The following is a 57,671-nucleotide window of genomic DNA, read 5'->3' as shown; positions in this document are numbered from 1 at the left end:
TGCAAAAATGGATAGTTCAAATTGCGATTGACTCCAAGCAAGCACTGCAAATGCACCAAAGGCAATTGCTGATGTCCCTGATAGCAACCCATCTAATCCATCTGTTAGATTGACTGCATTTGAAAAGCCAACTAACCAAAATATAATAAAGAACACATAGCCCCAGCCTAAATCAAATGAGAAATCAACAAGTGGAATATGAATAACTGTTGAAAAATCATGCTGCTGGAAAACAAAATAGAAAATAACTGAGATGATGATTTGTCCTAGTAGCTTCTGCTTTGATGTTAAACCTAAATTCCTTTTTAAAACTACTTTTATAAAATCATCTAAAAATCCAAGTAAACCAAAACCTAATGTGACAAGTAATAGGAGATAGGTCGTCACAGTCGGCTCAGAAAACTTATTGGTCATCACCAGCGTTGTAATTGTAATTGAGAGAAGAATCATTATCCCACCCATTGTAGGCGTACCCGTCTTCTTCAAATGAGACTGTGGCCCTTCTTCACGTATACTTTGACCAAACTTTAATCTTCTAAGGAATGGAATAAACAGCGGTGAGAGAAGGACAGTAATAAGAAAGCCCATTAAAATTGTAAAAAAGATCACTTGTTCCATCATTATTACTCTCCTCCTCTACTCATCGTATTTTTATTACTTTCAATCATTTTTGTCATACATTTTATAATTTCATTCATCGTCTTCATATAACCTTTCTTCCTGCCAGTCTGACAATTTCTTTTTTTATACAATATCTACTCGTCAACAGTTAAAGACTTTTTTCTAAAATTGCATCTTTAGCTACAAGGCGATCATCAAAATCAAAATCTTGCTTGCCAATCGTTTGATACGTTTCATGCCCTTTACCAGCAATCAAGATCACGTCTCCTGCGTTTGCTTGTTCTATCGCATATTGGATCGCTTTTTTACGATCAATAATGGATGTAAACGATTCACCAGTAACACCGTTTTCCATATCCTTTAGAATAGCTTTAGGATCCTCGCTACGCGGGTTGTCTGAAGTAAAGATAGCATCCGTGCTATACTTACAAGCAATTTGAGCCATTAATGGACGTTTTGTTCTGTCACGGTCTCCTCCACACCCAACAATCGAAAAAATCCGACCACTTGCGAATTCTTGTACCGTTTTCAAAGCATTTTCTAGGCTATCAGGAGTATGTGAATAATCAACAATAACAGAGTAATCTTGGCCAGCATCTACCGCCTCAAAGCGACCAGCAACTCCATCGATTTTCTCTATTGTGCGCACAATTGTTTCTAAAGGTACTTGGCAAGCAATCCCTGCTGCAATAGCTGCAAGTACATTGTATACGCTAAATTTCCCTACGAGCTTCATTTCTACTTCACGCTTACCGAGTGGGCTAATCAATGTAAATGTGGTTCCTTTAGCAGTGATTCGAATGTCTTTTGCTAAAAAATCTGCTCCATTGTCAATTCCATAAGTTAATACATGAGCTGTTGTTGATTTTGCATACTGAATGGATGCATCATCATCAACATTTAGAATTGCATATTTAGGGTTTTCATGGTGAAAATCACTGCCAAGCTGTGCAAATAGCAAACCTTTTGCTCGCTTATATTCATCCATCGTATGATGATAATCAAGATGATCTTGTGTAAGATTTGTAAATACGGCTATATCAAAATCACAACCGTGGACACGGCCTTCATCCAATGCATGGGATGAGACTTCCATCATTGCTGTATGTACGTTTGATTGCACCATTTTATGAAAGATTTTCTGTAAAGCTAAGCTTTCTGGTGTTGTATTCTTTGTTTCTTGAACTTCGTCCCCAATTTTCGTATACATCGTTCCAATTAGGCCAGTTTTTTCACCAGCTGCCTTCAGAATATCATCAATTAAATGGGTAGTCGTTGTCTTTCCGTTCGTTCCAGTTACACCGATTAAGCGTAGCTTTTTTGTTGGCTGGTTGTAATATGCATCTGCAAGGACAGCCATAGCTCTTTTAGTATCTTTTACAATGACTACAGGAACATCTATCTCCAATTCTTTTTCAGCAAGAATAGCTACTGCTCCGCTTTCAACCGCTGACTTCGCAAAGTCATGGCCATCAACTGTATACCCTTTTATACAAATAAACAAGCTTCCCACTTGGACTTTTCGATTGTCATTTTCAATTGAAGTAATTTCAATTGATGATGCTTCATGCTGCTTAAAAGGTTCTATTATGTTCATCACTTTATGTAATTTCATTGAGTGTTCATTCCTCTCAATTGATAACTCTTTCCACATTATATCGATATGGATGGCGATTATTATTTTACATGAAAATGCGTCTTTACGCTATTTGTTTTCTTATTCTGAACATTGAAGACCAGATTTCTCTCTGAAATTTTCCAACATCCAGTTCATAAGACTCCCTATCGATTATCTTTAAATGGACTGAAAGTAGGCGCGTTTAATCGTCGCCTACTTCATCCTGTGCTTTGTCACCAAAATACAATCGGATCGTTGAGCCTTCTTTCAGCTTCACACCAGGTTCAGGCGTTTGTTGAACGACCGTGTCTCCTTGTCCGCTTGATTCAATCGTCAAATTCAGAAAGATTTCTCCAATCTCCCTCTTTGTAATCCCAACTAAATTCGGCATTTCAATTAATGGAACATCTGGCCACGCAAGCTCTTTTTCTATTTGACCTTTTCGTGGTGCTACGCCCATCGCCCTTAAACTGTCTCCAATAATATTCCCAACAATCGGGGCTGCTACAACACCACCAAACTGAACTGTTCCTTTCGGATTATCAACTGCTGTATAGACAACTATTTGCGGATCATCCGCTGGTGCAAAACCAATAAAGGAAACAATGTGATTATTCTCGAGGTAACGGCCACCAGCTGCTTTTTGGGCAGTACCTGTTTTTCCACCAACACGATACCCTTCTACGAATGCTTTTTTCCCTGAACCTTGGGCCACGACACTTTCAAGTGCATGTCTGATCTGATCAGATGTTTCTTTCGAAATGACACTTCTTTTTGCTGTTGGTGATTTCTTCATGATCACTTCACCTGTTGCAGGATTAATTAGCTCTTTAGCAATGTATGGTGTGTACAGAGTCCCTCCATTTATCGCTGCTGAAATGGCAGCAACTTGCTGAATCGGAGTAACAGATACACCTTGTCCAAAGGCGGTTGTTGCTTGCTCTACAGGTCCAACTCGATCCAAGTTGAATAAAATCCCTCTTCCTTCACCTTGTAAATCGATTCCTGTCTTCGCACCAAAACCAAAGTCACGGACATATTGAAATAATTTATCCTTACCTAAACGTTCCCCGAGTTCAACAAAGCCTGGGTTACAGGAATTTTGAACAACTTCTAAGTAAGATTGACTGCCATGGCCACCTTTTTTCCAACAACGCAGCTTTGCCCCTCCAACTTCAGCAAAGCCAGGATCATGAAAATGGTCGTTCTCTAAATCTACCTTTCCTTCCTCTAGCGCTGCTGCTAAGGTGATAATTTTAAACGTCGAGCCTGGCTCATACGTGCTCCAAATTGGCAAATTACGATTGTAAACATCAGGTGCAACCGATTGAAAGTCAGCCGGATCAAATGTAGGTCGACTTGACATCGCTAATATCTCTCCAGTATTTGGGTTCATCGCAATTGCGATAATGCCATCTGGATTATATAATGCTTCAGCAATATCAAGCTCCCGCTCCATAATTGTTTGCACTTTCGAATCGATTGTCAAGGCAAGGTTGTTCCCATTAATAGGTGCCTCATAGTCATCGGCTAATTCATTCATCCGATGCCCTTTTGCATCCGCATAAAATTTCACTGCACCTTTTTGTCCTTGAAGCTCTTTGTCATAGTAAAGCTCCAATCCCATTAGCCCTTGATTATCAATTCCTGCAAAACCTAATACATGGGATAGATAGCTTCCAAACGGATAATGGCGCTTCGAATCTTCTCCAATATAGACTCCAGGAATCGCCAAAGCACGAACTTCCTTTGCCTTTTCATGTGAGATTTTCCTCCCCACTTTTAGTCGAACACTACGTTCTTTAACGGTTATTTCTTTGTAAATCTTCTCTACAGAATCCCCTAATGCATTCGCTAATTTCTCAGCAGCATCTTGAGGGTTTTCCACTTGCCTCGGAATAACGTAAACTGTTGGTGCACTAATGTTCGTCGCTAAAGCTACACCATTACGATCTACTATTTCTCCTCTTTCTGGTTCAAACGTAATATTTCTACTCCAAAGATCCTTAGCGCCGTCTGTCAGCTTATTCCCAAGAAAAAACTGTACATAGCCTAATCGCACATCGATAATTAAAAAAATTAGAATACCAATGAATAAGGCGAGAGTCAACCGTTTGCGAACAGTAACATTTGATACACGCATACGTAAAAACGAACCTCCATTCCAATCATTCTCGTTTCAATATATGCTTGTACCAAAATGAATAGAACGCATCACCCCTTAGGCAATGCGTTCTATGTATCAATTAATCATACACTTCAATTTCTTCGCCTTCCTCACCTGATTCTTCATACGAACCAGAGAAATATGCTTCCGGTGAGACAAATTCCACAATCAAGTAATCACCTTCAACAATTTGCGCTCCAGCTGAAAGACTTTGCTTTACAGCATACCCTTGTCCAACCGAGTTTAATTTTACATTCGTCACTTTAGCGAACTTCATGACATCCCTCAATGACCAACCATGCATATCAGGCACAGTAATGGCTCCATCTGTTAGAATCATTACTTTTTCTCCATTTAATAGATTGCTCGTATCATTAGGAGCTTGCTGTATTACCTTGTCACCATCACCGATAATCACAGGGTTTAGGTTTAAGTTTTTCAATTGTTCTTCTGCTTCAGAAGTTAATAAACCACTCACATTCGGCATTTTATTTGTAACAGGTTTCTCCGATGTAGTCGGCTCAATATTAAGGTAGTGCAAGCTGTTTTTCATGACTGGATTAAAGATCTCTGAAACAGGCACTGCCCCATTTGTTCCTATATCAATATCTGGCTGTTGAACTGCAACATAAACGATTAACTCAGGATCATCTGCAGGTGCCATTCCTAGAAAGGAGAAAATGTAATTGTTATGCCCTTGTAAATATCCTCCACCATTCGGGTTTGGAATTTGTGCGGTTCCCGTTTTCCCTGATACTTCATATCCATCTATATGAAAACGCTGACCTGTACCATTTTCTGATGAAACGACTGTTTCTAAAATATCACGAACTTCTTTTGCGGTTTTCTCTGAAATCGGAGTACCAGTTATTTCTGTTTCATTGTTAGCAATTTCTTCACCAGTGCTTGGATCTACAACCTTTGAGATGACATGTGGCTTCTTCATCGTCCCATCACTTGCAATTGCAGTTGCAGCTTGTATTTGCTGAATCGGTGTAAATGCAGAACCTTGACCAAAACCTGTTGTCACCCTCTCCAACGGCCATTCATAAACGATCTTCCCACCAGTTTCGTTTGGGACATCTATGTTTGTTGGTCGATCTAATCCAAATTTCGTCAAGTAATCTCTAAATGAATCATAGCCTAATTGTTCTTTCACGATTTTCGCAAAAGCAACGTTCGAAGATCTTTGTACTCCTTCTAAATACGTAATCGTACCCCAACCACGACCACCATTATGGTCACGAACAGGACTAGAACGTTCGGTCACCTTATAAGAACCAGACTCAAACCAACCATTAGATTGAAATACCCCTTCTTCAATTGCCGCAGCGAGAGTAAAGATTTTCATTGTAGAGCCTGGCTCAAACGAATCCTCAACGACTAAGTTATGCCATGTTTCATTGATGCCTTCTCTTGTTTTAGGATGAAAAGTGGGGCGTTGGGACATAGCTAGAATATCGCCTGTTTTCGGATCAGCTACAACAGCAACCATCTTCTCAGGGCTATATTTCTCATCAACTTGATTCATCGCATCTTCTAATAATGTTTGGATTTTCTTTTCGATTGTTAAATACACATCAAAACCGTCTTTAGCCGGTTCAATGATTTGATCGCGATTCGGAATAAGCAAATTCCATAAATCAGCCTCATATTCAAATCGACCGTTTTTCCCAGTTAATTGTTCATTTAACGTCTTCTCTATCCCTAGCATCCCAACATCAACAGATTGCTTCGATTCTGTTTCCTGTTTATCCACATAACCGATTAAGTGTGAGGAGAAAACACCATTCGGATAAAACCTTTTTTTATCTTGTATAAAACCAAGACCTGGGAGATTCATTTCTTCAATTTGCTCTTTTTGTTCAAACGTTAAATCTCGCCCAGCACTTCCAAATTCAACTTGAAACGGATCGCCACCTGGTGTCAATATGCTATATATTTCTGACTCATCCAGATCGATCACTTGAGCGAGCTCCTTTGCTGTATAAGCTGGGTCGACAACATGTCTCGGATTCTCTTTATTTGATGTGTATTTCTCATCTAATATTGCAATGAGCTTATATGAGTTTACATCCTCCGCAATCACTTCTCCGTTACGGTCATAAATAGTTCCTCTATTCGCTTCCAAAACCTTTTCCCGATGATACAAGTTCTGTGCCTTCGCAACAACAGAATGTCCTGCAACTTCTCCAGTAATTTGTATCGAAAGGAAGCGGAACAATATGACAAAAAAGAGCAGGCTAAATGCTATAAATAATAGCGCTGCTCCAGCATTAATATTTCGTTGCTTCTTTTCCATTAATCGTGCACAACCTTCGTATTTTGATCATTTTGAATGAGTCCTTGTCTCACTGCTTCCTCACGAAGGCGTTCAGGTGTTCTCTTTTCAGAAACTTGGTTGGATAAATCCATATTTCTTACTTGTTGTGTCTCAAGATCTGTTTGCATTGACTGCATATCTTTATTAAGCATATAGATGGATGATGCATTCGATAAGACTTGAACTGCACCAAAACATAAAATCCCTGCGAATACTAATCCCAATACTTTTTCACCAGGTGAAAACCAAGCTTTTTTTTGTTTTACCTTTTTTGGCTGTGGTGCAACTGTTTGTTGCTGATGTTGCTGTTGCTGTATCTGCCTCGCTAAACTGCCCATGTTTCCCCTCCTATGTATCGTGAACGATTATTTTATTTTCTCTGCTATTCGTAATTTTGCCGACCTTGACCGGTTGTTTTGCTCTAATTCCTCTTCACTCGGACCAATCGGTTTTCGGTTAATCAGTTTAAGTGTTGGTTTGAATTCCTCTGGAATGACAGGTAGCCCTGGTGGTAAATTTGGAACTTCGCTTGCTTTCTTGAAAATGGTTTTACAAATACGGTCTTCCAATGAGTGGAAAGTGATCACACTGATTCGTCCACCTGGGTGTAATATATCTATTGCCTGTTGCAATGAGTTTTCGAAAACACCTAACTCATCATTCACTGCTATCCGGATTGCTTGAAATACCCTTTTAGCAGGATGTCCACCTTTTCTTCTTGCTGGTGCAGGAATGGCATCTTTAATCAACTCAACTAATTCTCCCGTTGATTGAATTGGTGCCTTTTCTCTTGCAGCCTCAATTTTCCTGGCAATCTGCTTTGAAAACTTCTCCTCTCCATACTTGAAGAAAATTTTCACAAGCTCACTATACTCCCATTCGTTCACAACATGATAAGCGCTTATGCTTGCTTCATTATCCATTCTCATATCCAACGGTGCATCATGGTGATAGCTAAACCCTCTCTCAGGAGTATCAAGCTGAGGAGAGGATACACCTAAATCATAAAGTACACCATCAACATTTGTAACGCCTAAATGAGCTAACTCTTCTTTTAAATGTGTGAAGTTACTTTTTATAATTGTTAATCGGTCCCCATATGCTGCAAGCTTTTCTTTCGCATTAGCGATTGCTACATCATCTTGATCGAACGCATATAATTTTCCTTCTGGTGATAACTGCGAGAGAATTAATTCACTATGACCAGCCCCACCTAAAGTACAGTCCACATAGACCCCATCAGGTCTAATATTTAGTCCGTCTACCGTTTCATTTAATAGTACTGTTGTATGTTTAAACAACGCTGCTTCATCCTTTCCAACCGCTCTTATGAGAATGATCAAATATCAAACCCAATCATATTTTCTGCAATTTCGGCAAAAGATTCCTCTGAATCTGCAAAAAATTCTTCCCATAATGGTTTACTCCAAATTTCAATTCGATTGGATACACCTAGGACGACACATTCTTTTTCCAATTTTGCATATTGCTGAAGTGGTGATACGATATTGATTCTGCCTTGTTTGTCAATTTCACACTCGGTAGCACCCGAAAAGAAAAACCGGGTAAAAGCTCGAGCATCTTTTTTTGTGAGTGGGAGTGCCTTCAATTTATCTTCAAGGATTTTCCATTCTGTCATTGGGTATCCAAATAAACATTGATCTAAGCCGCGCGTTAATACAAACGCTTCACCAAGATGATCACGAAACTTAGCAGGCACGATCAATCGGCCTTTACTATCAACGTTATGATGGTATTCACCCATAAACATACCCACTACACCCACTTTCTAACACAAATGTACCACAATCCCCCACTTTCCTCCACTTTTTTTTATTAATTCTATTTGTCAGTTTTATTTCCTGCTGAAATAATTATCTTTTTACATCATTCGTTCGTGTGATTTTAACAAGATTAGCTCCTATTTTTATCTCGTCTTGTCAAACTCCTCTTGTTTTTGTCTCATCTTGAATCATGTTCGTTATTTCCCACCCAAACATAGACAGAAACTGACTAATTTATAAATTAGTCATAAAAAAAGACCGCAGACAAACAAATAAAATAGTTTGTCTACAGTCTATAACCGAGAAAAAGGAATCTCGTCACTTATTATAATTTTATTAGCTTATGTGTTCCATCAAATGTATATGGTAAGTGGCTCAATTCTTGGAACAAATGAATGCCATATCGATTTAATAAAGGCAAAGCATTTAATGTTCTTTCTTGTGGGCCATTCATTGGGCGTAAATGGATACCAACGCGCTCGTATTTAGTAATTTTCACATGATGTTTTAATTGAATTGATTCTGTTACTTTTTTTTCAAGGAATTGAACTTGCTTTTTTATACTTGCTTCATTTTTTTCTAAAAGCGACAATACACCTTTTGCCTCTTTTAAAGTATACTGCCTAATTTCTTCATAATGTTCGTCAATCATGTTCAGCAAACTTTTAAAAAGTTCATCCTGCTCCTTGCTTTGAAGTGAATCTAGATAAGCTTGCTTTTGCTGCTCGATGCCATTGCTTAATACATCTGCAAATTCAAGATTCAACTCTTGTAAATCTGCCTCGACATTTCGTTCAACTAATGTAAGATTGAGCCTCGGAACAATTGGTGGCATCTTTACTTGTAGATAGTCAAACATTAGCTTAAGCTCTGCCCAATAAGAAATTTCTCCTGGTCCAGCTATAAAGGCAAGTGTCGGAAATAGCCTTTCTTGCATATAAGGGCGGGTAACAACATTATTACTTAATAAAGATGGTGTAGTTTTTGCTATTTGCACTAACTCAGCTTTTGTAAATGTCACCGTTCTCTCTTTATCAATAAACAAGTCGTTTTCCTTATCGTAATCGAGTAGAATGCGCTCTCCAGTTTTTGGATCACAATAAAAAAGATTAGCAGCTTTCATTGATAATTCAATTATCGGAGTCATCCCTCTTGTCTGCAATTCAGCTTGTTGTCTCTTTACCGCATCTGTAATCGGCTCAGCTTCTTCAATTAATTGAATAAACACTTCTTTTTGGAGCTCTCGAAAATGCTGATCTCCAGAATCAACAATTAATAATCCTGATTCCTTAAACATTGCCATAATAATTGAGCTAAAGAAGTCAACATAAGTCATTGATGATTCAATCGCATCTTCAATTAATTGAAGCAACTGTTTCGTATGCTCAGTTTCCTCTAATCCTTCCAACAACTCCTGCACCCATTCTCTACATACATCTTTATTCAAATGGATGTTTGAAACCATTCTTTTATCAAGTACCTTCTCAGGATACACCTTTTTTTCTAACCGGTGTTCTATTTGCAAGAAGAGGTGATTCACTTCTGCGTAATCATGGTCTTCTCCTGCAATCCAAAAAACAGGTACAACTGGTATTTGTAATTGTTCTTCTTTTTGCTTAGCTAAGACAATAATCGATAGTACTTTATGTATTGTATAGAGTGGACCTGTTAAGATACCCGCTTGCTGTCCTCCAATAATCACTGCACTATTAGACTCTTTTAGTTTATTTAAAGATTTTTCCACAGCCTTTGAAGAAGGATATTTCTGCATGTATCTTTCCACATGGTTTGCAAGTTCAACTCTATTAAATTGACGATTCGCTAATTCCCCTAATCGAATTCGATCATGATCAGTGTCATTATAGCGATAATGGAATAAATCCATCATTTTTGAAGACTGAGCAATATAATCAGTCGCAAATTGGTTTGCCGCAGGCAATGAGAGATCGATCATCTCCATTCAAGAACTTCCTTTCCTCAATACAGTTTCTACATAGTCATATTGAGTATAGCATTCTCATAAAAGAAATGAAAAAAACTTTGCTTAAACAATTTACGGCATAGAAATGAAATAGACCACGCTCCGAAATAATCCGAAAATAAATAAAAGAAAATAGACCACTGAGAACAATAAAAAGTTGATTCGTAAAAAGCCTTTCAGAACTTTTGTTAAATGGATCTCGTTTTTCTTCTTCCAATAAACCGTCGTAAAAATGACGCCAATTAGAAACACAATAACTAGGATCAACCATAACAGCGACATGCCCCAAACCTCTATAATCATAAAATGAACGGAAAAGATTAAAAGCAATGCTGTCCCTTCGATTGCCGTTTGTACTGCAAAACGATGGTTCTTTGTCCATTGCTTAACAATAACAAAGACAACGAGGTATGCGAATAAAGGAATGATAATAAACGTCGCAACAACCCCAGATAAAAGACCACTCATCCTCACTCCTCCTATTGATTCTCCTCCCCTTTAATACATAGGTATAAAGCGAGTGTAAGAGGAGATTCGATTTTTTTCTCTTTTGCTCTTTCTAATAAGTAGCCCAGAATTGCATCTATTTCTGTTTGACGTCCTTCTTCTAAATCCTTTAACATGGAAGATCGATTCGTCTTTGTTTTTTCACATACTGACACAACATGGTTGAAGGTCTCTTCTCGATTTGAGATCGATAGAATAGAACTTACTTCAGCGAAATACTCTTTCATTAATTGATGATAAAATCTATTTTCGATTAGACAACCATTCGGTGCTTTAGCAATCGCTGTTAATGGATTAATGATTGCATTCACGACTAATTTCTCTTCAAGCATCCCTAAGTATTCACTTCTAAGAAGAAATGGAAATTCTGTTTCTGTAAACTCTGTAACAAATGCCTGAAGCAACTCGTTTTCTTCGCCAGAATGCAGTGCCAATTTCGTCACGGCTACTCCGGTATGCTCAACATGGTTATCTCGTGTTTTTAGTGCACCATGTTCAACTGTTGCAACATATACTGAACGAGCCTCAAAAAATGCTAATTGTTTTAAATGACCCATTCCATTTTGTAAAAACAAGTAATTTCCTTTTTTATTTGATTGATTATTGAATTGCTGTAAACATCGTTCGATGTGATATTGTTTAACAGCAACAATAGTTAGATCCTCCGAACCTGACCATTCATCAGTATTTTTCACACGGCAATAATGATTTTTTATTACTTCGCTCTTTTTGAAAAAAAGACCTTCTTTTTTTATTGCTTCATATTGAGTATCTGAACGTACATAGAGCGTAACATCAAATTTCTTATGTAAATAGTGTGCAAAGAGCAATCCAATCGCTCCTCCACCGAAAATGGCTATTTTCTTCATGATCCATCACCTTACTTATACAGTATTATTTTATCAGAACAATTAAGAGATTGTACCTATATTCCGCAAGAAAATGTCAATCTATTTTCCTATAAAATTTCTTTATTGTTATTTTTCTTTCATTTTAATGAATCAACCACAGACAGCTTCACCAATCCATTGCATTGTTTTTTCTTAGGCAAAATCTTCTGTCGATGTCTTAACCTTCTGATTGGATTAAAACCCATAGATGTTCTTTTTTAATTATAAATAAAGGTTATCTTTCGGCTTAAAAAGCTTCAAGATAACCTTATTATTGAATATTATACCGGATAAACTGGATGTTTTCGGACGCTAAATGTCAATTCTTTCGTATCATACTGTTCAAAACGACGGATTAAAGAACTACGAAGATCCTCAGGTGCAACAATATCATCAACAATCATCTCAGATGCTAAACGGTAAATATCAATTGTTTCTTTGTATTCATTTTGCTTTTGCTGAACATAGGCAATTTTTTCTTTTGGATCTTCAATCTCATTGATTTTATTTGAATAAACAGCATTTACCGCAGCTTCTGGTCCCATTACCGCAATTTGTGCTGTCGGCAATGCAATACAACAATCAGGTTCAAAGGCTGGACCAGCCATTGCATAGAGTCCTGCACCGTATGCTTTGCGGACGATAACTGATATCTTAGGAACCGTAGCAGAGCTCATTGCAGCAATAAGTTTTGCACCATGACGAATAATTCCCGCTCTTTCTACTTTTGTACCAATCATAAACCCAGGTACGTCTGCTAAGAATAGCAACGGGATATGGAAAGCATCGCAAAGTTGAATAAATTTTGCACCTTTGTCTGCAGAATCAACAAATAAAACGCCACCTTTTACTTTCGGCTGGTTTGCAATGATTCCGACAACCTTCCCACCCATTCTCGCAAATCCTGTAACAAGCTCCGGAGCAAATAGCTTTTTAACCTCATAGAATGAACCTTTATCAATAAGCTGATCAATTGCTTCGTACATATCGAATGGTGCATTCTGATGGACAGGAATGATTTCTTCTAAAGAACGCCCAACCTTTGGTTCAATCGCTTCGAACGCCGCTGGCTTAACAGTAAAGTTGGCAGGAAAATACGATAAATAGCTTTTAGCAGATTCAATTGCATCTTCTTCATTGTAGACTAAAACATCCCCACAGCCACTAACACTGCAATGCATATGTGCGCCGCCCATTTCTTCCAACGTTACTTTTTCTCCAATCACCTTCTCTGCCATTCTTGGAGAGCCTAAATACATTGATGCATTTTGATCGACCATAATTACAATGTCACAAAATGCAGGAATGTACGCTCCACCAGCTGCCGACGGTCCAAATAATAAGCAGATTTGTGGTATCACACCAGAAAGTTTCACTTGGTTATAAAAAATCCTTCCTGCTCCCCTACGGTTAGGAAACATGTCAATTTGATCGGTGATTCTGGCTCCAGCTGAGTCGACTAAGTATAAAAGTGGCACTTTTAATTTTTCAGCAGTTTCTTGTATACGAATGATTTTCTCTACAGTTCGAGCCCCCCATGAGCCCGCTTTAATCGTAGAATCATTTGCCATTACACAAACCGTTTGTCCACCAACTTTCCCAATTGCTGTTACAACTCCATCAGCAGGAAGGTCATCCGCCATACAATTCGCAAACTTACCGTCCTCCTCGTATTTGCCTTCATCAAAAAGGAGCTCTAACCTTTTCCTAACAAATAATTTATTTTGCTCATTAAGCTTTGCATGGTATTTGGGTTGTCCACCCGATTCAATTTTTTCGATTCGCTGTTTTAACAATTCTGATGCTTGTTGAACAGTTGTCATATTCGTTCCCCCTTTGTTCTGCTTTATTCTAATTCCAATAGTACGTCTCCTTCATTGACAAAATCGCCAACAGCAAATTTTACGTTTACCACTTTACCAGCTGCAGTGGATTCTACCGGAATTTCCATTTTCATTGATTCAAGGACAAAAACCGTTTGTCCAACCTGTACCTCTTCTCCTTCATTCACTAATACATTAAAGACTGTTCCTGCCATAGCTGAATTTACTTGTTTCATCGTTCTTTCCCCCTAGATTATTGTTTAATAGGTAATTGATTCAAATAAGTAGTTGTATATAAGCCTTTTTTAAAGGATGGCTCGCTCAAGATATTTGCAAATAATGGTGCATTGGTTTTAATTCCTGTAACTTTAAACTGATCAAAGAAATCTGTTGCTTTCTCAATCGCATCCAAACGAGTCGTTCCGGATACAATGATTTTCGCAACCATCGGATCGTAAAAAGGAGAAACAACCCCTCCTTGTTCATAGCCATAATCAACCCGAACATCTTCAAACTGTGGCCATTCTAAAAGTTCAATTTTCCCGGGTGATGGAAGAAAATTAATAGGATCTTCTGCATATAATCGAAATTCAATCGCATGCCCATTATAGGTTAACTGCTCCTGTGTTAAAGGTAGTTCTTCACCTCTAGCCACTTTTATTTGCCATTCAACTAAATCGAGCCCTGTAATCTCTTCAGTAATTGGATGCTCCACTTGCAGGCGAGTGTTCATTTCTAAAAAGTAAAATTGCTCATTTTTATCGACAATAAATTCAATGGTTCCTGCATTTTCATACTGCACCGCTTTTGCTGCAGCAATCGCCATTTCAAACATTTTTTCCCTTGTTTCATTTGAAAGAATTGGAGAAGGAGCTTCCTCAACAACTTTCTGATTTCTCCTTTGAATTGAGCAATTTCTTTCAAAAAGATGAACAATTTGGCCATGAGAATCTCCGAATATTTGAACCTCAATATGCCTTGCCTCATCTATGAACTTTTCAATAAACAATTCATCTGACCCGAAATATGCTTTTGCTCTTGTTTTGATGGAATCAAAAGACTTAGTGAGCGCTTGCTCATCTTCACAGCGCACCATTCCAATTCCTCCACCACCACCACTCGCCTTAAGCATAACCGGAAAACCAATCTCATTGGCATACAGAATGGCTTCGTCAATCGTCTTAATCCCATCTGTTCCAGGGACGACTGGTACATTCGCTTCAACCATTGTTTTTCTTGAAACAATCTTATCTCCCATCATTTCAATTGTTCTTGGTTTTGGACCAATAAACTTGATCCCCTCTTCTGCAATTTTTTTAGCAAAAGCTGTATTCTCTGATAAAAAGCCATACCCGGGATGGATCGCATCTACTTTTTCAGCTTTCGCTACAGCTAAAATTTCATCGGTATTTAAATAAGACTTATTTACTTGCGGCTCTCCTACACGATGCGAGTAAGTAGCTTGCTTTACAAAAGGCATTTGTTCATCTGCATCCGAATAAATTGCTACTGTTTCAATTCCTAGCCTTTCACATGTTTTCATAATTCGAAGGGCTATTTCTCCTCGATTTGCAATAAGAATCTTCTTCACATAGAAACCCCTTTCGTTTAATTGACCAATGATGTAGTTTTGGCGCAATATTATTTATTTCTGCAATCTTCTGTATATTCCTTCTTTTTTATTGTAAACGCTTTCTCTTCTATTGAAAAGGCTTTTTCTTTTGCGGCTAATTGGAAGATTTAGAATTGAAAAGAGTAAAATTGCAGAATTTTTTATTAAATTGCTATATAATGAGAACAGATACTATTCATTCATATAAGATCATTCACAACTGAAGGGGGAGTTTACGCAATGGCTTACAAGGTAGAAAAATTAAAAGTAAATTATAAAACATTAGAGGAATTTAAAAAATTTAAAGAGTACGGACTCCAAGAATTATCGATGCTTGAAGATTTAGAAGCGAATATTATTGAAAATGACAGTGAATCACCTTTCTATGGGCTCTATTTCGGGGATAAACTTGTCGCTAGGATGAGCCTCTACCAAAGAGATGCCAAGTTTGATCTCTACTTTGATCCTCAACAAAACTACTTAGAAGTTTGGAAGCTTGAAGTACTAGGTGATTATCAAGGAAAAGGGTATGGAAAAGCTTTAGTAGACTATGCAAAAGAATATGGGCTTCCTATTAAAACAAACCCTCGAGTAAAATCTAAAGGTTTTTGGGAAAAGATGGGCTTCACTTCCGTTCAATACGATATGGAAAGAGACTTAGGTGAAAATCCTTTAATTTGGTCTCCTAAAGGGGTCAAAGAGGCAAAAAACTAAACACAAACACAAAAGGATCATTTTCTCTTTTATTCAAGAAAATGATCCTTTATTAATTCTTGAACATGTACAAGATGCGGAAAAGCTCTAGATTCTTACCTTTTTTCTATCTTCTTCTTTAACAGTGACCATTTTTCTAGCTCTCTCCATTAAATCTACAAGTGCTGAGTAATCCTGTTCTACTTGCTGTAATTCTTTTTGCATATTCTTCATCTCATTTGTTAACGTACGATTACTTTGTTCAAGTTCTTGAATGCGGTTTTGATACGCGTTTACTTGATCTTCGTTTTCTACTTGATTCGCAACTTTTTCATATAAGCTTTTAACTGTTTTAATGATTGTTTCATAGCTTACTAATTCTTCTACTTGCTTAGAAGGTTCATTCGCTGTGGTTGAAGGAAAACAGACATGATTTTCATCCTTTAACTCGACAAATGATTTTTTCTTCAACTCTTTTCTCTGTTTCTTTGCTAATTCAATTCCGGACTTATATTGCTTCCTTACATAAGAATTCCAACGAAATCCACATGCTGCTGCTGTTCGAGTCAATTGTTTTCCAACTTCATCAAATGCTAACAACTGTGTCCCCCCTTCACGAATATGACGAAGGACAACTTCAGCTAGAAGCAAATCTTCATCCTGCGACCATGCATCCTGTCTCGTTGACATCATTCAAATCCCTCCTACTGTTTTTCTTTAATCATATGCTGATAGAGGAAAAGATAGACTGATATTATTTGAGTTTATTCGGACGGAAATAAAGGGTTATTTTTTCAGGAAATTGTTAACTTTTTGGTGATGAGCATCATCTGCCCAAAGCATTGCACATTCTTTTACTTCTTGCTCGATCCGGCTCTCAATTTCTACACGGTTCCATTTAGCCAACTGGACTTTTTTATACGCACACAATACAGATGTCTCCACATTAAGTAAATCGTTTAGAAAGTCGGTGCATGATTGAATCGGATCATTGTTAAAGGTTGAATGGATAAATCCAAATGCTTTTAATTCTGATATAGAATACACTTTTGCATTCATCAGCATCTGAAGCGCATTGGCCGTATCAAGCTTCTCAAGTAGCATTGTACCGCCACCCCAGCCTGTTGTTATTGCAAGTGAACCTTGAATAAAGCCAGCTTTTATACCTTGTCTAGCAATTCTAAAGTCACAAGCTGTTGCTATTTCACACCCGCCACCAACAGCGTGTCCATTTAGTATTGCTACAGTAGGTTTGGGCAAGAATAATAATTTACATAGTACATCTGACATTCTTTTTAACATGGGATAAGCTTCTTCCTCTGTCCTTAGTGCATGGAATACTGAAAGGTCACCACCTGAACAAAAAGCCTTGTCGCCTTCACCTATAATCGCTACCACTTTCACATCACGCTGTTCAGCTAACTTTATTAACTGCTCAAGCCCTTCCATCACCTCATAATTAATCGCATTTCGTTTCTCTGCTCTAGTAATCGAAAATAATAAGAGTCCATTTTGTAATAACTCAATCTGATACGCTTTCGTCATTGAATTTCCTCTCTTCACTTCAAGTTACTACATATTATATCTAAAATAAAAATTGATAGGTAGCTTTCGGAGATTGCAAACTTTGTCTACATGTATTTCAGGAGGGTTAAAACGGGAATATTCTTAGAATACCTTTAACGGTAGTCAAATTAGGAAAGTTAATTGTAGACCTAACGTAAAACACATCGTTCATGATAAGACAGACTAGACATACTATTAAGTCTGTATGAACTTACCATCAAATTCATTTTACACAGACTACTATTCGAAGGAATATACATTTTTAGACAACGAAAAAAGCACAAGATCAAAAGATCTTGTGCTTTCACTTAAGAAAGATTAGTTGCTAACAACTTCTTTTCCTTTGTAAGTTCCGCAAGCTTTGCACACGCGGTGAGCAAGTTTCATGTCACCACAGTTTGGGCATTCTACCATACCAGGAACCTGTAATTTAAAATGGGTACGACGTTTTCTTTTTGCAGTTTTAGATGTTCTTCTAAAAGGTACAGCCATTCTTCCCACCTCCTTAAAGAGAATTAAGAAAGTTATGAAGGCCAGTTTTCGCTGGATTCTTCAAATGCTTCTTGTTTTTTCCTATCTTCCATTTCAGGAAGAAGAATCTTTTTGATCAAAAAAATTCGCTAGTCCTGCCAGACGAGGATCGATGCTCTCCTTCTTGTCCTGCTCTTGAATAACTTCCCAATCTTTACCTGATTGAGGAGCTCCTTCTTCTGTATGTTCTTCACTGAACACTTGGATAGGTACTTCAAGAATTAGAATTTCTTGAAGGACTGGCATTAAATCAATCACTTCGCCCTTTATTTGATGAATTTCCTCCTCGGTATCGATACCGTGGGCATTTAACAAGAAGGTTTCAATGGTCTCAACGTCGATTGGATAATTCACATCAACTAATGTTCGAGCACACGGAAGTACAAGATGACCCTTTATATGTAAATGAAAGGTCACACTAGCTGATTCAATATCAGCTCTCCCTGTTATATGCATTGGTGAAGCGCCTCTAATGTCAGATTCATTCTTTACGAGTTCGTCTACATTCACTACTTCATCAATTAGAAATTCTTTGTTTCGACTTTTTTGTAACTGACTTAAAGTCCATTTCATACGAATCACCTCAAGGCAACAAAGGTAATTATAGCTTTCATATCATTATTTGTCAATATTTTTTCTTTACACTTATCTGGGAGCAATCAAACATATAAAACACTTCCATTTAAGGTTGAATGAAGGCTTTCATTTTGTCTTTGTCTTTTTTCAATATATCCTTTTTATCATAAGATGACCATCATTTGCAAATGGTGATTGTTAGATTAAATACAGATTCATAAAAATACTTTTAAAGAAACACTAAAAATGTTATTTTTTATGAAAGAAACCGAAAGCAAATATGCCTTTCAAGCAAAGGAGTTTTTGTAGATGAAAGCAGTTGGAGTTGTTGTTGAATACAATCCATTTCACAACGGACATGCCTACCATATAAAAAAAGCAAAAGAAAGCACTCAAGCTGACCTAGTGATTGCTGTCATGAGTGGGAATTTCCTTCAAAGGGGAGAACCTGCTCTCGTATCCAAATGGACAAGGGCAGAAATGGCCATTCACGGGGGGGCTGACCTAGTTTTTGAATTACCTTATGCTTTTGCTACACAGCACGCTGAAATCTTTGCAGATGGAGCCATTTCGATCTTAGAGGCAGTAGGATGTGATTCTTTTTGCTTCGGGAGTGAATCTGGAAACGCCGATGATTTCAGAAGGACACTTCTCCTGATGCAGCAACAAAATGATCACTACCAACAATTAGTCAAAGAATTTTTAAGCAATGGGCATAGTTATCCAAAAGCCAATTCATTGGCTTTTAAAGAACTAGATCCGAATGATGACTTTGTAAATTTATCCATGCCAAATAATATTCTTGGACTTCAATACATGAAAGCCGTCGAAAATCAAAATGCAATGATTCAGCCTGTGACAATTAAACGAATTCATGCTGAGTACCATGATGAACATTTCAATGATACAGCTATTGCAAGCGCAACAGGCATTCGTAAAGCATTATTCTCTGTAGATGGTCTGTTAAAAGATATTCAAAAATATGTGCCATTGTCCACGTTTGAATTGCTCGTTCAATACAAAGAAAAATTTGGTTTGTTCCATCAATGGGAAAACTATTGGCCGTACCTTAAATATCGAATCCTTCAGTCTAGCCTCAAAGAACTTCAGGGGATTTACGAGGTTGAAGAAGGGATTGAACATCGTATATTTGATGCCGCCCTATCTGCAAGCTCATTTGAGGATTTAATGAAAAAAGTAAAAACGAAACGCTATACTTGGACACGGTTACAGCGCATTTTAGTACATATTCTTACAAATACCACTAAAGAAGAAATGCAAAAAAGCACTCTCCAAACTCGTTATTTACGATTGCTCAGCATGACCAATGAGGGTAGAATCTATTTAAATCAGCATAAAAAAGATTTCGCGCTCCCTGTTATCTCACGGGTCTCAAACACATTACACGAACTGTTATATACCGATTTAAAAGCTGGTCGAGTCTATGCACTACCTGCTGTTGCTACAAGCCAACGCATACTTTTGAGAGAAGACTTTGATCAATTCCCAAAAATCATCCCAAAAACTAAAATCGAATAAAGTAAGCAAAGCGTAACGCCCCAACCTACATGCAAGCTAACAATAACGCGTGTGGCGCTGTTTGTATGATCAATGTCCAATGGCCTCATCTATAATTCAAAGCCCGCAAGAAAACACTTTATCTTGCGGGCTTTACCTGGACCAAAAGAACCGATGGTGCTTGAAGCTAGTCACTGAATAATTAAGTAAAACTTCAAGAAAGTGAAACTTCATCTTTTCATTTCGAAATTTTACTTTCTTATCTTATAAAAAAAGACTGCAGGTAAGCTGCAGTCCTCAGACTGTTAACAATAAACGCAGGCATACGTCGTTGTTTAGCACCAAAGTCCTCTCATGAACCTTGTGTTCTTTTCTGCTCTTCATTTGACTGCTCGCTTAGTTTGACAAGCGTTTTCAAGGCATTCTTTAGGCCTTCGCTTATTATTAATAATTCCTCTTTAAAAACATGTAGCCAAAGCCGGTAATCGACTTTGAATACAATCTCATTACTTCAGGTAGCCTCATCTTTTCACTTATGATTTCGGTTCTAAATTCATTAAAAATTGGATGGCATCTTCAAATGTTTCAATCGGCACTATGATCATATCTGTTCCAATATCCTCAGCAACCTTCACTGCTGCTTGATAATTGGAATCTTCTCGATTGCCTTCATTTGGTGCAAAGAAATAATCAGCATTAGAATTATGTGCAGCTACGATCTTTTGCTCCACACCACCTATGCGACCGACAACACCCTCAGAGGAAATCGTCCCTGTTCCAGCGATGTCATAGCCTCTTGTAATGTCTTCTTCTGTTAATTGATTATATATTTCTAAGGAGAACATAAACCCAGCAGAAGGTCCACCAATTCGTTCTGTTTCAACTGTTACCTTTGGTTCTACAATGACCTCTTTATCATTGACTAATGAAATTCCTACACCTGGCTTGTTCGTTGCTGGAATCGTTATAAGTGTAAGCGTCTCTTCCATTATGCGTTCTTTCCTAACAATGGTTAAAGAAATCTCTTCATTTTCTTGCTTAGATGACACAAGCTCAATAAATTGTTCAGAAGACTCAAAGGGCTTCCCGTTTACATTTGTTATCCGATCTCCAGGTAGAAGAACGCCATCAGCAGGCATACCCTCCATCACGTTCAGCACGTATACACCTTTATAATCATAATCTACTGGAAAACCTGCATGTTTATAAGCAACTTCAATTGCTGCTGTTTTTGATGAATCCATTAAATATAACTGCCGTACTTGATATTCCTCTTCGGATTCATCTTCTCTACGCACCTCATTCAGCTCATGTAGTTCATGGTAGTTCCGCAGTTTTGTAGACAAATATGTATAGATATTCGCTCTTCCCATTCGAACCGTTGTGAGCATGAAACTTCCTTCTTCATCATATCCATTATCAACTGAAACAATTGGAGCAAGCTCCTGTGCCATACCAGGCTTAGAAACATAATATGGCAGCTTATATATTGAACCAACCATCATCAATATGGCGATAATGACGATTGACCTTGATAATAGCTTTCTTTTTTTCATTTCTTCTTCTCCCCCCACTTAATGATACAGGATTTAATTTCTTTTATATGATCCTTTGTTATTTTTTCCCCAACTTGAATGATTTCATCAATATTAGTGAATGCCTTTGAGCTATACATCTCCACATTCGGTTTTATCATGACATCTGAGGCAATTTCACGATTCGAAACAAGTTCCATTTGTAAAATGTCCAAACTTTGCATGATGACATCATAAATCGAATTGATTTCTGCATTTTGTTTTACTTGCGACACATCCACAGCAATGACAATATCAGCACCCATATCTTTTACGACTGACACCGGCACGCGATCAATTACTCCTCCATCGACAAGCAAACGACCTTCAATCTTTTCCGGCACAAAGATTCCTGGGATCGAGATACTCGCTCTGACAGCCTCTGCAATCGGGCCTTTATCAAAGATTACCTTTTCTCCGGCTTTTAAGTCAGTAGCTACAACTCGAACCGGGATATCTAAATCTTCAATATTTTTCCCATGAGTAAATACTCGTATTAATTCCTTTACTTTCTTACCAGAAATAAACCCCATCTTTGGTACAGTAAAGTCAAGATAGTACTTTCTCCTGAAAAATGTCGTTAACTTATATAATCGATCGATATCTTGACCAGCCCCATAGAAGGTTGCTACCATCGCGCCCATGCTGCTGCCAGCAATATAATCAATTGGAATGCCTTCATCACGTAAAACTTTAATGACACCAAGGTGTGCAAAACCTCTTGCTCCTCCCGAGCCAAGGGCAAGACCTATTTTCGGACGATTCAAGAGATTTCACCTCCTTTGATTAAAATAAATGGCTTATAAGAACATGGTCTATTTCCTAAATGGATGAGTATATTGATTAATATGAGGACATGCCATGTAATGCAATGAATCATAGCTTGGAAATAATAACATTATTTTAACACTTCTTAAATTCTACTGTATAGTAAGTTACATAGTAAGGGAGGCAACATATTTGTTCCGCTCAAAGCTAAAAACAATTGTTTTAGCATCTTCCGTCACTCTTATGGCACTCTCACTAATATCGTTTCCACAAGAAAGTGTGAATGCTTCAATAAGAGGATTAAATATGTGGTGGGAAATTGTTTTTCCATCTTTACTTCCATTCTTTATCATTTCAGAGATGTTGATTGGCTTTGGTGTCGTTCGCTTCATTGGTGTTTTATTAGAACCATTAATGAGACCTTTGTTTAAAGTTCCTGGAGTTGGTGGGTTTGTTATGGCAATGGGAATGGCATCTGGGTTTCCTTCTGGAGCAAAGTTAACAACGCGGCTACGTCAAGAAGGACAATTAACAAGAGTAGAAGCGGAAAGACTTGTTTCTTTTACAAATAGCTCCAACCCTCTTTTCATTTTTGGAGCAGTAGCTGTAGGCTTTTTTGATAATGCGAAATTAGGCATTATTTTAGCTCTTGCTCATTATTTAGGGAATATTTCTGTTGGGTTATGCATGCGATTCTACGGAAAAAACAACCCCATTCAAAAGCAAACTGCTGATAAAAAGAGTACGTTAAAAATTGCGTTTCGTGCATTACATGAAACAAGGCTTAAGGACAACCGCCCGATTGGAAAGCTCTTAGGTGATGCAGTAACTTCATCCATTCAAACATTATTAATGATCGGTGGATTTATTATCTTATTCTCCGTCTTAAACAAACTTTTGTTTCACATCGGAATTACAGTAATTATTGCTAAAATAATTGAAATTTTCCTTCCATTTTTCCAAGTATCAAAAGAAATCAGTCTTCCATTTATCTCAGGCTTGTTCGAAATTACACTTGGTAGCCAAATGACAAGCCAAGTTGAACATTCTAGTTTAATGATACAAGCTATTTTTGTAAGCATGATTCTAGCATTTAGTGGCTTTAGTGTACAGGCACAAGTTGCAAGCATTTTAGCACAAACAGATATTCGCTTTAAACCATACTTTTTTGCTAGAATACTACATTGTATGTTTGCAGCCATTTATACGTTCATTTTATGGAAGCCTGTTTATGAAAGAATCGCAACCAAAAATGAACCCTCACATGTACCTGTCTTTGGAGATGGGATGACAACTTGGTTTATGTATATGGTTAAATTCGGTCCAATCATCACAATTTCTGCATTATGCCTGTATAGTATCATCCTCTTCAGAAGATTAAATCATTCTAAATAGAAACTAAAAAAAGAAAAGATCAAGGATGCATCGTTTCTGCACACTTGATCTTTTTTTAGGAATATTATTATAAAAAGTTATTTTTTCTTGAATTTTTTGATTAACGCTTCTTCTACTACTTTCGGGACGAGTTCTGAAACATCTGCATTGTATTTTGCAACTTCCTTCACAATACTTGAACTTAAAAACGAATATTGGTTATTCGTCATTACGAAAAAAGTTTCAATTTCATCATTTAATACACGATTCATAGATGTTATTTGCATTTCATATTCAAAATCTGATACTGCACGTAACCCCCGAATAATCGCATGTGCATTCACACTTTTCGCATAATCCATTAACAGACCTTGGAAGCTATCAACCTTTACATTTGGTATATCCTTTGTTACTTCTTTTATTAATTCAATTCTTTCGTCTGAATTAAACAATGGATTCTTAGATGAATTATTTAATACTACAACATATAATTCATCAAAAACCTTTGCACCCCTTTTAATAATGTCTAAATGTCCAAATGTAATTGGATCAAAACTCCCTGGGCAAACAGCTATCCTACTCATTCCCAATGCATCCCCCTTGCTATCTTGAACGATGTGTCATCTGAATCATTGCACTTTTTTATAGATAGAGATTGTCGTCATCCCATATTTTTCATTGCGTGAACGTTGCAGATTTCCTACTTCATCTGGCAAGGACACCTCTGAACCATGTTCGCAAACAATTATCCCTTCATCTTTTAGTAAAGCTGATTCCTGTATTTTTTCTAACAACCTGATGAGTTGTTGTTTTTTATACGGAGGGTCAAGAAAAATCAAGTCAAAGATTAATTCTCTTTTAACAATAGCTTTTAGTGCTCTCTCAGCGTCGTTCCGATAAATCTCTACAACTGAATCTAAACCACATGATTCTACATTTTCATGAATGGTTTGAATGGCATAGCGATCACGATCGACCAAAATGGCCTGTTCGATACCTCGGCTCAATGCCTCGATTGCTAATCCTCCACTGCCTGCGAACAAGTCTAGACAAATACCCCCATTAAAATATGGTCCAACCATATTAAAGATCGATTCTTTTACTTTGTCTGTCGTTGGTCTTGTAGAAGTACCAGGAACAGCTTTTAATGATTTTCCTTTATGTATACCTGAAACAATCCGCATTTTATAATCACCACGATTTTTTCATTTTTCCCCAATATCCTATCATATTTCCAAGACATACACCACTCTCTTTTTGAAAGCGCAATCACAAATAAATACTGTCATTTATTTCTAATTAAATTAAACAAGACGTGTATAAGGCAATTGTTCTTGGAAATAATGTAATTAACAGCATCTAAGCGAAGATGTTGTTGCCAACCGCGGAGAAGACTTACGTTTCCCCATAAGTTCTTCCTCCGGTTTCTCCTCTCCCTTTGCCTTCTATCCAAGGATGGATATAGAAGGACCCTGCAGTTTGACTGCAGGGTTTTCTTTTTTTTATTCGTGTAAAAAGTCAATGGATTAAAAAATGCTGTAGATTTGAACCGATGTTTCATCCTCTTCAATGAGAATATTAAAGATCGATTGCAACCATTGCTTTTCAATATAATACGTGCTGTTTAATGTTTGCAACGGCTTCTGTAACAAGCCATAGTATTCTTCATTGTAAACGAAATACGTTTGATTGAAGTAAAAACGATAAGAATTTGATCCTTTCTCTAAGAAAATCGATTCCTCGCCAATAACTTCAACACTGTACCCTAACATTTTCATCGTCTCTACAAAGGGAAACAAACGGCTATTTGCATTATCATAAACAAGGTCTATATTTTCAATTGTTTCATCATTAAAAGAAAGTTGGCGATCATCATAATAAAAAAGCGGAACATTCCCATCTGATTGACCATTCAAGGCAAAAAATGATGTCCTTAATCCTTTAATATTTGTAAGAGATTGATCTAGCTTAGCAAGATTATATTTTCCAGACTCTTGTTTAAATGTGTTAAAGAATAAAGTCATTTCCTCTTCAGTTAGCTCTGTTTCTAACTCGCTATAAACCGCAACTGCCTTTGGATCTGTTGGTTTCTCCTTAAGAGCAAAAGATGTAAATAAATCTGTTAACCAATCCCCCTCTAAAGAAAGATGGTCAAATTTATTATAATAGTACTGACGTATTAAAAACTGTTCAATCTCATCTAGTGATTTTTCATTCACAACAAATAAATCATTTCCGATCTTTCCACTCTTATAGTTTGTTACAACTACAGTTGTATAAGGAAAGTCATTTAACTCATGAATTGAAGGTAAGGTAAGATCTTGCTGCTTTTCACTGTAAATCCCAATATTTCCTTTTGCTTTCACAAAATGCAATGGCGCTGGTTGCCAGTAAAGACTCGCTTCCTTGCTTTTCCCCTCAAACAAATAATAATCAATAAACTCCTTCTGTACGTTACCCTTAGCTGGTAAAGAGGTAGCCCATCCACTATCACGAAACACATGTTCAGTCACTCCTATTTCCATTTTAGACGTTTGAACATCTGCTATTTCAATTTTCCAATCCGCTAATGAAGCTGGTTTTGATTCTCGAGTGAAAGGAATGCTATATTGAAAGGTGATGTTTTCGACTTGAGAAATGGTTGTTTTTCCTTCTTCTAAACATGGCTCCCCTTCGTCGGTTATGCATGTCCAACTATCAATCATTTCAGGGACAATAATTTCATTTTGTTGATCTATATGTAATCCTGATATTGTTTGTTGAATATGTAGTTCATTTTTGAAGGCATCAATTGAGACAATCTGTTCTACTTGTTGAACCTCATAGTTTTCCGGGTCATTGTGCTCAGAATATGCATTCCATTGCCATAATAACATTCCTGCTATAGAAGTACTGAGCGAAATAAATATGAGACAAAATACTCTCCACATAGTAAATCCCCTTTATTGTCCTATTATATTAACAATAACAAAAAGTGGGATGTCCTGCACATATAAATTGCAAAAATAAATCAAAATTTGTAGAATTTCTGTTAAAAGTAGCAAAACCTTCTCTTCTCTTTTCTATTTGAAAATGATACAGTATGTAGGTAGTTTTTCATAAGGAGGTATACTGATGATACAACGTTTCATTGAACTTGGTGAAGGTTACTCTGACCTATATGAATTAATGGAAGTAGCAAAGCGTAATGAAGATCGAATCAAATTCATGCTCGTCTTAAAAACAACGATAAATAATCAGGATAAAATGTCGCTTGCAATCATATTGCAAAATGCAGAGGAAGGCAATTTCCTACCAATCTATATTTGTAGAGAAGGCATTCCATATATGCAAGACGGTTCAAATAAAAGATATGGACTGTTTGAAAAAATTGCGAAGGAATTGAATCACCCAATTATTGAGATTTCGGTTAAACCTTCGACAATATTTGCTGATAAAGACCTTTATTATCAATACTTAATCGGCATTCTTCGTTTAAATCACTATCTTCCGCCTTTGCATTAATACTTATTCTTATAAACAAATAGACAAAGTCGAATTTCGACTTTGTCTATAAAATTCCTAATTGTTGGCTTAAATCCCCATTTTATAATCGTACTCTTTTGCCTTATCTGGCAATGAGTTTTCAAACTCCATTTTTAAAAATGGCTTGTAGGAAGGCTCAACTTTTTTAACGAAGGAAAAAGAATTGAGTTTATCCATAATCGACTCTACATCATTCATGTCACAATAAACGACGACATACTTTAGTTTTTTGGAGACGTAATGTACATTTCCGAATCTTCTTAACATTTTGGCTTGTTTTAACGTATAAAGCCAGACAATTATTCCCTGTCTTTGCCCAATCATATATCTACCTCACAAACGTACAATCTTTTAATTAGTCTAGCATAATCGCAATAACGAGGCAATCTAGGTTTTTCCCACTTTTTTAATTTTATTCAGAAAAAGAGAGCGGCATGACTAAAGTCATGCCGATTTCAATTATGCTGAACAACTGCAGCCCCCACCTGAACCACAACCTCCAGAACAACTTGAGAAAAACAAATTCCCAGTTGGTACCTTTATATAATCTGAAACAGAATGCCCAATGAGGACACTTACTTCATCTAGAAGATCTTGTAGTTGATTTTCTGCTTTACGAAACTGAGCAACATGCTCATCCATGTCCATTTCTCTCTTATATTGTCGTATTGATGTCATAACATGTTTATAATCAGGGTGGTATTTACCGAAGCGCTGAACTTCCTCATACCGCTCTTTCATCTCAACAAAATTGCGGATTTTTCTTTGAGTATCTATATTTGTTTGCAGCTTCACTAAGCATTCTTTGTAATGCTTTGCATCAGTCGAATCTACAATCATTGCTGAAATTTCATCCGCTAAATCTAATATTTGTACCCTTTCAAAAGTAGCAAGCATTTATTGGCTCACCTCCGTTTTTTCATTTTATCATGAAACTCTTGATTTCAAAAGAGTTCAACTAACTAAGAAAACTTACTAAGAGACTTGTACGGTTACATGTTTTGTAAGCTTTTCCTTTTTAGGTTGCACAACATCTAAGCGAATCGTATGTACACCTGTTGGCATATTTTTCAACACAAAGGCAGCTGTGGACACCTCTTCTACTTTTTTTCCATTCACATATACGTGAATCTTCGCACCTCCTTTTTCTTTTCTAAAGCTATACTGAGGCACTACACATTCGATTAAAACATCGTTCCCTTTCAATTGATAATTTGTATAAAATGGATCCTCTTCATTCTGTTTAAGCTGCATGACACTGGCAAGTGCACTTTCTTCTACTTGTCCAAGTGAAACCTGCTCGACCTTTACTTCTGACTCAGGAACCGGTATTTCCTTCGTACATCCTACTAAACAAAACGATAGCAATAAGACAATTAATAAAGAAGCACGTTTATTCATGAGAAACACATCCTCTATATCTTTTGAGGATAGTGTTTACCTATTCACTATGAAATAATCGAAGAACAAGTTTATCTGTACTCTTCAAACAGTAGATTACCAACAACACCACTTTATGTGGCATTGTTGGCATTATGTGCCCAGAACTACTTTTGATTCATCGCTTGAAACATACCCATCATTAAAGAAGCAACTTGGACACCATTTGAGAACTTTTGAACATGATCTGGGATTGTTTTTTTATGAAAGTGCAGGGAAGCAATTTCAAATTTATTAAGGTCCATTGGGTTTCTAGTTAGAATACGATACCATGAGGGCTGCTCTCTAATGAATTTTTTCAATTCAGCATTTTGTTCGATATACTCGCGAACCTCTCTTCTCATCTTCACACCTAATCCTTTCTAAACCCAAACGGATTTGGTTTGGACTCTGCTTTCTTTGCAGTAGCCGCACCTCCAACAGTGCTTCCAGTAAAGCTGCCTAATACTCCTTGAATTGCGCCTAGCGCCTGACTTAAATTACTCACATAGCCTTGCATTTGTTGAACATCGACGTTTTTTACAGAGTTTAACACTGTTTTCATCCATTCGGGCTGGCCATCATCTAAAGTTGTATCACTAGCGTTCTCCCCTGTGACACGGTCCTTCTTCCACCTTGTATCTTCATCACCTAACAAGTACCATTCCTCATATATTTCTTGAAGTGTCCGCCTTCCATCCTTCACTTCATCGAGTACTTGAGGATGTTCTTTAACGAACTGTTTAAACTGTATAATTGAAGGATGCAGCTTCTTCTTACTCACTTTTCTCACCCCGCTCATTACAAATGCCTAGTATACAATATGTAATCCAAACGAAATGGGTGATTGTTCTACAGCATACCGCTATTCATTTTTTTCTTTAAGAATGATACGATACAAGTAAAGCTTCTCGTCTAATTATGTAGTAAAGGGGGCTGTGTAGAAAATGGTAACGGCGATCGTCATACCCATCATTTGCATTTATTTCTTTATCATTACTTTGAGAGAGCGTAAAAAGTACAAACAACAATGGGAATCCCTTAACAATGTAAAAGAAGACTCCTTCATTGATGGGACAATTACATATTTATCCGAAACAAAAGAACATTTTCACTATGGGTTGTATGTGTACGTAATCGAAATACATATTAAAGAATCTTACACTGTACATGTGGCAAAAAAGATAGTTAAGCATCCATATGATGACAATAAGTTAAATGTGAAAATTGGTGATCAAGCTCGACTTTACGGAAACTGGATTCATGAGTATTTTCAAATTAGTAGAGTAGAATATGTGCCCACAAACTAGACTAAAGCCACTATGCGTGGCTATAATACTCCACGCATAGCTTAGTGCACATCTTCCCATTTCTCAATAAAGTTTTGAGTATAATGCCTTTTATATACTCCCACACCAAGATGAGTGAATCCATCATGCAAAAGACTTTCTCTATGACTTTCACTGTTTAACCATCCTTCGACAACTGCAGGTGCATCTATATAGTTTGCAGCTATGTTTTCACCCGCAGATAAATATAATATGCCTTCATTTGTTAATCGATCTGCAAGTTCCCCTTGTTGCTCTGAAACATGTGAAAATTGATTCGTGTCATACATTTCTTTGCTATGTGAATAAGCAATATTCGAAGTTTCTTCATCCCATTTTAATGGTTCAAGATCATGTCGAACTCTAATTATATTTGTAAGGTCAAAGATTTGCTTTTGCTTTCCTAATTCTACTTCCTTTTCTTCTTCAAGCGTTCTTTTCTTTGGTTCCAACAATTCCCCGCGATACACCATTTCATATGGCCTCATTTTTACAAGAGCATCACCCGTAATAATTCGTATACTAGATAATGTTTGCTCCATCTGGTCGAAGTATAAGATTCCAAAAACATCTCCTAATTTGATAATCGGTCGAACCAATAGTTCTTCTTCACTCAGTTCGAATCGATAATTACTTCCTCTCACATGAACGTTCATTCTCTGCTCGAATGTGATGGACTCCTCAATGCTTTCACGTGATTCTCCAATTGAAAACGGATTAACATCACTATCCTTCCCTGTAACAAAAGTGGTTACTACCTCATCATCAATAAGTCCAAATTGTATATATTCCGTGTAACTGATTGGATACACCCACCAATTATAATCATATAAGGATGGATCCCTTCGAACAGGTTCTCCAAACAACTGCAATAGCTCATCCGCTGAATGTCCAATATACGTAAAAGCACCTTTCGATGGCAACTCTTCTGATTCCAATTCTTGTTCATTGTCACTTACCTCCTCAGAATGAGAGAGTAGCTCCTCTTTCGTTGTGACCTCTTCTTCTTCTTTGTTTTCAATTTGTATAATTAATAATATCAGTACAATAAATGCAGTAATGATTATCCCGTAAGACTTCAATTTGTATTCCCTCCTCTGACAATGTAAAATTCTAGTACTATTTATATGAACTAGAAATAAAAATAGTCGTAAATATCTCATTTCTTTTTCGAAGTAGGGAAAACTAAGAGACATGTTTCATATCTTTTAAACAACATTGTTCGGGATTTTCTTTAGTAGACATTGCAACTTTTTCCTTTTTAAACTATTATTAAATTTGAGATGAGTCTGTATAAATCAATTTTTTTATACATACGAACAGTTTTCAATGTATGGATTTTAGGAGGGACTTCAAATGAAATTTGAAAACACTGGTTTAGAACAATTTAAAGCAGATTTAACTAGACTAGACGAAGTAATGACTTCTCACGGCCTAATACGTGCTGAGCAATGGGATTATGAGCGAGTTACATACGATCGAAAGTTTGAATTAAAAGATGGTGTATTTTACTTACGTATTCTAGCCTATGCAGTAGAAGGCGATGTTGGAGCGCATTCTGCTACAATGCAAATTAAGACACCTTTATTAGGAAAGCATTATTACCCACATGGTGTTGAATACGGTGAGGGAGAGAGTTTTCCAAAAACATTAGTCTCTCAATGTGAAAAGATTCTAGCTGACGTAAAAAAAGAAGTAGAAGTATTTGCTAATTAATAGCAACATATAGAAAAGCCCGGAAGGATTGCTCCTCTCCGGGCTTTCATGTGCACACATTCTTATAATCCTAAAATAGCCTTAATGACTGACGTCGTTTCACCGCCATGGTAAAAGACATATAATAGAAGATAAACAGCTACACCTGTAATTGCTGTAAAGAACCAGACAACACTTGAAATCGGGCCTAATTTACGGTGTCTAGCTAGTTTGTTTTTGTAGCCAGTATATAGAGAACTAATCCCCAAAACCGCTCCTATTGTCGCCAATGTAATATGGAAAATCAAAAAGATTGTGTAATAAATCTTAATATCATCTGGGCCACCAAATGCTGTATTTCCAACAAAGATTGTTCGGCTTGCATAGATAATAAAAAAGATGACCGCAAAAATACCAGCTAATGTCATTGAAAATTTATGCGCGTCCAACTTACGTTTGCTAATTTGAACCCATCCAATTGCAACCATGATTGCACTTAGCACAATAAAAAACGTACTAATTGTAGGTAGTAAAGGCAAAGAATGTTCCATGAATGCTACTTCCTCTCTATTCTATGTAATAAATCTCATGACACATATTGATAATTTTAGATGATGAGGTCACATTTTTCAATGGACATCGCTACGTTTCGGAAAAAGTTCTCTATTTGTTCATATTTAGACAATGTAATTGTGACATTTTCCACAGATAAACCAGACAAAATACCCCATCATTTACATGATGGGGTTGTTGTTTTATTCAATAGGCTGTGGATTCATTAGCTTTTGGTTCTCGAGTTCTCCATCTGCCTGTTCCTTGCGATACCATTCAAAGAATACCGATGCCAAGACAAAGCCGTATACAATCTCTTGTATGACTTTCATGATGACTCCACCAAGCTGCTGATCATGCACCATTGACATTGAAGTAAACATTTCTGGACCACTTAATTCTAAACCTGCAAGCATTGTCCCTGGCACACATAAGGCAAGTGCCTGCATCCACATGGTTGGATCGGAGTATGTTGCATATAAAGGAGTATCAGCAAAGATAATTAACGCACATGCTGGTGTTAATAAAACTCCGTCTGCAAAGATATATCCGATTTTTTTTAAGCCACTTAAGCTTTTTTCTTCAGGAAGTGGGTTAATCAAAGGCCACCACATAATAATAGATACGATAAATAGCGCCGCTGTATAAATAGAATGTAGAAGCATATCCGTTTTAATTGTATCGAAAATAAGTGGAATGTGATAAAAAGAGAACATTCCATTAAATAAAATTAAAGCAATGATTGGCTTTGTTAAAAAGCGAAAAGTTGAGCCTAGTATTTTATTGTTTAACATTGCTCGCCATATCCAATTTGGCACTCCACGAATAATAAAGATTGGAATAATCAAATAAAGCACAGCCATTTGAATCATATGTGCATAAAACATTAAGTGCCCCATTAAATCTAATGGCGATCCTTTAATAATGTATAATACCACAATACCGATTGTAAAATATGTACCTTGTTTCATCGTTAATGGCTCACTATTCGAAAATTTCTTTCGATATGTGATTGTAATTAAGAAGAAGGCAATCAACACAAGAACTAATGTAGCAAAAAAGTAAGGACTCCACATTGCACGAAATCCAAATATTTCTAGCGGCACTTATCTCCACCCCATTTAAGCGTAATATTCTTCTAAACCATTTTCACCTAGAAGAGTCATTGCTATTATACTATTCTTCAATAGCAATAACAACATGCAATGGAAAGAGGAAAGACCATCATCGTAAAACTCATCTTATAAAAAAACAGCTGTGCGATTGCACAGCCGTTTTAATGTCCTAATATTGTCTATTACTAATCTTCATCTGGTAAAAATAGTCCATACGTTGATAGACAGTCGTTTCAGCTTTTCAAATTACCACCAAATAATTGTCATGAACGCTAGTAATGTGATGAATCCAACGAATACGCCAGAGTATAAGAATAATGCTGGAGCTTCGTGTCCTTTATGACTCATATGCATGAAGTAATAAAGTTGAAATGCTACTTGAACACCAGCTAACACAAGGATGAAGGGAACTGCAAACGATGATGTAAATCCTTCATACCCAACTGCTAAGAAAGCAACAAGTGTTAAGAAAATCATGATCGCAAATGAAATCACTTGATACTTCATTTCCTCTGCACTTTTCTTACGGCGATATTCAATGTCGACTTTAGGGTTACCTGAGTTTAATTGTTCATTTGTCATCAGTTTATCCCACCATTCCCATTAAATATACAACAGTGAAGATGAATACCCATACAACGTCAATGAAGTGCCAATAAAGGCTGGCTACAAAGAACTTAGGTGCTGTGTATAGGTCCAATCCTCTCTTCCTGTTTCTTACCATCAGTGTAATGATCCATAGTAAACCGAAAGCAACGTGGGCCCCGTGGAAGCCTACTAATGTATAGAATGCACTACCGAAGGCACTGCTAGTAAAAGTAAAACCAAAATGATGAACATAGTGATAGAACTCATAAATTTCTAAGCCTAGGAATGCTAAACCTAATGCAACTGTAATTCCTAACCAAAGCTGCATCTTCTTAAAGTTGAAGTTCTTCATATGGTACATCGCATACACACTTGTTAATGAGCTTGTAAGTAAGATCATTGTCATTAAGAAAACAAGTGGCATTTCGAATAAATCTTTTGCTAATGGCATTTCTTGATTTGGCACTTTATCCTTTAGCGCTAAGTATGTTGCAAACAGCGATGCAAACAATACAGTTTCTCCACCAAGGAAGAACCAAAAGCCTAAAAATTTATTTTTCCCTTCGAGGGTTTGTTTTTCAGGCGACGCTGGCCAATTTTCATATGTCATTTTTTCATTTGAAGCCATTACGCCTTACCCCCTTTGTCCTCGTCAATTAAGTCTTCTTTATGAATATGGTAACCGTGATCATCCTTAATTGAACGAACGAACATTGCACCAAGTGTAATCAACATACCGATGATTAAGACTGGGATACCCCAAGTGTTGCCTTCATCTGATTGATACATCGCACCGAAAGCTGCAATGAACAATCCTAATGAAATGACAAACGGAATGAAAGAGTTATTCGGCATATGGATATCTCCAACTGGTTCAGCTGGTGTCATTTCTTTTTTGCCTTCCATCTTTTCAATCCAGAATGCATCTAAACCACGAACAAGTGGCAATTGCTTAAAGTTGTAGAACTCTGGTGGTGATGGCAATGACCATTCTAGCGTACGTCCATCTCCCCAAGGATCTGGGCCAACTTTTTCGTTCTTAATGCTAGTAATAATAATGTTAATTAATAAAATTATTGTAGACACTGCCATGAATACGGCCCCGACTGTACTTATCATGTTTCCAACTTCAAATCCACGATCAGCTTGGAACGTAAAGATACGACGTTGCATCCCCATTAGTCCTAAGAAGTGTTGGATAAAGAATGTTAAGTGGAAACCGATTAAGAATAACCAGAACGTCCATTTACCTAATTTCTCATTTAACATTGTACCAAACATTTTTGGCCAATATAGATGTGTACCTGCTAATAGTGCAAATACAACCCCACCAACGATTACATAGTGGAAGTGAGCGACTACGAAATATGTATCGTGGTATTGGTAGTCTTGCGCAGCAGATGCAAGCATTACTCCAGTTACTCCACCCATTGTGAATGAAGGAATGAATGCTACTGCATACATCATAGGCGTTGTGAATTTAATACTTCCGCCCCACATTGTGAATAACCAGTTAAAGATTTTAATACCGGTTGGAACAGCAATCGCCATTGTTGCAACAGAGAAGATTGCGTTTGCAATTGGACCCATACCTGTTGTAAACATGTGGTGAGCCCATACCATGAAACCTAAGAATCCGATTAACACAGTTGCAAAAACCATTGATGAATAACCGAATAAACGCTTTCTTGAGAAAATCGCAAAGATTTCAGAGAAAATACCGAATGCCGGTAAAATTAAGATATAAACTTCTGGGTGACCAAAGATCCAGAATAAATGCTCCCAAATAATCGTGTTTCCTCCCATTAATGGGTCAAAGAAATTTGCTCCAAACATACGGTCAAACATCATTAAGAAAAGACCAACTGTTAATGGAGGGAAAGCAAATAAGATCAATGCAGATGTTACGAATGTTGACCATGTAAACATCGGCATACGCATGTAAGTCATACCAGGAGCACGCATGTTGATAATCGTTACTAGGAAGTTAATTCCCCCGATTAACGTACCCGCACCAGATATTTGTAAACCTAATACGTAAAAGTCAATTCCATGTCCTTCAGATGCTAGCGACAAAGATGCATAAGAAGTCCAACCTGCATCAGGTGCTCCACCTAAGAACCAAGATAGATTTAAGAATACTCCTCCAAAGAAGAACAGCCAAAATCCTAATGAGTTTAAAAATGGAAATGCAACGTCACGCGCACCGATTTGAAGTGGCATGATCGCGTTCATAAATGCAAAGACGAGCGGCATGGCGGCAAGAAAAATCATCGTTGTTCCATGCATCGTTAAAATTTCATTATAAAGTCCCGCACTGATAAAATTGCTATCCGGTACCGCTAATTGGATACGGATAAACATCGCTTCTAATCCACCGACGATGAAGAAAAACCCACCGGCAACTAGATAAAGAATCGCGATTTTCTTATGGTCTACTGTTGTTAAGTAATCCCATAAAACAGCGCCGAAACCCTTTTTCTGAGCTACGCTACTCACGTTTTTACCTCCCTTAAACAAAACCCCTAGTTATCTGAAACTTTAAGGCCCATTAAATATTCAGTTATTGCATCAATTTCAGCAGGTTGTAATTCTCGATAAGCATCTGTCATTTTGTTACCTGGTTTTAATTTTTCAGGATCAGCTAGCCAATTCTTCACATTCTCTTCCGTGTTCTCTAAATATCCAAGAACATGCTTGCGATCACCGAAGTTCGCTAAGTTTGGACCTGAAGAAGATTGACCAGTCGTTACAGCGTGACAACCAATACAGCTTTCATTGAATAATTCTTGACCTTGTTGTGCAGTTGCTGATTGTGCTACTGCTGGTTCAGTTACTGCTTGCATATCAGCAATCCAAGCATCGAATTGATCTTTTGGAATCGCACGAGCTTTAAACTCCATTAGTGCATGTGATGGTCCACAAAGCTCTGCACATAAACCGTAGAAAATATTGTCTTGAACTTCGTCAGCTTTTTCACTGTCAAATGTTAAATAGAACTCATTTGTGTTATCAGTGTTCGTATCGATTTTTCCTCCAACTGCAGGAATCCAGAATGAATGTTTTACATCTGATGCAATTAAGCTGAAGTAAACTCTTTCATCTGTAGGTACAACAAGCTCTTGGCTTGTAATAACCCCTTCATTTGGATACTCAAATTGCCACCAATATAGGTTCGCACGAACGTTTACGACGGTAACATTTGAATTACCTTCTTCATCCACTTCATGCATTGGTGCTGTATCAGCAAAATCAAAAGTTGCTTTTACTGTAGGTACTGCAATAATCAGTAGCAATAGAATTGGAATAACAGTCCATAGAATTTCTAAAGTATGACTTCCTTCAACTTGTTTCGGAATCTTCTCATCACGGCGACGGAACTTAAAAATAACAATTAAGAAAATTACCGTAACCACTAGAATGACTCCAACCATTACTGCTGTGCTTAATAGCATAAGGTCAAACTGCCTTTGCGCTACTTCACCAGCCGGTTGTAGTGTTGATAAATGTGGCAACCCACAACCTGCAAGTAAGAGCGACAGCATTGCGATTAAGAACACAAAACGCGCTTTTGCAAGCCTTTTCATAGCTTTTCCATACCCCTCTTTCGTGAATATTCATTAAGTAAAAAATATATGGTTAAATTCTTTCCTCTAAATATAGAAAAGAAAGAATCCCCCTACTAAAGTTAAATAAGTGTGACAATTACCATAGATACAAATAAAATGGTCAAGTATTGTATTGAATATACAAACATTAATGTCGCCCATTTAATATCATTTTTAAATTTATTTGCATAAAATGCGGTCAATAACCACCCTATGTTTAATGCTGTCGCTAAAACAACAAAAACGATACCTAATTCCAACATAAAAAACGGAATTGGGAATAGGAAGAAAATCCATAGTATTGTACTTCTTTTTGCTGCTTTAAAGCCTTTTATGACTGGAAGCATCGGTACATTTGCTGCTCGATACTCTTCTGCTCTTCTCATTGCTAATGCATAGAAATGAGGTGGCTGCCAGATAAACATTATTAAAAATAACATCCATGCCATCGGGTGTAGTCCTGGATCTACTGCAGCCCAACCAATTAACGGTGGTACAGCACCAGATATACTTCCAACAATCGTATTTGAGACAAATCTGCGCTTTGTCCATATCGTGTAGAGAACAATATAGCTAAAAACCCCTATTATTCCTATAAAGGTAGCCGTCCATGTTGTCAGCGCTAACAATGATGTACCTACAATCAACAAAATACTACTGAAAGCAGCAACCTTTTTCGGATTAACCTTTCCAGTCACAGTTGGCCGCGCTTTTGTTCGTTCCATTAGATGATCAATATCGCGATCTATGTAATTATTCAACACACAAGCTCCTGCGATAATAAGAGAGGACCCTATTAAAGCCAACAGTACTGTGTCTAGATTTCGAAAGAAACTTTGGTCTGTAAAATACAGAGCCAACCAAATACCAGTGAATGTAGTAATCGCATTGGAATTGACAATCCCAATTTTTATAAGGGAAGTAATATCATTCCAAACGGTTGTCGTTGGAATATTCTTCTCCAACTCATTCGTATTGACATTTGTTTGATCAAAGGTCCTTGTATTTGACATCCCTTCGCCTCCTTCCTCTTTCATCTTTACCCACAATCAAATAGAAATGCACCTACTACTATAAAACATTATTCTCAACATTGCCATATTTGATTGAAAATTCATGCGAAGGATGTGTTGACTATTATTACCACAATAACTTTACAACGTGCATATAGTGGTAATTTCATCATTTATTTGTAAAAAATGCGTTCCTTCTGTATATTAAATCACACTTTTGTGTTATTTTGTGAAATTTTCTTGAAATAATTATGACTAATTTGTGTCATAGGTATTTTTTTATTAAAGAATAGTCGTTTTTCTGGGATAATAAAGAAGAGTTTGAATAGTATTATGAAGTTCAATTAGGTGATACTTGCTAAAACATCCCTCTACTTCTAGTTCTAGCAAACTCCATTACAAGTTTCAATACATAATTCCAAAAAACAAGAATACTTTCTGACTAGATTTCTTGAAATTTATTTATCCTTCACTATAGTCCATGAGGAATTCCTTTGATGTTTTATTGTAAAACAAGGACAATTCCTGTACTATCAAATAGGTGAATGAAATCAACATCTGTTAAGACAAGTCATTCGGAAATATTTTAAGTAGGTGACAGACATTGCATCGTTCTTTAAAATGGTTTGCAGTATTAACAACTATTGGCATGCTCCTCGTTTTATTAGGTGGAGCACTTGTAACAAAAACCGAGTCTGGTGAGGGCTGCGGAACATCATGGCCACTATGTCACGGAGAACTAATCCCTTCAGAAATTACTTCTGAACTCGTGATAGAGCTATCACACAGAGTCGTATCAGGCAGTGTTGGAATAATGGTTCTGATTTTATCAGTCTGGACTTGGAAAACGATTGGGCATATTCGTGAGACGAAGTTTTTAGCCGCCTCATCATTTATTGTACTCGTAATCCAAGGGTTAATAGGTGCTGCGGCAGTAATGTGGGGGCAATCAGATTTCATTATGGCTCTACATTTTGGTATTTCTCTCATCTCATTTGCTGCTGTCTTGTTGTTAACTTTACTTGTTTTTGAAGTAGATAAGAAGTTTGATGCTGAGGGGCTCATCATTGATAAGAGAATGCGTTTTCACATTATCGGCATTATCACTTATACTTTTATAGTTGTCGTATACTCAGGTGCGCTCGTAAGACATTTAGACGCTAGTCTCATCTGCTTAGACTGGCCGCTATGTAACGGTGAAGCTACACTTCCAAGAAATCTATATGAATGGGTACAGATGGGGCATCGAGCTGCAGCTGGACTGGTTTTCATTTGGATCGCATATGTTACATATTTAGCTGTGAAGCATTATAATCATCAAAAAGTCATTTACTGGGGTTGGATCATTGCGTTAATTCTTGTTACGTGTCAAGTTCTTTCAGGTGCATTAGTCGTTCTTACTCAATTAAACTTGTTCATAGCACTTGCACACGCGTTTTTCATCTCCTGCTTGATTGGACTGCTATCATATTTTGTATTACTCGTCACAAGAAGTAAAACAAACGTCCTTCAGAATAAGAAAGTTCAGAAATCAGATAAGAATAAATCGGATGCTGCACCACCAATTGTTTAACATATAGAAAAAGCGCTAGGGAATCCCCTAGCGCTTTTTCTTACAATGTCACGTTTCTATTATTTACTTAATTCTATTAAAAGGTCCCCTGTTTGAATAGCTTCCCCATTCTTCACATATAAATCACCTACAACTCCTGAGAATGGAGCTTGAACGGTTGTTTCCATTTTCATAGCTTCCGTAATCAGTAGATGATCTCCTTTTTCGACTTTTTCACCCTTATCAACCAACACTTTTACGACAGTACCAGGCATTGTTGCACCGATGTGAAATTCATTATGTGGATCAGCTTTCGCTTTTGCAGAAACAACAGATTTGATACTTTCATCCTTTATCACTACTTCACGAGGCTGTCCATTTAGTTCAAAGTAGATAACTCTCGTACCGTCTGGTTGCGGTTGGCTAATAGACACTAGCTTTACAATTAATGTTTTACCTTTTTCAATTTCAACTTCAATTTCTTCACCTAAGCGCATCCCATAAAGAAAAGTTGGTGTATCTAGCACTGAAATATCACCAAATTGCTCAAATGTTTTAATATAATCCATATAAACTTTTGGGTACAACGCATATGCTAAAACATCAAAGCTCGTCACTTGGCGGTTTAACTCTTTGAATAGCTTTTCTTTTAGAGATTGAAAATCTACATCTTCTAGCAGCTCTCCAGGTCTAACTGTAATCGGTTTTTTATCTTTCAAAATGACTTTCTGTAGATCTTCAGGAAATCCACCATAAGGTTGACCTAAATAGCCTTCAAATAACTCGACAACTGAGTCTGGGAAATTTAAAGAGTGACCCTTTTCTAAGACGTCCTTTTCAGTTAATTGATTTTGAACCATATATAATGCCATATCGCCGACTACCTTAGAAGATGGTGTAACCTTAATAATGTCTCCAAACATATGATTAACCGTAGTATACATTTCTTTTACTTCGTCCCACTTATCACCAAGTCCAACACCTTTTGCCTGTTGCTGCAAGTTGCTATACTGACCGCCTGGCATTTCATGCTGATAAATTTCTGTATGAGGAGCAACCATACCAGATTCAAAATCCTTATAGTATTTACGCACATCCTCCCAGTAATATGATAATTGTTCAAGAGAGTCAATGCCCATGTCTGGTTGGCGCTCTGACCCTTCTAAAGCATAGTACAATGTGTTTGCACTAGGCTGTGATGTTAAACCTGCCATTGTGCTTAAGGCTACATCAACAATATCTACTCCAGCTTCAATTGCTTTAGCATACATATAGATCCCATTTCCACTTGTATCATGTGTATGAAGATGGATTGGAAGATCTACCGTTTCCTTTAATTCAGAAATTAGCGCATATGCTGATTGTGGTTTTAACAAGCCAGCCATATCTTTAATTGCAAGAATATGCGCTCCTTGTTTTTCTAGCTCTTTTGCCATTGACTTATAATACTCTAAATTGTATTTCGTTCTCGTTGGACTATAGATATCTCCAGTATAACAAATAGCTGCTTCTGCAATTTTTCCAGATTGACGAACTGCATCAATAGCTACTTCCATTCCCTTAACCCAGTTCAAACTATCAAAAATACGGAAGACATCGATTCCTGCCTCCGCTGATTTGTTAACAAACTCACGGATAACATTATCTGGATAGTTCGTGTAGCCAACAGCATTTGATGCACGAAGCAACATTTGCAAGAGTACATTTGGCATTTTTTCACGAAGAGTCAATAATCGCTCCCACGGATCCTCTTTTAAGAAACGATAAGCAACATCAAATGTTGCTCCTCCCCACATTTCATAAGAGAACATATTCGGTAACATTTTCGCTGTTGGCTCAGCAATCTTTGCTAAATCATATGTTCGAATACGTGTTGCGAGCAATGATTGATGTGCATCACGGAATGTCGTATCTGTTAGAAGAACATTCTTTTGATCTCTAACCCATTTGACTAATCCATCTGCACCCTCCCTGTCAAGAATTTGCTTCGTTCCAGCTTGGTATCCTTGTCCTAAATCTAGCTTTGGAACTCTTGGTATATCAAATACTGGACGTTTCTTCTTTTCGATACCAGGGAATCCATTTACAGTTACATTTCCGATATAAGAAAGCATCTTTGTTCCACGGTCTTTTCGTTTAGGAAAAATAAATAATTCGGGTGTTTGATCAATAAATGATGTATCATACTCCCCTTTTTTGAACTTCTCATGCTTTACTACATTTTCTAGAAACGGGATATTCGTTTTGATTCCACGAATACGGAATTCTTGTAAATTACGTATCATTTTTGCTGAGGCTTGTTCAAACGTCATCGCATGGGTCGATAGTTTAACGAGCAGCGAATCGTAATGGGGTGTAATCACAGCTCCTTGGAATCCGTTTCCTGCATCTAAACGAACACCAAAACCTCCCCCAGAACGATATGCCATTAACTTCCCAGTATCAGGCATAAAATGATTTAATGGATCCTCAGTCGTTACTCGTGATTGAATCGCAAATCCATTAATATGAATATTTTCCTGTGTTGGTATTCCTGCCTCTTTATCATGCAATCCAATACCTTGTGCGACAAGGATTTGTGACTGAACGATGTCAACACCTGTGATCATTTCTGTTATTGTATGTTCCACTTGAATACGTGGATTTACTTCGATAAAGTAAAATTCGTTACCAGAAACAAGAAACTCTACCGTTCCAGCATTAATATAATCAACCTTTTTCATTAAACGCACTGCTGCATCACAAATTTCTTGTCGTAAATCAGCGTCCAAAGATACACAAGGAGCAACCTCAACCACTTTCTGGTGGCGTCTTTGAACAGAGCAATCTCTTTCAAATAAGTGAATGATATTGCCCTTTATATCTGCAAGAATTTGTACTTCTATATGCTTTGGTTTTTCAACAAACTTCTCTACGTATACTTCATCGTTTCCAAAGGCTGCCTTTGCTTCTGACTTCGCGCGATCAAATGATTCTTTGACGTCTTCAAGTTTGCGAACAATACGCATACCCCGGCCCCCGCCACCTAAAGATGCTTTGATAATGATTGGGAAGCCATGCTCATTCGCAAAAGCCACTACATCATTATGATGTTCAACTGGGCCGTCACTTCCAGGTATAACTGGAATATCAGCAGCAATTGCTTGCGAACGCGCTTTTACTTTATCACCAAACATATTTAAATGTTTCGATTTTGGTCCAATAAAAATAATACCTTCATCTTCACAGCGCTTTGCAAAATGGATATTTTCAGATAAAAACCCATATCCAGGATGGATCGCATCCACTCCACTCATTTTTGCAATTTCTATAATTCCGTCGATATCAAGATAAGCATCGATTGGTTTTTTCCCTTCACCAACTAAATACGCTTCATCTGCTTTATAGCGATGATATGAACCTGAATCTTCCTTAGAATATATTGCAACAGTACGGATATTTAATTCTGTACATGCTCTAAACACACGAATTGCAATTTCTCCTCGGTTTGCCACTAACACTTTATTCATTTTCACACCCACTTCGACACCTCATTTTTAGTAGAAATTACTGCTCTTACTTAAATGAAACATTTCTTACATTCTCGGTCTGCTCCGGCTGAGGGATATTGTTTCTATTTTTATACTTGGTTTCATAGTTTACAAACATTGAAACATTCACTAGAATCCCCATTGCAATGGCTAATAGGAGAAGTGAAGAACCCCCATAGCTTACAAACGGCAACGTAACCCCTGTCAAAGGAATAACACCAGCTACCCCACCTAAATTAACAAAAGTTTGAATGCCAATCATACTAGAGATACCGATCGCAAGTAAACTACCAAATGGATCCTTGCACTTCATTCCAATATATAACCCTCTTAACACGATGTACAATAATCCTAAAAGGACAAGAGCGACACCTAATAACCCGAGCTCCTCTGAAATAATAGCCATAATAAAATCTGTATGTGGTTCAGGTAAAAAACCAAGCTTTTGAATGCTTTCTCCTAGCCCTAAGCCACTTACTCCACCATTGCTGATCGCAATGAATGAATTTTGCATTTGCCACGTATCTCCTAATCCGTCAGCTGAAAACGGATCACGAAACGTATCAATCCTCCCCATTCGATTCTCAGAAAAGATTTTATCTTTAAAAAGCAATACAATGACACCCATTGAAAGCAGTCCGATGGACGACAGCTTTACGATGTTTTTAAAGTTCATTCCTGATGAGAATATAATGGAACTTGAAATGGCGAAAATAATTGCTGCTGTTCCATAATCGGGCTGTACAGCAATAAGTCCACAAACTAAAATGACATAAAATATTGGTGGAATTACGCCTTTATTAAACTCATTTATGTAACTTTGCTTTTTGGCGTATACAGCAGCTAAATAAATGATGACGGCTAACTTCACAAATTCTGCTGGTTGAATGTTTCGTATTCCAAGAGAAATCCAGCTTAATGCATTATTCCCTACAAACCCAAACAGAAAAACAGCAAATAAACCTAAAATCGATAACAGAACCATTGGAATTAAAAATTTGTTGCTCTTCAGCGCTTTATAAGGAAATAAAGCAACGATAATAAACGCAATTCCTGCAATTACCAAGTTAACCTTTTGCCTAGTATAGAAATAGTCACTCGGCCAATCAAACTTGCCATACACTTGGACTGCCCATACCATGCTTGCGCTATAAATCATGACTAAGCCGAACATACATAGCAGGACCATGACAATAATTAAAGAATAATCATAGGATTTAACAATTTTTTTAAACATCCATTCTCTTCCCTCATCTTCTAAGTTGTATTACTTATTCTACTATAGCAATGATATTCCTGCATCTGAGAAGAGAAAAGATAAGTATTCGGTCGTATTTTTTGCTGACTACATGAACAAAATCCTATCATTATTTTTAAATGTCTTTACTGTTTACACAGTAGCTACTACTCATAAATGTATCATATAAAAGATAATTTAGCTATATATAAGTTATACTTATTTATCAAACGTGTTATACTATTTAGTTATTTTTAGATTAATATGTCTTTAAAATTCAAATAAAAAAGATACTTATCACTAAGTATCTTTCATCAGTATGATGACTCGTTTGTCCATCATTTATAAAGTATGGTTTTTATTTCTTTACAGAAGCTTCATGTAGGATAGAAAGCTCTCTTTCTAGTTTATCAATGATTGATTTTCCTTCCAGCTCTTCAATTAATCCTAGACGGACTGCAAAATCGATTTCACGTGATAATCCGAACATCTGTGTATCCAACACTTCTTCATATAAGGGACATTGCGGCATCGTCAAATTGTCCATTTGAACTTGAATAAGCTTCAAAATTTTCTCTGCATCAGCTTTCAAAAGCTCATGCGCTTTTTCTTTATGATCAACAATTACATTTGAAGTCATCATTAAATCCCTCCGTTTCCGAGCGATTGTCCTATCTATAAATTTTATACTCAACCTTCAAAAAATGCAAGTTTTATCAAGAAATCTCATGAAATATGATGTGATTTTTCATACTTTCTCATATGTTTCGATTAATCTCTATATGACATTCACTACAATCAACGTTATAATTGAATGGACGTTTTGTTCACTTTAGGAGGATTCATAGATGGAAAATATCATTCAATTACACGGGAACGTAAAATATACGATCACTTTAGATCCTGGTGTTTGGATTTTTGATGACCGCCGCATCGATTTAACAACATACTTTGAAGAAGAGCATAAAGATTTAGATGGATTAGAGGAATATACGAAAGCCGTATCCAAACATTGGGATCGAGAAATAATGGAAGGCGCTGTTTTCCCGCCAACTTTAAAATCAGAGAAAAAATTTGAAAAGGAAAAAGTATTAACAGGTACTTTTGCCGTTCCTTTTTCACCATTCTTAGCAAATGCTGAAGCTCTATCTAATGCAACAGCAGTCTTGATTGAGAGCACTAGTGATGAAATTGAAATACCGTTGCATATAGCAAAAGATCTTATTTTAGGCTTTTCTCAAAAAGGGAAGCCATTACATGATGATGGCCCTGTCTATGTATACTACGGAGACGGCTCAAATCGAGATCATCCAATAAAAAATGTCAAAGGCTTTAAAGTCATCTAATTTTTTCACCCTGCACCACCAACTATGTTGGAGGTGCAGTTTTTATTCTATAGTAAATCAGCTGCCAATTGAGCAAGACCAGACCTCTCACCTTTAATGAACTTTATATGTCCGGAAATTACCTGTTCTTTAAAACGCTCAACCACATAGGTTAGCCCGTTATTATATGTGTCTAAGTACGGATGGTCTATCTGTTCAGGATCTCCCATCAACACAATTTTACTTCCTTCCCCTACGCGCGTAAGAATTGTTTTCACCTCGTGCTTTGTTAAATTTTGCGCTTCATCTATGATGATAAATTGATCAGGAATGCTTCTACCTCGAATATATGTTAGTGCCTCAACCTCAATGGATCCCATCCCAGCTAATATAGCATCTAATTCCCCAGGTTTTTTAACATTGAATAAGTACTCAAGATTGTCAAAGATCGGTTGCATCCAAGGTCTGAGTTTCTCTTCTTTTTCACCAGGCAAGAAGCCTAAGTCCTTTCCAACTGGAACAATTGGTCTTGCAACTAATAGCTTCTTATAAGACCCATAATCTTCTGTCTGCAATAGTCCAGCTGCCAGAGCCAGTAAGGTTTTCCCTGTACCTGCTTTTCCAATTAATGTGACCAGTTGAATATCTTTTTTCAGCAACAGCTCAAACGCAATTGTTTGCTGTACATTTCTCGGTTTTATTCCCCATATATGGTCATAATCAAAAATGAGCTTCCTAATCTTTTTTCCCGATGGATCAACCATTCCTATTGCAGATGCAGATGAACCTAGTGCATCTTTCATGATTAAAAATTGATTCGAATAAAACGGATGATTTGCTAAATCTGATAAAAGAAGCTCCCCCTTCTCATAAAACTTTTTCATCTGTTCAAGCGGAATGTAGATCTCCATAAAACCAGTATAAATATCATCATTTTCTATAACGCGATCACTTAAGAAATCTTCACTTTTCAAATCAATTGCGTCCGCTTTTACACGCACAAGCGCGTCCTTACTTACTAAAATAACCGTTTTCCCATTCTCTTTTGTTTCTTCTTCTAGTGACAAATTCTTCGCTACAGCTAATATACGATTATCATTTGTTTTCTCCACAAAAATCTCTTGTAGATCATGAAAAGAGCGATGATTCAATTCGATCCTTAAACTCCCACCATTCTCTAATGGAATCCTCTCATGTAGCTTCCCTTTTTCGCGCATGCTATCAATTAACCTTGAAACTTGGCGCGCATTTCTTCCGATTTCATCCATGTATCTTTTTTTTGAATCTACTTCTTCTAACACAACTGCAGGAATTACAACTTCATGTTGGTCGAATGAATAGATTGAAAATGGGTCCTGCAACAGGACATTTGTATCCAAAACGTATATTTTTCCCAATCCGATGCCTCCTACTACTAACTAATTGATGATTTCTTATACGACTGTACGATTCTTCATACTTTAGCACGCTTTCTTCCTCTATAGGGACAAATCGAACTTTGGTAAAATATATGATTTCTCGAATAAAGATAGAAGAAGTTTTGCACAATAATCGTAAACGTTATTAAACACCATTGTACTTACTGGAGGAAAACGATGAAAAAAACTCTATTATTTATTGGAATGATTGGTCTGCTGTTTGCTTGCAATAACAACAATCAAGAAGCGAGAAATGAAAAAAATCAACAAAACCTGAATCCTACTCAAGTTCAAAATCGTCAAGTGGATGATACCGATCGTGTTACAGGGCAACAAGTGGCAGCGCATTTGACCGATTTAGCAACGAGTGTGGATGATGTTAATGATGCTACTGCAATCGTTTTAGGTAGCTATGCTATTGTTGGAATCGATGTAAATGAGGATATAGAAAGATCTGAAGTTGGGTCGATTAAATATGCAGTAGCAGAAAGTTTAGTCCATGATCCACATGGAGCACGAGCATTGATTGTTGCTGATCCCGATACAAATGCACGATTAAGAGAAATTTCTGAAGACATTAGAAACGGGCAACCAATCCAAGGGATTATGAATGAATTATCAGATATCACAGGTCGTTTAATGCCAGAATTACCAACAGAGATTACTGTTCCAAACAGCAATCAAAAGAACTCCACAGAAAAACAAAAACAGAAGCTTCAAGACAAAGAAAGAATGCAACTAGAAAAAAAGCAGCAGGAAGGTTCCAACCATCATAAAAATTAAAAACAAATCTAAGATTAAAAATTAAAGCCTAATGCATTATGCATTAGGCTTTTTTCATCACATTCATCACTAGATTATCTAATTTTTTTGCAGCATCTTCATCATATGTTTTATCATACTTCGGTGTTATCGTTAATTTTGAACCGTAAAACATAACATCAATCACTTCCCATATCGTGAGACGAAATATGGACAAGGATAAAGGCAAACTAGGCACCTCATTCAATATAATCTCTGCTCTTCCGGAAATTGAGTATGCAGATTCATTCGCTAGCAAGTGAATCACAACTTTGTCATTTGATTGAATGTTATTGACAATTCGTGAGCGGCTCTCTACTGCAAATAAAATGGTAGAATCATCTTTTGCATACACCCACGATAGTGCACTAACATTCGGGCCTCCACTTTCATAATCTACAGTTGCTAATGATGTAAAGCACTCTTGTTGTAGCGTTTCATAAAGCGGCTGGGTTAATTTTTTTTCAATGCGATTGACCAAATGTCTCCCCTCCTTTATTGTATCTTACTGTGAAATATGGCTTCATTCAACACAGAATAATTCAGTTTTTTCAAAAGGTGTTCGAATATATATTGTGAATGTACTATAATAAACATACATTGAACAAACAAAAGGGGCAATTAGATGAGAGTAAAGTGCGTAATTTGTGATAAAATTGAATCCATTCATGACGATACACTTCAAGCAAAAAAGCTTAGAAACAGACCCATACATACGTATATGTGTAAACAATGCGAGGAGCGTATCACAGAAAAAACAAATGCTCGTATAGCTACAGGAAAGTTCAATCTTTATAAAAGCACCGAAAATCAAGATGACTGGTAAGAGAATATTTGTATGCACTAATAAAGCATCGAGGGAATCCTCGATGCTTTATTAATTAGTTGGGTAATTGACATACTTCTCAGGAGCTTCATTGATTTGATCTATCATAATATTGATTAACTCTTTTGGAAAGCGCTGTTTCTGCTCTATACCCTCTTTTTCAAACGAAACATAGTACATCTCTTCATCTGAAGTCACTTGAATCTTTTTCAATTGGTGCTCATCAATCAGCATGCTATAAAACATAGCTTCCGTATCTGCTGCAGCTGTATCGTCTGGTCTAGCATCAACGACTACTTTTATCGTTAACCAATTATAAATCGCATCCTGTAAAGATTTCAAATCACTCACTCCTCAATACTTGCTTCTTTTTGCTTCTTTCTCTCGGAGTATAATCTAAATCGATAGATCCCTAAAAACAATGCCATAATGATTAGAACTTCAGCAATTGGTGCACCAAGCTCAGCTAAAATCGTTAATACAAAGCTTCCAATGAATAAAAGTATATAAATAACAATCGATTTTAAAACAGGTAATTTCTTTGCAAATCCAAGCTTAAAAACAATGATCGATAAAACAGTGATTGTTAAATATAAATAAAGGATGCCCATCTCAGGGTTTTCATTTATATTATACAGTTCGAAAAAGATTGAATTATTACTAGGCATTGGTTATGCCTCCTTTAGTTCATTTCAGCGTACTTCTTCTTCTTCGCGACTTTTTCACGCTCATTTTTTTCTAAGATTTTTTTACGAAGTCTGATTGATTCTGGAGTTACCTCACAAAGCTCATCATCATTTAAGTATTCTAAAGCTTCTTCTAACGACATGATACGTGGCTTTTTCATTGTTGTCGTTTGGTCCTTATTTGCTGAACGGATATTTGTTGCATGCTTAACCTTTGTGATATTAACAGTTAAATCATTATCACGATTATGTTCGCCAACAATCATTCCTTCATAAATATCTATACCAGGCTCAACAAAGATGACTCCACGATCTTCTACTTGCATAATACCATAAGTTGAAGACTTACCACTTTCCATTGACACTAGAACTCCTTGACGACGTCCTCCTACTTGACCTTTCATTAAGGGCTGGTAGCTGTCAAATGTATGGTTAATGATTCCGTATCCACGTGTTAAAGTTAAAAACTCAGTTGTGTATCCAATTAAACCACGTGCAGGTACATGGAAAATCAAACGAACTTGACCATTTCCATTATTAATCATATCAAGCATTTCACCTTTACGGGCACCAATTGATTCCATGATCGCTCCTGTGTGCTCTTCTGGAACGTCAATTTGCACACGCTCAACTGGCTCACATAAAACGCCATCCACTTCACGAATGATAACTTCGGGCTTCGACACTTGTAATTCGTATCCTTCTCGGCGCATATTCTCAATTAAGATTGATAAATGTAGCTCACCTCGACCAGAAACGATCCAAGCATCAGGAGAATCTGTATTATCTACACGAAGACTAACGTCTGTTTGTAATTGAGCACGTAATCTTTCCTCAATTTTACGTGAAGTAATATATTTTCCTTCTTTTCCTGCGAATGGGCTATTATTAACTGAAAAAGTCATTTGTAATGTTGGTTCGTCAATTCGTAGCACAGGCAATGCTTCTTGATGCTCGACCGGACATACTGTTTCACCAACATTAATGTCTTCCATACCAGAAACAGCAATTAAGTCTCCAGCCTTTGCTTCTTGAATTTCTTGTCTTTTCAAGCCAAAGAAGCCAAAGATTTTTGAAACACGGAATTGCTTTACTGTACCATCAAGCTTCATTAACGCAACCTGCTGACCTACTGACATTGTACCACGGAACACTCTTCCAATCCCAATTCTTCCAACATAATCATTATAATCCAGCAATGCTACTTGGAATTGAAGATTCTCTTCTGCGTTATCAATTGGTGCTGGAATATTATCAACAATCATTTCATAAAGTGCTTGCATGTTTTCATCTTGCTGTGATGGATCTGTACTTGCAGTACCATTAATAGCTGATGCGTACACAACAGGGAAATCTAACTGATCTTCGTTTGCATCAAGCTCGATGAATAAATCAATGACTTCGTCAACAACTTCTTCTGGACGGGCAAAGTCACGATCAATTTTATTTACAACAACAATCGGTGTTAAGTTTTGCTCTAACGCCTTTTTTAATACAAAACGAGTTTGTGGCATACAACCTTCATATGCGTCAACAACGAGCAATACCCCATCAACCATTTTCATGATACGTTCTACTTCACCACCAAAATCGGCGTGTCCAGGTGTATCCAAAATATTGATTCGCGTATCTTTATATTGAATCGCAGTGTTTTTTGCTAAGATTGTAATTCCACGTTCTCTTTCGATATCATTAGAGTCCATTGCACGTTCTTCAACATGCTCATTTGAACGGAATGTACCAGATTGTTTTAATAATTGGTCAACCAATGTCGTTTTTCCGTGGTCAACGTGAGCTATTATCGCAATGTTGCGAATGTCATTTCTAAGTTTCAAGAAAACTCCTCCTAAGTTGATCTATCTTAAAAAGTCATTAATTATATTTTTCATTACATAACTGAAACATTATACCATAACTATAGTAGAAAAAAGAAAGTTTTTTGTGTAAAATATAAGAGAATGTTTGATATCATCGAGGGATAGGGAGTTTTTAATATGAAAGGAATTCATTGGCCGATGCTTGGACTTGCCGTTTTAGCTGCTGCTAGTATGGGCGGGATTGGCATTGCAATAGCCGAAAGAAACACTTTTGGAACGGTTTTAAGTATTGTGATTTTCATTGCGGTGATGGGCTTTGGTTTTACAACGAAGCGTAAACTGCGTGAAAAAGGCGTTCTATAAGAAGTTTCGTGCTTACATTTAATTAAGATCAGTTACATAATGAAGGGATTGAGTTTTAAGACTCAATCCCTTCATTATGTTAGAGCTTCCCATTTAAATAGGATGACATAATTTCGTTGTGTAACCCTTTATTTGAAATAATAACTGAATCACTCTTTAAAATCGTCAATGGCTCACCCTTTAAATTAGTTACTTTACCATCAAGTTCTTCTATGATCACCTTTCCTGCTGCATAATCCCATGGTGCAAGTCTTAACGTTAAGTAAGCTCCGATTCGACCTGTTGCTACATAGGCCATTTCAATAGCAGCTGACCCATATGAACGTGTTCCTCTTGCTTCTTTCACGATTGGAACGAAGATATTGTGATCTATTCGGCGATTTTCAATCACCCATGTTGCATTCATACCTATAATCGATTCCTTTAATGGTGTAGATGGCAGTTTAGGCAGTTTCTGATCGTTTAAAAAAGCTCCCTTGCCTTTTAATGCATGATAAAGCTCATCATGAACGACATCATAAATTAGACCAATGATTCCCTTGCCATCTTCATAAATCCCTATAGAGATGGCAAAATTGCGTTGTTGATGAACAAAATTCATCGTTCCGTCAATTGGATCAATGACCCAGATGACTCCATCCGTTTCCTCCAGCTGATCTCCAAAACCTTCTTCACCAATGATTCGATGATTGGGAAATGTTTCTTTAATCCTCGAAACAAAAAATTGTTCCGTCGCTTTATCCATATTTGTGACTAAATCATTTGCATTAGATTTTGATTGAATTTGTAGTGTTGTTAAGAACGAATGTTTAATTGGTTCTGCTGCTTCTTTGATCCACTGTTTTGCTAATTGATCTACCTTTGTCCAATCTGTCATATGTCATCCTCCGAACTCCATCTATTAAGTAAAGCTTATCGAAAAAAATGCAAGGATTCAAGCAAACACAATTGAGCTCATCTTATTTTGGGAAAATCAAACTAAAAAACAAAAACGAACTCCTTTTTATGAGCTTGGAGTTCGTTTATCCTTGTATTAAACTGAATGTCTCACTATTCCACGAGTTTAAAGGAAAGATAAGTTCTTATGAATATAAGGTATTAAGCTTTTAATTTAAGAAGTTCCTGTCTTATTCTTTCTAACTTCGATTTCGTTTTCGTTTTCAGTTCCTCATTCTCTTCAATCATCGCATCATACAAAGTGGATAATTCATAATCTAATTCCAATCGTAGCACGGCTCTTCTTTCCATTTCATTCGTCTTCTTCTTATGGTTATTTACAAGTTGCTTCATGAGACAGTACACCCCTTCCGAAATATAAATTAAATTTTCTGACAATTACTCTTTTCATTATCATATGAGGCTATGATAAAAGGTGGAACAAATATATGCTCTAGCCTAACAATCAAAAATACTACATTGATTCACGTTTATTCCTTCCTATGCTACAATATGTGACAGAGATTTGAAGGAGGAATGCATAATGTCGACATCTTTTTTTACAAATAGTGACTTTGACGTTTTTACAATTGATGGCTTAGATGAACGAATGGAAGCATTAAAAACTACGATTCGTCCAAAACTAGAAATTCTCGGTGAAGATTTCAAAGCATTTTTAACATTTGAAACTGGTCATGAAATGCATGCTCATGTAGCAAAGCATGCTAGAAGAACGAAAAATCCACCGAAAGATACATGGGTTGCTTTTGCCAATAATGCTAGAGGTTACAAGATGCTTCCGCATTTTCAAATTGGGTTATGGGAAACACATGTGTTCGTTTGGTTTGCATTAATTTATGAAGCTCCAAATAAGAAAGAATATGGTGCTAAGTTAGAAAAACAATCAAGCAACCTATACGATCAAACTCCTGCCGAATACGTATGGTCTGGTGACCACACCAAGCCTGATGTTTATGTTCAAAAGGATTTATCAAAGGATGAGCTAAAGGACTTGTTTGTTCGGCTTCAAACGGTTAAAAAAGCAGAAATCCTTTGTGGCATCCAAATTCCTCGTGAACAAGCAACCGCGTTAAGTAAACAAGAGTTATATAAGAAAATTGAAGATGCGTTTAAACAATTATTACCCTTATATAAGCAGGCATAAACGAAAAAGTAACAGTCGGCCCCGATGTACCAATAAGAAGGGCAAGTTTAGACAAAGAAAAAGTTGCTCAGATTTATCTCTGAACAACTTTTTTCATAAGCATTTGTTCTCGTCATTTTCTTATTCTAATTCGATCGCCATCATTTGATTCTTTCACAGCCTTTACGGTTTTGAAGGGAGAGTAACCACTGCTTTCTTCGAATTCATTGCATAAATTTCTTTCATTTGCCTTCCCCGGAACAATTTCTTTAAATCGTCTATAGGAAGAAAGCAATTCTGCACGATCAATGCCTCTCTCATATGCCTTCTCGACATTTTGAAAAAACTGAATAACATCAACAATCTCATCTGTTGACCATGTATGATCCATTGGATATTGATATTCCATAATAAAACAGCTCCTTTCATCATGCTAGATTCTACTAGAAGTTCATATAACGATGCAATCCTATTATGTCCATTGTCTTCGAATTTTTTCTCCGTCAGTGATCATCTTCTCAAATAGCTCTTGTACAGATGGAATATCATGGATCATCCCCATTACTTGGCCTGCCCATGCAAATCCAGCCTCCTCCATTCCATCATGAATGTATTTCTGATTCGCCTCACCACTTATAAAATCCTTTAATCTATCAAAGCCACCGTTTTGCTGTTCAATCTCCAGTATTCGATCTGTCCAACTATTACATATAACTCTTGCAGGGGCACCAATTGATCGCTTAATTACTGCGGTATCTGTTTCGCTGCCTTCAACAAGCCTCTGTTTATAGAGATCACTTGCATGGACGCATTCCTTCGTCGCAACAAATCTAGTTCCCATCTCAATCCCTTCTGCACCTAATGCAAGTGCTGCCATTAAACCACGACCATCACCTATCCCTCCCGAGGCGATGACTGGAATTGAAACAGCATCAACTACTTGAGGAACAAGAACAAACGTTCCAACGTCATCCCTCCCTAAATGACCACCACCTTCTTGGCCAACAACCATGACTGCATCCGCACCTAATTGCTCCGCCTTAATTGCTTGACGTTTTGAAGCAACAAGTACTAACTTCTTAATTGGAGTATCTTTTAAGCGCTCAAAAATTGGAACAGGGTTGCCACCAGTCATTGAAATGACAGGAACTTCTTCTTCAATCGCAACATCCAAAAACTCAATAAACGGACGCCCGTGTTGTCCAATTGCAAAATTTACGCCAAATGGCTGATTCGTCATTTTCCTTACCTTCTGTATTTCATTACGCAAATGGTCAGGTGTTGGCAAAGACATAGCAGTTACTTGGCCAAGACCTCCTGCATTACATACTGCTGCTGCTAGATCGGCGTAGGCTAAATGAGCTAAGCCGCCTTGAATGATTGGCAACCGTATCGATAATAACTCTGTAACTCGTGTTTTCCACATCATAAACCACCTCTTTCATCTTTCATCATTATTTTCGTGATTATACGCATGATTCCCTTTGAATAATCAATTCTTTTGATATATACCTTTAACTAATATTTCACTCCCATGAATTCACTTCATTAAAAAGTACTAATGTTCTATGCAAGGGGAGTGATAAATGCTATAATTCATTTGTTTTAAAAGAAAAGTGCAGTGCGTATTCTGATAAACTGCAAATTTAATGATAACTAAAGAGGTGTGGTACTAAATTGTCACAAACTGAAACACCGTTATTCAGTGGTTTACTGGCACATGCCAAAAAAAATCCAACTCAATTTCATATACCTGGTCATAAAAAAGGAAATGGAATGGATCCAACTTTTAGAGAGTTTATAGGTGAGAATGCATTATCTATTGATTTAATTAACATTGGACCGCTAGATGACTTACATCACCCAAAAGGTATTATCAAACAAGCACAAGATTTAGCTGCAGAAGCTTTTGGGGCTGATAAAACATTCTTTTCTGTTCAAGGTACAAGCGGAGCCATTATGACAATGGTCATGGCTGTATGTGGACCAGGAGATAAGATCTTAATTCCGAGGAATATTCATAAATCAGTTATGTCTGCAATTATTTTTTCTGGAGCTACACCGATCTTTATCCATCCAGAAGTTGACAAGAATTTAGGGATTTCACATGGAATTACTACAAACGCATTAAAGAATGCCCTTACTCAACACCCCGATGCTAAAGGTGTTCTTGTCATAAATCCAACTTACTTTGGAGTCTCAGCAAATTTACAAGATATTGTTGAACTTGCACATTCTTATGACATTCCTGTCCTCGTTGATGAGGCACACGGAGTGCATATTCATTTTCATGAGGACCTTCCTTTATCAGCAATGCAGGCTGGTGCTGACTTAGCTGCTACTAGCGTTCATAAGTTAGGTGGTTCAATGACGCAAAGTTCTGTCTTAAACTTAAAAGGTAATCGCGTCTCAGCTAAAAGAGTGCAGGCAATCATTAGTATGTTAACAACTACCTCCACTTCTTATTTATTATTAGCATCACTTGATGTAGCTCGTAAAAGACTTGCATCAGAAGGCAGAGAAATGATTGAGCAAACAATTGCACTGGCCAATTGGACGCGTAATGAAATTAATAACATTGATAAGCTCTATTGTGTTGGCGAAGAAATTATTGATGATAATGCAGCATTTGATTTCGATCCGACAAAGCTCATTGTCTCCATTAAAGATTTAAATATGAATGGCTTTGATGCAGAATCATGGCTGAGAGAGAGATACAATATCGAAGTTGAAATGTCAGACTTATATAATATTCTTTGCATTGTAACACCCGGAGATACGATGACAGAAACGGAATACCTTGTACGAGCACTAAAACAAATGGCAGAGGAATTCTCAGATACAGAAAAAAGTGAACATGTAGAGGTAATCTTGCCTAATATTCCTGTATTGGCTTTGACTCCAAGAGATGCTTTTTATGCTGAAACTGAACTTGTCCCATTTGATGAATCTGAAGGGCGCATCATTGCTGAGTTCATCATGGTCTATCCCCCAGGAATACCAATCTTTATTCCTGGCGAAATTATCGCCAAAGACAACTTAACATATATAAAGAAAAATATGGAGGCTGGCCTCCCTGTACAAGGGCCCGAAGATTACGACTTCAAGTATCTAAGAGTAATTAAAGAACACCGTGCGATAAAGTAAAAAGCACATGACTTCAAAAACATAAGAAATCCAGGAGAAAAACTAAAGTGTACCCTATAGAGTAGACACATAAAAAAAGTCTACCTATAGGGTACTTTTTTGTATAATGACAAATAGACA

General features: G+C 37.0%; 60 protein-coding genes (1 of these 60 running past the window's edge). 13 read left to right on the top strand and 47 right to left on the bottom strand.

Features of this window, described 5'->3' with window-relative positions:
• The 13 genes from mraY to AC6F34_RS08620 all read right to left on the bottom strand — a co-directional run.
• On the bottom strand, positions 1 to 621 hold the 5' portion of the coding sequence (mraY, locus tag AC6F34_RS08680; protein WP_500771100.1) for a phospho-N-acetylmuramoyl-pentapeptide-transferase. Its footprint begins 354 nt before the window's first position; 621 of the gene's 975 nt are visible here — the first part of the coding sequence; its start codon is at positions 619 to 621; the stop codon falls past the left edge of the window.
• Between the two features lie 148 nt (positions 622 to 769).
• Positions 770 to 2,236 carry a UDP-N-acetylmuramoyl-L-alanyl-D-glutamate--2,6-diaminopimelate ligase gene (locus AC6F34_RS08675; RefSeq protein ID WP_500771098.1) on the bottom strand — a complete coding sequence of 489 codons (1,467 nt, stop codon included), beginning with the start codon at positions 2,234 to 2,236 and terminating at the stop codon, positions 770 to 772.
• Between the two features lie 205 nt (positions 2,237 to 2,441).
• Complete coding sequence (locus AC6F34_RS08670; RefSeq protein ID WP_500771096.1) at positions 2,442 to 4,382, bottom strand: stage V sporulation protein D; 1,941 nt, start codon at positions 4,380 to 4,382, stop codon at positions 2,442 to 2,444.
• Between the two features lie 103 nt (positions 4,383 to 4,485).
• Positions 4,486 to 6,708 carry a penicillin-binding protein gene (locus AC6F34_RS08665; protein ID WP_500771094.1) on the bottom strand — a complete coding sequence of 741 codons (2,223 nt, stop codon included), beginning with the start codon at positions 6,706 to 6,708 and terminating at the stop codon, positions 4,486 to 4,488.
• Entirely contained in the window at positions 6,708 to 7,067 is a 360-nt protein-coding gene (ftsL2, locus tag AC6F34_RS08660; RefSeq protein WP_500771092.1) for a cell division protein FtsL, read from the bottom strand. The genes AC6F34_RS08665 and ftsL2 overlap by 1 nt, the downstream gene beginning before the upstream one ends.
• A gap of 27 nt (positions 7,068 to 7,094) precedes the next feature.
• Positions 7,095 to 8,030, bottom strand: coding sequence for a 16S rRNA (cytosine(1402)-N(4))-methyltransferase RsmH (rsmH, locus tag AC6F34_RS08655; RefSeq protein ID WP_500771090.1), 936 nt, complete (start codon positions 8,028 to 8,030; stop codon positions 7,095 to 7,097).
• A gap of 38 nt (positions 8,031 to 8,068) precedes the next feature.
• Positions 8,069 to 8,500: a division/cell wall cluster transcriptional repressor MraZ gene (mraZ, locus tag AC6F34_RS08650; protein ID WP_500771088.1), complete on the bottom strand. Its 432-nt coding sequence runs from the start codon at positions 8,498 to 8,500 to the stop codon at positions 8,069 to 8,071.
• Between the two features lie 338 nt (positions 8,501 to 8,838).
• Positions 8,839 to 10,473 carry a bacillithiol biosynthesis cysteine-adding enzyme BshC gene (gene bshC / locus AC6F34_RS08645; protein WP_500771086.1) on the bottom strand — a complete coding sequence of 545 codons (1,635 nt, stop codon included), beginning with the start codon at positions 10,471 to 10,473 and terminating at the stop codon, positions 8,839 to 8,841.
• Positions 10,474 to 10,566: 93 nt separating this feature from the next.
• Positions 10,567 to 10,962 carry a DUF3397 domain-containing protein gene (locus tag AC6F34_RS08640; RefSeq protein WP_500771084.1) on the bottom strand — a complete coding sequence of 132 codons (396 nt, stop codon included), beginning with the start codon at positions 10,960 to 10,962 and terminating at the stop codon, positions 10,567 to 10,569.
• A gap of 11 nt (positions 10,963 to 10,973) precedes the next feature.
• The gene (locus tag AC6F34_RS08635; protein WP_500771082.1) at positions 10,974 to 11,870 is read right to left on the bottom strand and encodes a 2-dehydropantoate 2-reductase; all 897 of its coding nucleotides are present in this window, start codon (positions 11,868 to 11,870) and stop codon (positions 10,974 to 10,976) included.
• 302 nt (positions 11,871 to 12,172) lie between these two features.
• A complete protein-coding gene (locus AC6F34_RS08630) occupies positions 12,173 to 13,714 on the bottom strand; it encodes an acyl-CoA carboxylase subunit beta (protein ID WP_500771080.1) in 1,542 nt (513 codons plus the stop codon).
• 23 nt (positions 13,715 to 13,737) lie between these two features.
• On the bottom strand, positions 13,738 to 13,950 hold the full coding sequence (locus tag AC6F34_RS08625; protein WP_500771078.1) for a biotin/lipoyl-containing protein: 213 nt from the start codon (positions 13,948 to 13,950) through the stop codon (positions 13,738 to 13,740).
• Between the two features lie 17 nt (positions 13,951 to 13,967).
• Positions 13,968 to 15,305 carry an acetyl-CoA carboxylase biotin carboxylase subunit gene (locus tag AC6F34_RS08620; protein ID WP_500771076.1) on the bottom strand — a complete coding sequence of 446 codons (1,338 nt, stop codon included), beginning with the start codon at positions 15,303 to 15,305 and terminating at the stop codon, positions 13,968 to 13,970.
• Positions 15,306 to 15,566: 261 nt separating this feature from the next.
• Here AC6F34_RS08620 and AC6F34_RS08615 point away from each other — a divergent pair, with 261 nt between their 5' ends.
• The gene (locus tag AC6F34_RS08615; RefSeq protein WP_500771074.1) at positions 15,567 to 16,040 is read left to right on the top strand and encodes an N-acetyltransferase; all 474 of its coding nucleotides are present in this window, start codon (positions 15,567 to 15,569) and stop codon (positions 16,038 to 16,040) included.
• Positions 16,041 to 16,127: 87 nt separating this feature from the next.
• On the opposite strand, the gene AC6F34_RS08610 is transcribed toward AC6F34_RS08615, so the two are convergent.
• The 4 genes from AC6F34_RS08610 to AC6F34_RS08595 all read right to left on the bottom strand — a co-directional run bounded on the left by AC6F34_RS08610 (position 16,128) and on the right by AC6F34_RS08595 (position 18,689).
• Positions 16,128 to 16,712: an RsfA family transcriptional regulator gene (locus tag AC6F34_RS08610; protein WP_500771072.1), complete on the bottom strand. Its 585-nt coding sequence runs from the start codon at positions 16,710 to 16,712 to the stop codon at positions 16,128 to 16,130.
• A gap of 93 nt (positions 16,713 to 16,805) precedes the next feature.
• Positions 16,806 to 17,564 carry an enoyl-CoA hydratase/isomerase family protein gene (locus AC6F34_RS08605; RefSeq protein ID WP_500771070.1) on the bottom strand — a complete coding sequence of 253 codons (759 nt, stop codon included), beginning with the start codon at positions 17,562 to 17,564 and terminating at the stop codon, positions 16,806 to 16,808.
• Positions 17,565 to 17,903: 339 nt separating this feature from the next.
• Positions 17,904 to 18,077 (bottom strand): 50S ribosomal protein L32, encoded by a 174-nt coding sequence (rpmF, locus tag AC6F34_RS08600; RefSeq protein ID WP_307477699.1) that lies wholly within the window; start codon positions 18,075 to 18,077, stop codon positions 17,904 to 17,906.
• 93 nt (positions 18,078 to 18,170) lie between these two features.
• Positions 18,171 to 18,689 (bottom strand): YceD family protein, encoded by a 519-nt coding sequence (locus tag AC6F34_RS08595; RefSeq protein ID WP_500771068.1) that lies wholly within the window; start codon positions 18,687 to 18,689, stop codon positions 18,171 to 18,173.
• 312 nt (positions 18,690 to 19,001) lie between these two features.
• Here AC6F34_RS08595 and AC6F34_RS08590 point away from each other — a divergent pair, with 312 nt between their 5' ends.
• On the top strand, positions 19,002 to 20,231 hold the full coding sequence (locus AC6F34_RS08590) for a nucleotidyltransferase (RefSeq protein WP_500771066.1): 1,230 nt from the start codon (positions 19,002 to 19,004) through the stop codon (positions 20,229 to 20,231).
• A 512-nt stretch (positions 20,232 to 20,743) separates the two neighbouring features.
• Here the strand turns inward: AC6F34_RS08590 and AC6F34_RS08585 are convergent.
• Positions 20,744 to 21,766, bottom strand: a complete 1,023-nt coding sequence (locus AC6F34_RS08585; RefSeq protein ID WP_500771064.1) for a SepM family pheromone-processing serine protease — start codon at positions 21,764 to 21,766, stop codon at positions 20,744 to 20,746.
• Positions 21,763 to 22,551 carry a patatin-like phospholipase family protein gene (locus AC6F34_RS08580; RefSeq protein WP_500771062.1) on the bottom strand — a complete coding sequence of 263 codons (789 nt, stop codon included), beginning with the start codon at positions 22,549 to 22,551 and terminating at the stop codon, positions 21,763 to 21,765. Before AC6F34_RS08580 ends, AC6F34_RS08585 begins: the two co-directional genes overlap by 4 nt.
• Before the next feature lie 193 nt (positions 22,552 to 22,744).
• Between AC6F34_RS08580 and spoVV the strand changes: the two genes are divergently transcribed.
• A complete protein-coding gene (gene spoVV, locus AC6F34_RS08575) occupies positions 22,745 to 23,947 on the top strand; it encodes a dipicolinic acid transporter SpoVV (protein WP_500771060.1) in 1,203 nt (400 codons plus the stop codon).
• 77 nt (positions 23,948 to 24,024) lie between these two features.
• Here spoVV and coaD read toward each other — a convergent pair whose 3' ends face one another.
• The 3 genes from coaD to AC6F34_RS08560 all read right to left on the bottom strand — a co-directional run bounded on the left by coaD (position 24,025) and on the right by AC6F34_RS08560 (position 26,856).
• Entirely contained in the window at positions 24,025 to 24,510 is a 486-nt protein-coding gene (coaD, locus tag AC6F34_RS08570) for a pantetheine-phosphate adenylyltransferase (RefSeq protein WP_500771058.1), read from the bottom strand.
• A gap of 45 nt (positions 24,511 to 24,555) precedes the next feature.
• Positions 24,556 to 25,110: a 16S rRNA (guanine(966)-N(2))-methyltransferase RsmD gene (rsmD, locus tag AC6F34_RS08565; protein ID WP_500771056.1), complete on the bottom strand. Its 555-nt coding sequence runs from the start codon at positions 25,108 to 25,110 to the stop codon at positions 24,556 to 24,558.
• A 342-nt stretch (positions 25,111 to 25,452) separates the two neighbouring features.
• Positions 25,453 to 26,856, bottom strand: coding sequence for a hypothetical protein (locus tag AC6F34_RS08560; RefSeq protein WP_500771055.1), 1,404 nt, complete (start codon positions 26,854 to 26,856; stop codon positions 25,453 to 25,455).
• A gap of 184 nt (positions 26,857 to 27,040) precedes the next feature.
• Between AC6F34_RS08560 and AC6F34_RS08555 the strand changes: the two genes are divergently transcribed.
• Positions 27,041 to 27,430 carry a DUF7147 family protein gene (locus AC6F34_RS08555; protein WP_500771053.1) on the top strand — a complete coding sequence of 130 codons (390 nt, stop codon included), beginning with the start codon at positions 27,041 to 27,043 and terminating at the stop codon, positions 27,428 to 27,430.
• A gap of 69 nt (positions 27,431 to 27,499) precedes the next feature.
• Here the strand turns inward: AC6F34_RS08555 and AC6F34_RS08550 are convergent, their stop codons facing one another.
• From AC6F34_RS08550 to ylbD, 5 genes are all read right to left on the bottom strand, one after another.
• The gene (locus AC6F34_RS08550; RefSeq protein ID WP_500771051.1) at positions 27,500 to 27,775 is read right to left on the bottom strand and encodes a YlbG family protein; all 276 of its coding nucleotides are present in this window, start codon (positions 27,773 to 27,775) and stop codon (positions 27,500 to 27,502) included.
• Positions 27,776 to 27,910: 135 nt separating this feature from the next.
• Positions 27,911 to 28,348 carry a YlbF/YmcA family competence regulator gene (locus AC6F34_RS08545; RefSeq protein WP_500771049.1) on the bottom strand — a complete coding sequence of 146 codons (438 nt, stop codon included), beginning with the start codon at positions 28,346 to 28,348 and terminating at the stop codon, positions 27,911 to 27,913.
• 78 nt (positions 28,349 to 28,426) lie between these two features.
• Positions 28,427 to 28,852, bottom strand: coding sequence for a hypothetical protein (locus tag AC6F34_RS08540; RefSeq protein ID WP_500771047.1), 426 nt, complete (start codon positions 28,850 to 28,852; stop codon positions 28,427 to 28,429).
• A 146-nt stretch (positions 28,853 to 28,998) separates the two neighbouring features.
• A complete protein-coding gene (locus tag AC6F34_RS08535; RefSeq protein WP_500771045.1) occupies positions 28,999 to 29,235 on the bottom strand; it encodes a YlbE-like family protein in 237 nt (78 codons plus the stop codon).
• A gap of 8 nt (positions 29,236 to 29,243) precedes the next feature.
• Complete coding sequence (gene ylbD, locus AC6F34_RS08530) at positions 29,244 to 29,654, bottom strand: spore coat protein YlbD (protein WP_500771043.1); 411 nt, start codon at positions 29,652 to 29,654, stop codon at positions 29,244 to 29,246.
• A gap of 163 nt (positions 29,655 to 29,817) precedes the next feature.
• Between ylbD and AC6F34_RS08525 the strand changes: the two genes are divergently transcribed.
• Positions 29,818 to 30,180 (top strand): hypothetical protein, encoded by a 363-nt coding sequence (locus AC6F34_RS08525; RefSeq protein ID WP_500771041.1) that lies wholly within the window; start codon positions 29,818 to 29,820, stop codon positions 30,178 to 30,180.
• 41 nt (positions 30,181 to 30,221) lie between these two features.
• Here AC6F34_RS08525 and AC6F34_RS08520 read toward each other — a convergent pair whose 3' ends face one another.
• Complete coding sequence (locus AC6F34_RS08520) at positions 30,222 to 31,280, bottom strand: CAP domain-containing protein (protein WP_500771039.1); 1,059 nt, start codon at positions 31,278 to 31,280, stop codon at positions 30,222 to 30,224.
• Positions 31,281 to 31,554: 274 nt separating this feature from the next.
• On the opposite strand from AC6F34_RS08520, the gene AC6F34_RS08515 reads away from it, so the two are divergent.
• The gene (locus AC6F34_RS08515; protein ID WP_500771037.1) at positions 31,555 to 31,914 is read left to right on the top strand and encodes a YugN family protein; all 360 of its coding nucleotides are present in this window, start codon (positions 31,555 to 31,557) and stop codon (positions 31,912 to 31,914) included.
• Between the two features lie 62 nt (positions 31,915 to 31,976).
• Here AC6F34_RS08515 and AC6F34_RS08510 read toward each other — a convergent pair whose 3' ends face one another.
• From AC6F34_RS08510 to cyoE, 7 genes are all read right to left on the bottom strand, one after another.
• Complete coding sequence (locus AC6F34_RS08510) at positions 31,977 to 32,444, bottom strand: DUF420 domain-containing protein (RefSeq protein WP_500771035.1); 468 nt, start codon at positions 32,442 to 32,444, stop codon at positions 31,977 to 31,979.
• A 204-nt stretch (positions 32,445 to 32,648) separates the two neighbouring features.
• Positions 32,649 to 33,551: a cytochrome c oxidase assembly factor CtaG gene (gene ctaG / locus AC6F34_RS08505; RefSeq protein WP_500771033.1), complete on the bottom strand. Its 903-nt coding sequence runs from the start codon at positions 33,549 to 33,551 to the stop codon at positions 32,649 to 32,651.
• 255 nt (positions 33,552 to 33,806) lie between these two features.
• Positions 33,807 to 34,142 (bottom strand): cytochrome c oxidase subunit IVB, encoded by a 336-nt coding sequence (ctaF, locus tag AC6F34_RS08500; RefSeq protein ID WP_500771031.1) that lies wholly within the window; start codon positions 34,140 to 34,142, stop codon positions 33,807 to 33,809.
• A gap of 4 nt (positions 34,143 to 34,146) precedes the next feature.
• On the bottom strand, positions 34,147 to 34,776 hold the full coding sequence (locus AC6F34_RS08495; RefSeq protein ID WP_500771029.1) for a cytochrome (ubi)quinol oxidase subunit III: 630 nt from the start codon (positions 34,774 to 34,776) through the stop codon (positions 34,147 to 34,149).
• Complete coding sequence (gene ctaD, locus AC6F34_RS08490; protein WP_500771027.1) at positions 34,776 to 36,647, bottom strand: cytochrome c oxidase subunit I; 1,872 nt, start codon at positions 36,645 to 36,647, stop codon at positions 34,776 to 34,778. Before ctaD ends, AC6F34_RS08495 begins: the two co-directional genes overlap by 1 nt.
• Before the next feature lie 26 nt (positions 36,648 to 36,673).
• Positions 36,674 to 37,735 (bottom strand): cytochrome c oxidase subunit II, encoded by a 1,062-nt coding sequence (coxB, locus tag AC6F34_RS08485; RefSeq protein WP_500771025.1) that lies wholly within the window; start codon positions 37,733 to 37,735, stop codon positions 36,674 to 36,676.
• Positions 37,736 to 37,836: 101 nt separating this feature from the next.
• A complete protein-coding gene (cyoE, locus tag AC6F34_RS08480) occupies positions 37,837 to 38,769 on the bottom strand; it encodes a heme o synthase (RefSeq protein WP_500771023.1) in 933 nt (310 codons plus the stop codon).
• A gap of 604 nt (positions 38,770 to 39,373) precedes the next feature.
• On the opposite strand from cyoE, the gene AC6F34_RS08475 reads away from it, so the two are divergent.
• Positions 39,374 to 40,342, top strand: coding sequence for a COX15/CtaA family protein (locus tag AC6F34_RS08475; RefSeq protein WP_500771021.1), 969 nt, complete (start codon positions 39,374 to 39,376; stop codon positions 40,340 to 40,342).
• 59 nt (positions 40,343 to 40,401) lie between these two features.
• On the opposite strand, the gene pyc is transcribed toward AC6F34_RS08475, so the two are convergent.
• The 3 genes from pyc to AC6F34_RS08460 form a co-directional block, all read right to left on the bottom strand.
• Complete coding sequence (gene pyc / locus AC6F34_RS08470; RefSeq protein ID WP_500771019.1) at positions 40,402 to 43,830, bottom strand: pyruvate carboxylase; 3,429 nt, start codon at positions 43,828 to 43,830, stop codon at positions 40,402 to 40,404.
• A 46-nt stretch (positions 43,831 to 43,876) separates the two neighbouring features.
• The gene (locus AC6F34_RS08465) at positions 43,877 to 45,088 is read right to left on the bottom strand and encodes an FtsW/RodA/SpoVE family cell cycle protein (RefSeq protein WP_500771018.1); all 1,212 of its coding nucleotides are present in this window, start codon (positions 45,086 to 45,088) and stop codon (positions 43,877 to 43,879) included.
• A 358-nt stretch (positions 45,089 to 45,446) separates the two neighbouring features.
• On the bottom strand, positions 45,447 to 45,728 hold the full coding sequence (locus tag AC6F34_RS08460; RefSeq protein ID WP_500771730.1) for an Fpa/YlaN family protein: 282 nt from the start codon (positions 45,726 to 45,728) through the stop codon (positions 45,447 to 45,449).
• A gap of 208 nt (positions 45,729 to 45,936) precedes the next feature.
• Between AC6F34_RS08460 and AC6F34_RS08455 the strand changes: the two genes are divergently transcribed.
• The gene (locus AC6F34_RS08455; protein ID WP_500771016.1) at positions 45,937 to 46,434 is read left to right on the top strand and encodes a peptidyl-prolyl cis-trans isomerase; all 498 of its coding nucleotides are present in this window, start codon (positions 45,937 to 45,939) and stop codon (positions 46,432 to 46,434) included.
• A gap of 47 nt (positions 46,435 to 46,481) precedes the next feature.
• On the opposite strand, the gene AC6F34_RS08450 is transcribed toward AC6F34_RS08455, so the two are convergent.
• The gene (locus AC6F34_RS08450; RefSeq protein ID WP_500771014.1) at positions 46,482 to 47,810 is read right to left on the bottom strand and encodes a PhoH family protein; all 1,329 of its coding nucleotides are present in this window, start codon (positions 47,808 to 47,810) and stop codon (positions 46,482 to 46,484) included.
• A gap of 198 nt (positions 47,811 to 48,008) precedes the next feature.
• Here AC6F34_RS08450 and AC6F34_RS08445 point away from each other — a divergent pair, with 198 nt between their 5' ends.
• Positions 48,009 to 48,614 (top strand): YhcN/YlaJ family sporulation lipoprotein, encoded by a 606-nt coding sequence (locus tag AC6F34_RS08445; RefSeq protein ID WP_500771012.1) that lies wholly within the window; start codon positions 48,009 to 48,011, stop codon positions 48,612 to 48,614.
• Positions 48,615 to 48,657: 43 nt separating this feature from the next.
• Here AC6F34_RS08445 and AC6F34_RS08440 read toward each other — a convergent pair whose 3' ends face one another.
• A complete protein-coding gene (locus AC6F34_RS08440; RefSeq protein ID WP_500771010.1) occupies positions 48,658 to 49,113 on the bottom strand; it encodes a pyridoxamine 5'-phosphate oxidase family protein in 456 nt (151 codons plus the stop codon).
• Positions 49,114 to 49,257: 144 nt separating this feature from the next.
• Here AC6F34_RS08440 and AC6F34_RS08435 point away from each other — a divergent pair, with 144 nt between their 5' ends.
• Positions 49,258 to 49,458: a YlaI family protein gene (locus tag AC6F34_RS08435; RefSeq protein WP_500771008.1), complete on the top strand. Its 201-nt coding sequence runs from the start codon at positions 49,258 to 49,260 to the stop codon at positions 49,456 to 49,458.
• A gap of 51 nt (positions 49,459 to 49,509) precedes the next feature.
• Here AC6F34_RS08435 and AC6F34_RS08430 read toward each other — a convergent pair whose 3' ends face one another.
• The 3 genes from AC6F34_RS08430 to typA are packed head-to-tail and all read right to left on the bottom strand — an operon-like array spanning position 49,510 to position 51,979.
• A complete protein-coding gene (locus AC6F34_RS08430; RefSeq protein WP_500771006.1) occupies positions 49,510 to 49,800 on the bottom strand; it encodes a hypothetical protein in 291 nt (96 codons plus the stop codon).
• A 5-nt stretch (positions 49,801 to 49,805) separates the two neighbouring features.
• Positions 49,806 to 50,126: a YlaH-like family protein gene (locus AC6F34_RS08425; protein ID WP_500771004.1), complete on the bottom strand. Its 321-nt coding sequence runs from the start codon at positions 50,124 to 50,126 to the stop codon at positions 49,806 to 49,808.
• 14 nt (positions 50,127 to 50,140) lie between these two features.
• Positions 50,141 to 51,979, bottom strand: a complete 1,839-nt coding sequence (gene typA / locus AC6F34_RS08420) for a translational GTPase TypA (protein ID WP_500771002.1) — start codon at positions 51,977 to 51,979, stop codon at positions 50,141 to 50,143.
• 159 nt (positions 51,980 to 52,138) lie between these two features.
• On the opposite strand from typA, the gene AC6F34_RS08415 reads away from it, so the two are divergent.
• Positions 52,139 to 52,324 (top strand): YlaF family protein, encoded by a 186-nt coding sequence (locus AC6F34_RS08415; RefSeq protein ID WP_500771000.1) that lies wholly within the window; start codon positions 52,139 to 52,141, stop codon positions 52,322 to 52,324.
• 79 nt (positions 52,325 to 52,403) lie between these two features.
• Here AC6F34_RS08415 and AC6F34_RS08410 read toward each other — a convergent pair whose 3' ends face one another.
• Together AC6F34_RS08410 and AC6F34_RS08405 are read right to left on the bottom strand one after the other, a co-directional pair.
• Positions 52,404 to 53,201 carry an inositol monophosphatase family protein gene (locus AC6F34_RS08410; RefSeq protein ID WP_500770998.1) on the bottom strand — a complete coding sequence of 266 codons (798 nt, stop codon included), beginning with the start codon at positions 53,199 to 53,201 and terminating at the stop codon, positions 52,404 to 52,406.
• A 221-nt stretch (positions 53,202 to 53,422) separates the two neighbouring features.
• The gene (locus AC6F34_RS08405) at positions 53,423 to 53,614 is read right to left on the bottom strand and encodes a YkzI domain-containing protein (protein ID WP_500770996.1); all 192 of its coding nucleotides are present in this window, start codon (positions 53,612 to 53,614) and stop codon (positions 53,423 to 53,425) included.
• Positions 53,615 to 53,804: 190 nt separating this feature from the next.
• Here AC6F34_RS08405 and AC6F34_RS08400 point away from each other — a divergent pair, with 190 nt between their 5' ends.
• A complete protein-coding gene (locus tag AC6F34_RS08400; RefSeq protein ID WP_500770994.1) occupies positions 53,805 to 54,425 on the top strand; it encodes a YktB family protein in 621 nt (206 codons plus the stop codon).
• Positions 54,426 to 54,537: 112 nt separating this feature from the next.
• Here the strand turns inward: AC6F34_RS08400 and AC6F34_RS08395 are convergent, their stop codons facing one another.
• Both AC6F34_RS08395 and AC6F34_RS08390 read right to left on the bottom strand, forming a co-directional pair.
• Positions 54,538 to 54,813 carry a UPF0223 family protein gene (locus AC6F34_RS08395; protein ID WP_500770992.1) on the bottom strand — a complete coding sequence of 92 codons (276 nt, stop codon included), beginning with the start codon at positions 54,811 to 54,813 and terminating at the stop codon, positions 54,538 to 54,540.
• A gap of 63 nt (positions 54,814 to 54,876) precedes the next feature.
• Positions 54,877 to 55,833 (bottom strand): NAD(P)H-dependent flavin oxidoreductase, encoded by a 957-nt coding sequence (locus AC6F34_RS08390; protein ID WP_500770990.1) that lies wholly within the window; start codon positions 55,831 to 55,833, stop codon positions 54,877 to 54,879.
• Positions 55,834 to 56,081: 248 nt separating this feature from the next.
• Here AC6F34_RS08390 and AC6F34_RS08385 point away from each other — a divergent pair, with 248 nt between their 5' ends.
• A complete protein-coding gene (locus AC6F34_RS08385; protein WP_500770988.1) occupies positions 56,082 to 57,551 on the top strand; it encodes an aminotransferase class I/II-fold pyridoxal phosphate-dependent enzyme in 1,470 nt (489 codons plus the stop codon).
• Positions 57,552 to 57,671: the final 120 nt, after the last annotated feature.

Source organism: Niallia sp. CD-39 (genome assembly GCF_059874745.1).
This window is presented reverse-complemented; position numbering and strand designations above follow the sequence as displayed.

What these genes read in the sequence shown, in the direction of transcription:
- AC6F34_RS08675 (WP_500771098.1), bottom strand. Translation starts at nt 2,236, where the DNA reads ATGAAATTACATAAAGTGATGAACATAATAGAACCTTTTAAGCAGCAT.
- AC6F34_RS08670 (WP_500771096.1), bottom strand. Translation starts at nt 4,382, where the DNA reads ATGCGTGTATCAAATGTTACTGTTCGCAAACGGTTGACTCTCGCCTTA.
- AC6F34_RS08665 (WP_500771094.1), bottom strand. Translation starts at nt 6,708, where the DNA reads ATGGAAAAGAAGCAACGAAATATTAATGCTGGAGCAGCGCTATTATTT.
- ftsL2 (WP_500771092.1), bottom strand. Translation starts at nt 7,067, where the DNA reads ATGGGCAGTTTAGCGAGGCAGATACAGCAACAGCAACATCAGCAACAA.
- mraZ (WP_500771088.1), bottom strand. Translation starts at nt 8,500, where the DNA reads ATGTTTATGGGTGAATACCATCATAACGTTGATAGTAAAGGCCGATTG.
- bshC (WP_500771086.1), bottom strand. Translation starts at nt 10,473, where the DNA reads ATGGAGATGATCGATCTCTCATTGCCTGCGGCAAACCAATTTGCGACT.
- AC6F34_RS08640 (WP_500771084.1), bottom strand. Translation starts at nt 10,962, where the DNA reads ATGAGTGGTCTTTTATCTGGGGTTGTTGCGACGTTTATTATCATTCCT.
- AC6F34_RS08635 (WP_500771082.1), bottom strand. Translation starts at nt 11,870, where the DNA reads ATGAAGAAAATAGCCATTTTCGGTGGAGGAGCGATTGGATTGCTCTTT.
- AC6F34_RS08630 (WP_500771080.1), bottom strand. Translation starts at nt 13,714, where the DNA reads ATGACAACTGTTCAACAAGCATCAGAATTGTTAAAACAGCGAATCGAA.
- AC6F34_RS08625 (WP_500771078.1), bottom strand. Translation starts at nt 13,950, where the DNA reads ATGAAACAAGTAAATTCAGCTATGGCAGGAACAGTCTTTAATGTATTA.
- AC6F34_RS08615 (WP_500771074.1), top strand. Translation starts at nt 15,567, where the DNA reads ATGGCTTACAAGGTAGAAAAATTAAAAGTAAATTATAAAACATTAGAG.
- AC6F34_RS08610 (WP_500771072.1), bottom strand. Translation starts at nt 16,712, where the DNA reads ATGATGTCAACGAGACAGGATGCATGGTCGCAGGATGAAGATTTGCTT.
- AC6F34_RS08605 (WP_500771070.1), bottom strand. Translation starts at nt 17,564, where the DNA reads ATGACGAAAGCGTATCAGATTGAGTTATTACAAAATGGACTCTTATTA.
- rpmF (WP_307477699.1), bottom strand. Translation starts at nt 18,077, where the DNA reads ATGGCTGTACCTTTTAGAAGAACATCTAAAACTGCAAAAAGAAAACGT.
- AC6F34_RS08595 (WP_500771068.1), bottom strand. Translation starts at nt 18,689, where the DNA reads ATGAAATGGACTTTAAGTCAGTTACAAAAAAGTCGAAACAAAGAATTT.
- AC6F34_RS08590 (WP_500771066.1), top strand. Translation starts at nt 19,002, where the DNA reads ATGAAAGCAGTTGGAGTTGTTGTTGAATACAATCCATTTCACAACGGA.
- AC6F34_RS08585 (WP_500771064.1), bottom strand. Translation starts at nt 21,766, where the DNA reads ATGAAAAAAAGAAAGCTATTATCAAGGTCAATCGTCATTATCGCCATA.
- coaD (WP_500771058.1), bottom strand. Translation starts at nt 24,510, where the DNA reads ATGAGTAGGATAGCTGTTTGCCCAGGGAGTTTTGATCCAATTACATTT.
- rsmD (WP_500771056.1), bottom strand. Translation starts at nt 25,110, where the DNA reads ATGCGGATTGTTTCAGGTATACATAAAGGAAAATCATTAAAAGCTGTT.
- AC6F34_RS08560 (WP_500771055.1), bottom strand. Translation starts at nt 26,856, where the DNA reads ATGTGGAGAGTATTTTGTCTCATATTTATTTCGCTCAGTACTTCTATA.
- AC6F34_RS08555 (WP_500771053.1), top strand. Translation starts at nt 27,041, where the DNA reads ATGATACAACGTTTCATTGAACTTGGTGAAGGTTACTCTGACCTATAT.
- AC6F34_RS08550 (WP_500771051.1), bottom strand. Translation starts at nt 27,775, where the DNA reads ATGATTGGGCAAAGACAGGGAATAATTGTCTGGCTTTATACGTTAAAA.
- AC6F34_RS08545 (WP_500771049.1), bottom strand. Translation starts at nt 28,348, where the DNA reads ATGCTTGCTACTTTTGAAAGGGTACAAATATTAGATTTAGCGGATGAA.
- AC6F34_RS08540 (WP_500771047.1), bottom strand. Translation starts at nt 28,852, where the DNA reads ATGAATAAACGTGCTTCTTTATTAATTGTCTTATTGCTATCGTTTTGT.
- AC6F34_RS08535 (WP_500771045.1), bottom strand. Translation starts at nt 29,235, where the DNA reads ATGAGAAGAGAGGTTCGCGAGTATATCGAACAAAATGCTGAATTGAAA.
- AC6F34_RS08525 (WP_500771041.1), top strand. Translation starts at nt 29,818, where the DNA reads ATGGTAACGGCGATCGTCATACCCATCATTTGCATTTATTTCTTTATC.
- AC6F34_RS08515 (WP_500771037.1), top strand. Translation starts at nt 31,555, where the DNA reads ATGAAATTTGAAAACACTGGTTTAGAACAATTTAAAGCAGATTTAACT.
- AC6F34_RS08510 (WP_500771035.1), bottom strand. Translation starts at nt 32,444, where the DNA reads ATGGAACATTCTTTGCCTTTACTACCTACAATTAGTACGTTTTTTATT.
- ctaF (WP_500771031.1), bottom strand. Translation starts at nt 34,142, where the DNA reads ATGACAAATGAACAATTAAACTCAGGTAACCCTAAAGTCGACATTGAA.
- AC6F34_RS08495 (WP_500771029.1), bottom strand. Translation starts at nt 34,776, where the DNA reads ATGGCTTCAAATGAAAAAATGACATATGAAAATTGGCCAGCGTCGCCT.
- coxB (WP_500771025.1), bottom strand. Translation starts at nt 37,735, where the DNA reads ATGAAAAGGCTTGCAAAAGCGCGTTTTGTGTTCTTAATCGCAATGCTG.
- cyoE (WP_500771023.1), bottom strand. Translation starts at nt 38,769, where the DNA reads ATGTCAAATACAAGGACCTTTGATCAAACAAATGTCAATACGAATGAG.
- pyc (WP_500771019.1), bottom strand. Translation starts at nt 43,830, where the DNA reads ATGAATAAAGTGTTAGTGGCAAACCGAGGAGAAATTGCAATTCGTGTG.
- AC6F34_RS08465 (WP_500771018.1), bottom strand. Translation starts at nt 45,088, where the DNA reads ATGTTTAAAAAAATTGTTAAATCCTATGATTATTCTTTAATTATTGTC.
- AC6F34_RS08460 (WP_500771730.1), bottom strand. Translation starts at nt 45,728, where the DNA reads ATGACTTCAAATGTAATTGTTGATCATAAAGAAAAAGCGCATGAGCTT.
- AC6F34_RS08455 (WP_500771016.1), top strand. Translation starts at nt 45,937, where the DNA reads ATGGAAAATATCATTCAATTACACGGGAACGTAAAATATACGATCACT.
- AC6F34_RS08445 (WP_500771012.1), top strand. Translation starts at nt 48,009, where the DNA reads ATGAAAAAAACTCTATTATTTATTGGAATGATTGGTCTGCTGTTTGCT.
- AC6F34_RS08435 (WP_500771008.1), top strand. Translation starts at nt 49,258, where the DNA reads ATGAGAGTAAAGTGCGTAATTTGTGATAAAATTGAATCCATTCATGAC.
- AC6F34_RS08425 (WP_500771004.1), bottom strand. Translation starts at nt 50,126, where the DNA reads ATGCCTAGTAATAATTCAATCTTTTTCGAACTGTATAATATAAATGAA.
- AC6F34_RS08415 (WP_500771000.1), top strand. Translation starts at nt 52,139, where the DNA reads ATGAAAGGAATTCATTGGCCGATGCTTGGACTTGCCGTTTTAGCTGCT.
- AC6F34_RS08410 (WP_500770998.1), bottom strand. Translation starts at nt 53,201, where the DNA reads ATGACAGATTGGACAAAGGTAGATCAATTAGCAAAACAGTGGATCAAA.
- AC6F34_RS08405 (WP_500770996.1), bottom strand. Translation starts at nt 53,614, where the DNA reads ATGAAGCAACTTGTAAATAACCATAAGAAGAAGACGAATGAAATGGAA.
- AC6F34_RS08400 (WP_500770994.1), top strand. Translation starts at nt 53,805, where the DNA reads ATGTCGACATCTTTTTTTACAAATAGTGACTTTGACGTTTTTACAATT.
- AC6F34_RS08395 (WP_500770992.1), bottom strand. Translation starts at nt 54,813, where the DNA reads ATGGAATATCAATATCCAATGGATCATACATGGTCAACAGATGAGATT.
- AC6F34_RS08390 (WP_500770990.1), bottom strand. Translation starts at nt 55,833, where the DNA reads ATGATGTGGAAAACACGAGTTACAGAGTTATTATCGATACGGTTGCCA.